Annotated in this window: 45 protein-coding genes and 1 pseudogene (2 of these 46 running past the window's edge); 24 read left to right on the top strand and 22 right to left on the bottom strand. The window is 74.9% G+C overall.

Annotated elements, in window-relative coordinates; translation table 11 throughout:
* Both ACFYUY_RS08955 and ACFYUY_RS08960 read left to right on the top strand, forming a co-directional pair.
* Window positions 1-1123, top strand: the end of a protein-coding gene (locus ACFYUY_RS08955) for an RNA repair domain-containing protein (RefSeq protein ID WP_387899442.1). It extends 1820 nt beyond the left edge of the window; 1123 of the gene's 2943 nt are visible here — the last part of the coding sequence; the start codon falls outside the window, past its left edge; it ends in the stop codon at window positions 1121-1123.
* A 149-nt stretch (window positions 1124-1272) separates the two neighbouring features.
* Window positions 1273-1704 (top strand): PPOX class F420-dependent oxidoreductase, encoded by a 432-nt coding sequence (locus ACFYUY_RS08960; RefSeq protein ID WP_387899444.1) that lies wholly within the window; start codon window positions 1273-1275, stop codon window positions 1702-1704.
* A 71-nt stretch (window positions 1705-1775) separates the two neighbouring features.
* Here ACFYUY_RS08960 and ACFYUY_RS08965 read toward each other — a convergent pair whose 3' ends face one another.
* From ACFYUY_RS08965 to ACFYUY_RS08985, 5 genes are all read right to left on the bottom strand, one after another.
* On the bottom strand, window positions 1776-2579 hold the full coding sequence (locus ACFYUY_RS08965) for a putative protein N(5)-glutamine methyltransferase (RefSeq protein WP_387899447.1): 804 nt from the start codon (window positions 2577-2579) through the stop codon (window positions 1776-1778).
* 369 nt (window positions 2580-2948) lie between these two features.
* Window positions 2949-3848: a DUF1963 domain-containing protein gene (locus ACFYUY_RS08970; RefSeq protein WP_387899449.1), complete on the bottom strand. Its 900-nt coding sequence runs from the start codon at window positions 3846-3848 to the stop codon at window positions 2949-2951.
* Window positions 3849-3903: 55 nt separating this feature from the next.
* Window positions 3904-5979 (bottom strand): NAD-dependent DNA ligase LigA, encoded by a 2076-nt coding sequence (gene ligA / locus ACFYUY_RS08975; protein ID WP_387899452.1) that lies wholly within the window; start codon window positions 5977-5979, stop codon window positions 3904-3906.
* 262 nt (window positions 5980-6241) lie between these two features.
* Window positions 6242-6856 (bottom strand): hypothetical protein, encoded by a 615-nt coding sequence (locus tag ACFYUY_RS08980; protein WP_360221726.1) that lies wholly within the window; start codon window positions 6854-6856, stop codon window positions 6242-6244.
* Between the two features lie 152 nt (window positions 6857-7008).
* Window positions 7009-7608: an ABATE domain-containing protein gene (locus tag ACFYUY_RS08985; protein WP_360221723.1), complete on the bottom strand. Its 600-nt coding sequence runs from the start codon at window positions 7606-7608 to the stop codon at window positions 7009-7011.
* Between the two features lie 90 nt (window positions 7609-7698).
* Between ACFYUY_RS08985 and ACFYUY_RS08990 the strand changes: the two genes are divergently transcribed.
* Complete coding sequence (locus tag ACFYUY_RS08990; protein ID WP_360221720.1) at window positions 7699-8481, top strand: MBL fold metallo-hydrolase; 783 nt, start codon at window positions 7699-7701, stop codon at window positions 8479-8481.
* Between the two features lie 97 nt (window positions 8482-8578).
* Here the strand turns inward: ACFYUY_RS08990 and ACFYUY_RS08995 are convergent, their stop codons facing one another.
* From ACFYUY_RS08995 to ACFYUY_RS09005, 3 genes are all read right to left on the bottom strand, one after another.
* A complete protein-coding gene (locus tag ACFYUY_RS08995; RefSeq protein WP_387899457.1) occupies window positions 8579-9304 on the bottom strand; it encodes a TetR family transcriptional regulator in 726 nt (241 codons plus the stop codon).
* Between the two features lie 97 nt (window positions 9305-9401).
* Window positions 9402-10268 carry an AfsR/SARP family transcriptional regulator gene (locus ACFYUY_RS09000; RefSeq protein ID WP_363365654.1) on the bottom strand — a complete coding sequence of 289 codons (867 nt, stop codon included), beginning with the start codon at window positions 10266-10268 and terminating at the stop codon, window positions 9402-9404.
* Window positions 10269-10690: 422 nt separating this feature from the next.
* Window positions 10691-11422: a ScbR family autoregulator-binding transcription factor gene (locus ACFYUY_RS09005; protein WP_360223297.1), complete on the bottom strand. Its 732-nt coding sequence runs from the start codon at window positions 11420-11422 to the stop codon at window positions 10691-10693.
* A gap of 343 nt (window positions 11423-11765) precedes the next feature.
* Here ACFYUY_RS09005 and ACFYUY_RS09010 point away from each other — a divergent pair, with 343 nt between their 5' ends.
* Window positions 11766-12227 (top strand): ArsR/SmtB family transcription factor, encoded by a 462-nt coding sequence (locus ACFYUY_RS09010; protein WP_387899461.1) that lies wholly within the window; start codon window positions 11766-11768, stop codon window positions 12225-12227.
* A complete protein-coding gene (locus tag ACFYUY_RS09015) occupies window positions 12224-12712 on the top strand; it encodes an SRPBCC family protein (protein ID WP_387899463.1) in 489 nt (162 codons plus the stop codon). The genes ACFYUY_RS09010 and ACFYUY_RS09015 overlap by 4 nt, the downstream gene beginning before the upstream one ends.
* Before the next feature lie 198 nt (window positions 12713-12910).
* Here ACFYUY_RS09015 and ACFYUY_RS09020 read toward each other — a convergent pair whose 3' ends face one another.
* Window positions 12911-13933, bottom strand: coding sequence for a LysR substrate-binding domain-containing protein (locus tag ACFYUY_RS09020; RefSeq protein ID WP_387899466.1), 1023 nt, complete (start codon window positions 13931-13933; stop codon window positions 12911-12913).
* A gap of 205 nt (window positions 13934-14138) precedes the next feature.
* Here ACFYUY_RS09020 and ACFYUY_RS09025 point away from each other — a divergent pair, with 205 nt between their 5' ends.
* Window positions 14139-14648, top strand: a complete 510-nt coding sequence (locus tag ACFYUY_RS09025; protein WP_360223285.1) for a nuclear transport factor 2 family protein — start codon at window positions 14139-14141, stop codon at window positions 14646-14648.
* A gap of 15 nt (window positions 14649-14663) precedes the next feature.
* On the opposite strand, the gene ACFYUY_RS09030 is transcribed toward ACFYUY_RS09025, so the two are convergent.
* Window positions 14664-15068 carry a RidA family protein gene (locus tag ACFYUY_RS09030; RefSeq protein ID WP_387899469.1) on the bottom strand — a complete coding sequence of 135 codons (405 nt, stop codon included), beginning with the start codon at window positions 15066-15068 and terminating at the stop codon, window positions 14664-14666.
* A gap of 223 nt (window positions 15069-15291) precedes the next feature.
* On the opposite strand from ACFYUY_RS09030, the gene ACFYUY_RS09035 reads away from it, so the two are divergent.
* Window positions 15292-15957 carry a C40 family peptidase gene (locus ACFYUY_RS09035; protein WP_387899472.1) on the top strand — a complete coding sequence of 222 codons (666 nt, stop codon included), beginning with the start codon at window positions 15292-15294 and terminating at the stop codon, window positions 15955-15957.
* Between the two features lie 86 nt (window positions 15958-16043).
* Here the strand turns inward: ACFYUY_RS09035 and ACFYUY_RS09040 are convergent, their stop codons facing one another.
* Window positions 16044-16553, bottom strand: coding sequence for a MarR family winged helix-turn-helix transcriptional regulator (locus ACFYUY_RS09040; RefSeq protein ID WP_387899475.1), 510 nt, complete (start codon window positions 16551-16553; stop codon window positions 16044-16046).
* Window positions 16554-16672: 119 nt separating this feature from the next.
* Between ACFYUY_RS09040 and ACFYUY_RS09045 the strand changes: the two genes are divergently transcribed.
* Entirely contained in the window at window positions 16673-17083 is a 411-nt protein-coding gene (locus ACFYUY_RS09045; RefSeq protein ID WP_360219019.1) for a VOC family protein, read from the top strand.
* A gap of 53 nt (window positions 17084-17136) precedes the next feature.
* Here ACFYUY_RS09045 and ACFYUY_RS09050 read toward each other — a convergent pair whose 3' ends face one another.
* From ACFYUY_RS09050 to ACFYUY_RS09070, 5 genes are all read right to left on the bottom strand, one after another.
* On the bottom strand, window positions 17137-17391 hold the full coding sequence (locus ACFYUY_RS09050) for a hypothetical protein (RefSeq protein WP_360219022.1): 255 nt from the start codon (window positions 17389-17391) through the stop codon (window positions 17137-17139).
* Between the two features lie 220 nt (window positions 17392-17611).
* A complete protein-coding gene (gene thrS / locus ACFYUY_RS09055; RefSeq protein WP_387899479.1) occupies window positions 17612-18841 on the bottom strand; it encodes a threonine--tRNA ligase in 1230 nt (409 codons plus the stop codon).
* 221 nt (window positions 18842-19062) lie between these two features.
* Window positions 19063-19785 carry a leucine-rich repeat domain-containing protein gene (locus ACFYUY_RS09060; protein ID WP_387899482.1) on the bottom strand — a complete coding sequence of 241 codons (723 nt, stop codon included), beginning with the start codon at window positions 19783-19785 and terminating at the stop codon, window positions 19063-19065.
* A gap of 99 nt (window positions 19786-19884) precedes the next feature.
* Window positions 19885-21120 (bottom strand): hypothetical protein, encoded by a 1236-nt coding sequence (locus ACFYUY_RS09065; protein WP_387899485.1) that lies wholly within the window; start codon window positions 21118-21120, stop codon window positions 19885-19887.
* A gap of 91 nt (window positions 21121-21211) precedes the next feature.
* Window positions 21212-22111, bottom strand: coding sequence for a LysR family transcriptional regulator (locus ACFYUY_RS09070; RefSeq protein ID WP_387899487.1), 900 nt, complete (start codon window positions 22109-22111; stop codon window positions 21212-21214).
* Window positions 22112-22356: 245 nt separating this feature from the next.
* Here ACFYUY_RS09070 and ACFYUY_RS09075 point away from each other — a divergent pair, with 245 nt between their 5' ends.
* The 4 genes from ACFYUY_RS09075 (at window position 22357) to ACFYUY_RS09090 (ending at window position 28554) form a co-directional block, all read left to right on the top strand.
* The gene (locus ACFYUY_RS09075) at window positions 22357-22746 is read left to right on the top strand and encodes a carboxymuconolactone decarboxylase family protein (RefSeq protein ID WP_360219037.1); all 390 of its coding nucleotides are present in this window, start codon (window positions 22357-22359) and stop codon (window positions 22744-22746) included.
* 153 nt (window positions 22747-22899) lie between these two features.
* Window positions 22900-26211: an AMP-binding protein gene (locus tag ACFYUY_RS09080; RefSeq protein WP_387899490.1), complete on the top strand. Its 3312-nt coding sequence runs from the start codon at window positions 22900-22902 to the stop codon at window positions 26209-26211.
* 203 nt (window positions 26212-26414) lie between these two features.
* Window positions 26415-27605 (top strand): NAD(P)/FAD-dependent oxidoreductase, encoded by a 1191-nt coding sequence (locus ACFYUY_RS09085; RefSeq protein WP_387899493.1) that lies wholly within the window; start codon window positions 26415-26417, stop codon window positions 27603-27605.
* Between the two features lie 10 nt (window positions 27606-27615).
* On the top strand, window positions 27616-28554 hold the full coding sequence (locus tag ACFYUY_RS09090; RefSeq protein ID WP_387899495.1) for a sigma-70 family RNA polymerase sigma factor: 939 nt from the start codon (window positions 27616-27618) through the stop codon (window positions 28552-28554).
* 277 nt (window positions 28555-28831) lie between these two features.
* Here the strand turns inward: ACFYUY_RS09090 and ACFYUY_RS09095 are convergent, their stop codons facing one another.
* From ACFYUY_RS09095 to ACFYUY_RS09110, 4 genes are all read right to left on the bottom strand, one after another.
* Window positions 28832-32065 carry an amino acid adenylation domain-containing protein gene (locus ACFYUY_RS09095; RefSeq protein ID WP_387899498.1) on the bottom strand — a complete coding sequence of 1078 codons (3234 nt, stop codon included), beginning with the start codon at window positions 32063-32065 and terminating at the stop codon, window positions 28832-28834.
* Complete coding sequence (locus tag ACFYUY_RS09100) at window positions 32062-37686, bottom strand: amino acid adenylation domain-containing protein (protein WP_387899501.1); 5625 nt, start codon at window positions 37684-37686, stop codon at window positions 32062-32064. The genes ACFYUY_RS09095 and ACFYUY_RS09100 overlap by 4 nt, the downstream gene beginning before the upstream one ends.
* A gap of 196 nt (window positions 37687-37882) precedes the next feature.
* Entirely contained in the window at window positions 37883-41170 is a 3288-nt protein-coding gene (locus tag ACFYUY_RS09105) for an amino acid adenylation domain-containing protein (protein WP_387899504.1), read from the bottom strand.
* 425 nt (window positions 41171-41595) lie between these two features.
* Window positions 41596-42084, bottom strand: coding sequence for a carboxymuconolactone decarboxylase family protein (locus ACFYUY_RS09110; protein WP_360219057.1), 489 nt, complete (start codon window positions 42082-42084; stop codon window positions 41596-41598).
* Window positions 42085-42187: 103 nt separating this feature from the next.
* Here ACFYUY_RS09110 and ACFYUY_RS09115 point away from each other — a divergent pair, with 103 nt between their 5' ends.
* The 3 genes from ACFYUY_RS09115 (at window position 42188) to ACFYUY_RS09125 (ending at window position 46300) form a co-directional block, all read left to right on the top strand.
* Window positions 42188-43135 carry a pirin family protein gene (locus ACFYUY_RS09115; RefSeq protein ID WP_387899508.1) on the top strand — a complete coding sequence of 316 codons (948 nt, stop codon included), beginning with the start codon at window positions 42188-42190 and terminating at the stop codon, window positions 43133-43135.
* A 158-nt stretch (window positions 43136-43293) separates the two neighbouring features.
* On the top strand, window positions 43294-45714 hold the full coding sequence (locus tag ACFYUY_RS09120; protein WP_387899511.1) for a DUF4118 domain-containing protein: 2421 nt from the start codon (window positions 43294-43296) through the stop codon (window positions 45712-45714).
* A 154-nt stretch (window positions 45715-45868) separates the two neighbouring features.
* Entirely contained in the window at window positions 45869-46300 is a 432-nt protein-coding gene (locus ACFYUY_RS09125; protein ID WP_360219066.1) for a hypothetical protein, read from the top strand.
* Window positions 46301-46348: 48 nt separating this feature from the next.
* Here the strand turns inward: ACFYUY_RS09125 and kdpB (ACFYUY_RS09130) are convergent, their stop codons facing one another.
* Together kdpB (ACFYUY_RS09130) and ACFYUY_RS09135 are read right to left on the bottom strand one after the other, a co-directional pair.
* Entirely contained in the window at window positions 46349-48532 is a 2184-nt protein-coding gene (gene kdpB, locus ACFYUY_RS09130) for a potassium-transporting ATPase subunit KdpB (RefSeq protein ID WP_387899514.1), read from the bottom strand.
* 174 nt (window positions 48533-48706) lie between these two features.
* Window positions 48707-49480: a GNAT family N-acetyltransferase gene (locus ACFYUY_RS09135; RefSeq protein ID WP_360219072.1), complete on the bottom strand. Its 774-nt coding sequence runs from the start codon at window positions 49478-49480 to the stop codon at window positions 48707-48709.
* Between the two features lie 528 nt (window positions 49481-50008).
* Here ACFYUY_RS09135 and ACFYUY_RS09140 point away from each other — a divergent pair.
* From ACFYUY_RS09140 to kdpB (ACFYUY_RS09180), 9 genes and pseudogenes are all read left to right on the top strand, one after another.
* A complete protein-coding gene (locus ACFYUY_RS09140) occupies window positions 50009-50830 on the top strand; it encodes an SDR family NAD(P)-dependent oxidoreductase (RefSeq protein WP_360219075.1) in 822 nt (273 codons plus the stop codon).
* Window positions 50831-51542: 712 nt separating this feature from the next.
* Entirely contained in the window at window positions 51543-51965 is a 423-nt protein-coding gene (locus ACFYUY_RS09145) for a DUF6299 family protein (RefSeq protein WP_387899518.1), read from the top strand.
* A gap of 230 nt (window positions 51966-52195) precedes the next feature.
* On the top strand, window positions 52196-52372 hold the full coding sequence (locus tag ACFYUY_RS09150; RefSeq protein WP_387899521.1) for a hypothetical protein: 177 nt from the start codon (window positions 52196-52198) through the stop codon (window positions 52370-52372).
* Between the two features lie 284 nt (window positions 52373-52656).
* Complete coding sequence (locus tag ACFYUY_RS09155; protein WP_387899524.1) at window positions 52657-53082, top strand: hypothetical protein; 426 nt, start codon at window positions 52657-52659, stop codon at window positions 53080-53082.
* Window positions 53083-53108: 26 nt separating this feature from the next.
* A pseudogene (locus ACFYUY_RS09160) lies at window positions 53109-53292 on the top strand (IS5/IS1182 family transposase); the annotation flags it as partial.
* 39 nt (window positions 53293-53331) lie between these two features.
* Entirely contained in the window at window positions 53332-53556 is a 225-nt protein-coding gene (locus ACFYUY_RS09165) for a hypothetical protein (RefSeq protein ID WP_387899526.1), read from the top strand.
* 319 nt (window positions 53557-53875) lie between these two features.
* Window positions 53876-53965 carry a K(+)-transporting ATPase subunit F gene (gene kdpF, locus ACFYUY_RS09170; RefSeq protein ID WP_360219081.1) on the top strand — a complete coding sequence of 30 codons (90 nt, stop codon included), beginning with the start codon at window positions 53876-53878 and terminating at the stop codon, window positions 53963-53965.
* A gap of 1 nt (window position 53966) precedes the next feature.
* Entirely contained in the window at window positions 53967-55631 is a 1665-nt protein-coding gene (gene kdpA / locus ACFYUY_RS09175) for a potassium-transporting ATPase subunit KdpA (protein WP_387899530.1), read from the top strand.
* Window positions 55631-57671, top strand: partial view of a potassium-transporting ATPase subunit KdpB gene (kdpB, locus tag ACFYUY_RS09180; protein ID WP_387899533.1) — the 5' portion only. It continues 92 nt past the right edge of the window; only the first 2041 of its 2133 coding nucleotides appear in the window; its start codon is at window positions 55631-55633; the stop codon falls past the right edge of the window. Before kdpA ends, kdpB (ACFYUY_RS09180) begins: the two co-directional genes overlap by 1 nt.

Genomic DNA, 57671 nt, shown 5'->3' on the forward strand with positions numbered 1-57671 from the left:
GGCCCGGCGCCGCGCGGAGGAGGCGGCGGCCCGGGCCGTCGCGGAGCGGATCGCGGCGGCCCTGCCCGAAGGGGTCGTCCACACCGTCGGGTCCCGGCGGATGGGCTGCCAGCTGGACGGCGCCGATCTGGACCTGGTCGCGGTGCTGCCGGGGGCCGCCGATCCGGCCGGGCTGCGTGCCCGGGTAGCGGCGGCGCTGCCCGGCGCCCAGCGGGTCCGCGCGGTGCGCGGGGCCAGGGTGCCGGGGCTGCGGTTCACCGCCGAGGGGCTGGACGTGGACCTCGTCGTGGTCCACTGCGGGTCGCTCGCCCCGGGCGACGCGGTCGGGCGCCGTGCCGAGCTGGGTGCGGAGGCCGCGGTCGCGCTGAGCGCGGTCGGGGACGCCGAGACCGTGCTGGCGGCGGTCGGCGACCGGCACGGGCGGTTCGTCAGGCTGGCCCGGGAGGTCAAGGCCTGGGCCCGGGCGCGCGGTCTGGACTCCGCACCGTTCGGCCAACTGCCCTCACTGGCCTGGACGGTGCTGGCCGCCCGGACGGTCCTGAGTGCCGACGACGTCGCCGAGGAGGACCTGTTCCGGCGATTCGCCGAGACCTGGGCGGCCTGGGACTGGCGGGAGCCGGTGAGCCTGCACGGCACCGTGACGGCCCACCAGGGCGAGCCGGTGGCGGTGTTCACGCCCTCCGCGCCGGTCCGCAGCTGCACCACCCAGGTCGGCCCGGACGCCCGGGAGCTGCTCACCGAGGAGCTCTACCGCGCCTGGGAGCTCGCGACGGAGGCCGACGACCCGTGGCCCGCACTGCTCGCCGTGCCGCCGTTGCACCGGCGGCACGCGGCCTGGGCGGTCGTCACCGTCGAGGCCACGGCGACGGAGGACACCGTCGGCGCGGTGCGCGGGCGGCTCCGGGCCCTGCTGACGGGCCTGGAACGGACCGGGGCCACCGGCCTGCACGCCTGGCCGCGACCGTTCGAGGGCGCCCACGGGGCGACCCGCCTGGCGATCGGCCTCGGCGCCGAGCCGCCGGGCCCCGAGGCCGTCGACCGGATCGCCGCCGCCTGGTGCCGCGGGTTGCCCGGCGTCCGCGTCGAGCGGGTGGACGGCGGCGCGCTGCCGACGCCGGCGTAGCGGGCGCGGCGCGGCACAGGGCGGCGCGGCTCAGGGCGGCACAGCACGGCGGAACCTGTCCATCCGTCAACCTGCCCGCCGGCCCGCCGGCCGCAACACGCCTGCCCTGCCTTGACCTTCACACCGGTGTGAAGGCCGATGATGCTGCCATGACCGCGACCACACCGTTCGACCCGTACGCCCTGCTCGCCCGGAGCCGGCTCGGCATCCTCGCCACCATCAAGGCCGACGGCCGGCCCCAGCTGTCGCCCGTCCTGCCGTACTACGACCCGGAGACCAACGCCATCCTGGTCTCCACCCGGGACGGCCTGGCCAAGACCGCGAACCTGCGCCGGGACCCCAGGGTCAGCCTCGAGGTGACCGGCCCGGACGGCCGCACCTGGGCCACCGCCGAGGGCGTCGCCACCCTCACCGGGCCCGGCACCGACCCCGACAGCCCGGAGGTCGAGGCGCTGGTGGACTACTACCGTCGGGCCGCCGGCGAGCACCCCGACTGGGCGGAGTACCGCGCGGTGATGGTCGCCGACCGCCGCGTCCTGCTGACCATCCCGGTCGACCACGTCTACGGCTCCCGGGTCTGACCCCTCGGTCCCGTACCGGCCGGCCGGGACGCCGCGGCCGGGGACGGGCAACCGCGCCCGTGACGGCCGCGTCAGCGCCGGGTCGCGGTGACCACCGTCGCGTCGAGGTCCTCGTGCCGGATGTCGGCCGCCGCCAGGCCGGCCGCGCGGACGACCGCGAGGGCCGTCGGCGTCTGCCGCTCACTGGTCTCGAACAGCAGCGTCCCGCCCGCCGCGAGCCAGACCGGGGCTTCCGCCACGACCCGGCGCAGCACGTCCAGGCCGTCGGCGCCGCCGTCCAGCGCCGGCCGCGCCTCGTGCAGCCGTGCCTCCGGCGGCAGCAGCGCGATGTCCGCGGTCGGGACGTACGGGACGTTGGCGAGCAGCACGTCCACCCGGCCGCGCAGGGCGTCCGGCAGGGCGGCGAACAGGTCGCCCTCGAAGACCCGCGCCCCGGCGGGCCCGGCCCCGCCGGCGAGGTTGGAACGGGCGCAGCGGACGGCCGCCGGGTCGACGTCGGCCGCGTACAGCTCCACCGGGTGCGGCGCCGCGGCCGCCACCGCGGCCCCGAGGGCTCCGCTGCCGCAGCACAGGTCGACGACCACGGCGCCCGGGCGGGTGAGCCCGGTGGCCGTGGCGGCCAGGAACTCGCTGCGCCGGCGCGGGACGAAGACGCCCGGGTGGACGGCGATCCGCAGGCCGGCGAACTCGGCCCAGCCGACGACGTGTTCCAGCGGACGGCCGGCGGCCCGGGAGCTGACCATCGCGGCCAGTTCGGCCGGGGTCGTGGAGGCGGAGAGGAGGATCCGCGCCTCGTCCTCGGCGAACACGCAGCCCGCGGCGCGCAGCCGGGAGATCACCGAGGAACGGAGGGTGGCGGAGGCGAAGACGGACAAGAGGACCCCTTGGGGGAGATCGGGAGGAGAACGACTCCGTCAGGGCTCCCGCCAGGGTCTGTGCCGCGCCGACGCGTCCGCGCTACGCGCGCGGGGCGCCCGCACGGCCGCGCTCCGGGAGCACCCGCTCGGACATACCGGTAATGGGGCTCACCTCCTTGAGTCGCGGTCGTACTCGGCACCGGCCACCCTACCGCACCACTACCACGGGTGACCGGCCGTTCCCCGGGCCCGCACTGCTCCGTTCCCGGCCCCGGCCGCCCGTTCACGGGACCGGGTCCGCACGCGTTCCACACGCCGATCGCGATGCGCCGCCGCGCGGGGCCGCGCACCCGTGGCGGCCGCCGGCTGCCACGGGTGCGCGCCAGGTCACGAGCAGTCCCAGTGGTGGGCCACCGGACGGTCCGGGCAGGCCCGGCACTCGAAGACGTAGACGCCGCCCGCGTCGCCGATCATCAGTCGGGCCGCCCGGTGGGCTCCACGGCCTCCGGTGGCGTCCTCGCGTTCCTCGCCGGTCTCGCTGTCGCGGTCCTCCAGAGGAAGCCAGGTACGGTACGACTCGCCGTCGTACTCCCCACTACTCACCGTCAGAAGGTGATCCATCGCCTGCCCGCAGCTCGGGCAGTCGGGCCAACAGGGGTCCTGGGTCCAGCTCGGGTACCCGCCGAGCTTGATCCCCGGGGCCTCGGCCAGGTGATAGCCCCACCACAGGCCGGTGCGGGCCTCCAGTTCCTCCATCCGTACCTGCAGTGCCGGGCTCAGCTCCTCCGGAATGTCCCAGCTCGGGTAGTCGACCACCGGCTCGGGGTGCACGACGCACGGTGCCGGGATGCTGTCCCGGGGCGCGGTGCCCACCGTCGACGGCGCGGCGGCCACGACCGGGCCCACCGCTGCGGAACTGCGCCAGATCACCCGGGGCGTGGCCGTCGGGCAGCCGTCGACGATGAACGGGCACCAGAGCACCTGCAGCAGGTCGGCCCCGGCGGGAGAGGCGAGCTGGGGAACGTCCTTCCGGTGGATCTGGATGACGGGGACCATCGGCACCGGCCCCTGTGTCGCGGGTTGCCCCCACTGCTCCGGGTGGCTGGTGCTCGGGCACAGCGGCCACGGCTCGCCGGCCGGCCACAGCAGCGGCCCACCGACCGAACTCTCGGACGGGGACGGCTCGCCGGCCCGCGGGTGGAGACGTACCGCCTCACGGCGCAGCGCCACCAGTTCGGGGAAGAGCTCCTCCACATCCACGGGGCGTGGCGGGGTGGTGCGGGTCATGGTCGTCTCCGTGCGGCAGGGAAGGGGACGGCGTGCTGTATCGGGCGCCGATGGCTCAGGGGAGGTAGGGGGCGACCTGGTCGGCGAACTCCTCGGGGGTGAGGATGCGGATGCCGAGCTCCTCCGCCTTGGCCCGCTTGGAACCGGCCTTCTCGCCTGCCACCAGCAGGGTGGTGCGCTTGGAGACGGACGAGGAGGCCTTGCCGCCGGCGCGTTCGACGAGTTCGTTCATCTCGTTGCGGGACAGCGTGGCGAGCGGGCCGGTCATGCTGCCGGTGACGACCACGGCCTCGCCCGCGAGCGGGCCCGTGCCTGCACCGTCCTCGGCGGCCGGTTCCTCGGCGCCGACGGGGGAGGGCGCCTGCGGAGCGGTGACCTCGGTGCCCACCCCGCGGTCCGCGAGCTTGTCCAACAGATCTGCCAGATCGGCGAGTTCGGCGACGACGACCCGGGCCTTCTCGACCCCGATGCCGTCCACGCCGGCCAGCGCCTCGGCGTCCGCGGCGCGGATCGCGGCCATGCTGCCGAAGTGGGCGGCGATCCGGCGGGACATGGTGCGGCCGGTGCCGCGGATGCCGAGCGCGCAGAACACCCGGTTCAGCGGGCGGCTGCGGGCCGTCTCGATGGCGGCGAGGAGCTTGTCGGCGCTGGTGTCGCCCATCCGCTCCAGGGTCAGCAGCTCGTCCCTGGTGAGGGTGAAGAGATCGGCGAGGTCGGCGACCAGGCCGGCCTCGACCAGCTGGACGGCGCGGGTGCCGCCGAGGCCCTCGATGTCGAGCTGGTCGCGCCCGGCGGCGTAGATCACCGAGGCGACCACCTGGCAGGCCCGGCCGCGCACGCAGCGCCAGCGCTGCTCGGAGGTGTCGATCGCGTCACCGCAGCGCGGGCAGACCTCGGGGAAGACGATCGGCTGCTCGGCGCCGGTGCGCTGGTCGACCAGCGGCGCCTCCACCCGCGGGATGACGTCCCCGGCCCGGTAGACGAACACCTCGTCCCCGATCATCAGACCGCGGCGTTCGATGTCGGCCGGGTTGTGCAGGGTGGCGTAGGTGACGGTGACGCCGTCGATCACCACCGGCTCGAGCACGGCGCGCGGCGCGATGATGCCGGTGCGGCCGACGTTCCACTCCACTCCGAGCAGTCTGGTCACCTTGTGCTGGGCCTGCAGCTTGCGGGCCACCGCCCAGCGCGGGGCCCGGGAGCCGGAGCCGGCCTCCTCCTGGTCGGCCACCGCGTCCGCCTTCACCACCACGCCGTCGATGCCGAAGGGCAGCGCGGCGCGCAGCGCGGCGATCCCGTCGATCCGCTGCTGCGCCTCGGCCAGGGTCGCGCAGCGCAGCGGCGCCGCGTCGGTGGCGGCGGCCGTGTTGGCGCCGAGGACGGCCAGCCGGGCCAACAGCTCGGCGTGGTCGAGGCGTTCGTCGGCCCCGGACAGGCCGAGGGCGTCGTAGGCGAAGAAGGTGAGCTCGACCCGGTAGGGGCGGTCCTTGGCGCGCAGGGTGCCGGCCGCGCCGCTGCGCGGGTGGGCGAAGGGGGTCGCGCCGTGCGCGGTGCGGACGGCGTTGGCCTGCTCGAACTGCTCGTGGGTGAGCAGCACCTCGCCGCGCAGCTCGACGTCCAGCGGCTCGGTGAGCCGCGCCGGCAGGCCGAGCACGGCGTCGGCGGCGGCGGTGATGTCCTCGCCGGCCAGGCCGTCACCGCGGGTGAGCACCTGGGTGAGCCGGCCGGCGCGGTAGCGGGCGGCGACGGCGAGGCCGTCCAGCTTCGGCTCGACGCACCAGGCTGCGACCGGACGGCCGAGCCGGCGCTCCAGCCCTGCCGCCCAGGCCTCCAGCTCCTCGGCCGAGAACACGTTGTCGAGGGAGAGCATCGGGGCGCTGTGCGGGACGTCGCCGACGACCGCGCCGCCGGCGACCTTGCCGGTCGGCGACTCGGCCAGCGCCTCGGCGGGGTGCGCGTCCTCGTAGGCCTCGATCGCCCGCACCAGGGCGTCGTACTCGTCGTCGCCGAGCGGCGTGGAGCCGTCGTCGTAGTACGCGGCGGCGGCGCGCACGGCGGTGGCGACGGCGTCGGCGTAGGCCTGCGGGGAGGCGAGGGCGGCGGGGGAAGCCGTGGTGGCTGCGTCCTTCATACCGACATCATGGCGACCCGCACTGACATTCGGCCTGCGCCCGCCCCGCGGCGGACGGCCGCGTGCCGCGCCCGCGGGTGCCGGCTGCGTCCCAGGTGAACGGGCGTGTCGGCGCGGTTCCGGCGGCGACCGGTGCGCCGGCGGGCGTTCCGGCGCGGCCGGGCACGGTCGTGGTCGCGGTCCTGGTCGTGGTCGAGCGGACGGGGGCGATCGGGGACGGTCCAGGACCGGGGAGCACCGGCCGGAGGCGACGGCGGGGCGCTCAGCGCGACTGCGGGAGGTCCAGCAGGACGGTCTCGAACTCCTGCAGCGAACGCAGGGTCAGCCCGCCGGACGCCATCCCCCGGGCCCGGGTCGCGGCGGCGGCCCCGCGCGAGGCGACCAGGGCGGCCCGGTCGGCGAACAACCCGCCCACCGCGCCGCGTTCGTCCTCGACGCTGATCAGCATCGAGCCGCCGAGGTAGCCGTCGATGCGCTGCAGCGCGGGTAGGCCGTCCTCACGGAAGCGGGCGGCGACCCGCTCGGCGTCGGCCCGGTCGAGGTCGAACCCCACGACGCGGAACCACGACCCCGGCGCGGCCGCGGCCGGCCGGGAGGCCACCACGGCCTCCCACACCTCGGTGGTCGCCGTTGCGGCGAACGGGGCGAGCAGGTCGTCGCGCCGGCCGCGCAGCCGGCGGTCGCTGTCCTGCTCGGCCTGCCGGCTCTCCCACCAGGAGCCCATGGTGACGATGCCGAGCTCCCGGTCGGCGAACAGTCCGTAGCCCCGGTAGCCGGGCTGCGCGGACAGCAGCCCGACCGCCTCGGCGCGCAGCCCGTCGAGGGCCCCGTCGAGGAGGGCGGGATCCCCGGTGAAGTAGCCGGTGCGAACGAACACGGGCGGGCTCCTGACCTCGTTCCGGGCGCCCGGCGGCCGCCGGCGCCGTCCCCGGCACCTCCATCGCACGGCCCGGTGGGGGCCCGGGCAAGGCCACGGGGTCCGTTCGGAGGAGCGGGCCCGCCCCGGCCGGCCCCCGCCGGGCCCGGGGTTCAGTCCTGTTCGGGGCGGGTGCGCCGGGCGTAGGCGCGGGCCGCGCGGGCCCGGTCGCCGCAGCGGGTGGAGCACCAGTGGCGGCGTCCGTGCCGGAGCAGGTAGCGGGTGCAGGGGGTGGAGCCGCAGGCGGTGAGGCGCTCGGCGTCGGGGCCGGTCAGCAGGTCGGCGGCGTCGGCGGCGAGGGCCGCGAGGGCGTGTTCGACGATCGCGGCGGTGGGGTGCGGGGCCGCCCGGTAGGGGCCGGTCTCCTCGTCCCAGCAGAGCAGCCGGGCCGTGGGCAGCCGGGTCAGGGCGTCGTTGACGGCGGACAGGGCGGCGGGGAGCGCGGGCAGTCCGGCGACCCTGGCCGCGAACAGTGCCCTGACCTGCTCGCGCATCGCGCGCACCAGGCCCGCGCACATGTCCTGCAGGCCGGCGTCGGCCGGGGCGAGGGCGTGTTCGAGGAGCCACCGGTTGGTCCCCGCCGGGGTGGCGAGGCGGTCCAGGACGTAGCCGCCGGGCACCGTGACGGAGCTGTTGACCAGGGCGAGGGAGGGGTGCTGCTCCTCCCCCGGCGCGGGTGGCACGGCGGCTTCGTCGGTCTGGGTCTCCCTCATGGATCTCATGGTATCGGTTGCGCCCATCCGTGAGAGCCCGCTACGGTTTCTCACGGATAAACCACTCCCATCCGTGAGGTGTGCTTCGCCATGGCTTCTTCCGACCCGACCGTCGAGCAGTTCCCCGTCCGCCTCTTCGGCGGCCCGACCGCCCTCTTCGAGTACGGCGGCCTGCGCTTCCTCACCGACCCGACCTTCGACGCCCCGGGCGACTACCAGCGCCCGGGCGGCCCGGTCCTGACCAAGACCGCCCCGGCCGCCGGCGGCCCCGCCGACGTCGGCCGCGTCGACGTGGTCCTGCTCTCCCACGACGAGCACGCCGACAACCTCGACCACTCCGGCCGGGCACTGCTCGCCGACGTGCCGCTCACCCTCACCACCCCCGGCGGCGGCCGGCGCCTCGGGGGCACCGCGAGGGGCCTGGCCGACTGGGAGTCGGTCACCCTGGACCGCCCCGGCGGCGGCACCGTCACGGTGACCGCCGCACCCGCCCTGCACGGACCGGGGGCCCGCGAGGACGTCGAGGCCGTCACCGGGCAGGTCGTCGGCTTCGTCCTGACCGGCGAGGGGCTGCCCACCGTCTACGTCAGCGGCGACAACGCCTCGCTCGACGCCGTCCGGGAGATCGCCGAACGGTTCGCCCCCGTGGACACCGCGGTCCTCTTCGCCGGGGCGCCCCGCTTCCCCGTCCTCTTCGACGGCGAGCCCCTCGTCCTGGACAGCAAGCAGGCGGCCGAGGCCGCCCGGATCCTGGGCGCCCGCCGGGTGGTCCCGGTCCACCACGACAGCTGGGCCCACTTCACCGAGGGCCGGGACGACCTGGTGGCCGCGTTCACCGCCGCCGGCCTGGCGGACCGCCTGCACACGGCGTGACCGGCCCCGGCCGGGGGGGCGGGACGGGTTGACGGGCCGGGGGCGGGTGACGGGCCCGTCGGCCCGCCGGGTGCCGCGGCCCGCACCCCGGCCGGGCTCAGGCGGGCAGCGGCGCCCGCGGCCTGGTCCGGTAGGCGCCCGACCCGCCCGGGGGGACGAGGCAGGGCAGCAGCCACTCCCACAGGGCGCCGACCCGGCGGGCGCGCTCCTCGTCGGCGCCGCCGTCGCCGAAGACCACCTCCAGGCCGCAGGCGGCCGCCACCACGAGGGTCTCCGGCCCCAGGACGCCCGGCCGGTCGCGCAGTTCACCGGCGCGGCGCGCCCCGACGAGCAGTTCGCGGACGACGCCGGCCCAGATGCCGTGGAAGCCCGGCACCCCCTCGACCGGGGCGGTGGTGCCGGTGGCGGCGACACCGGAGGCGGTCCCACCGGGGCCGGCCGCACCGACGGCGGCCGCACCCGGGGCCGCCGGGCCGGACTGCCAGCCACCGCCCTCGCGGCCGAGACGGAACGCGGCGCGCACCACCGCGTCCGAGCCCAGGGCGTCGACCAGCCAGTAGCCCGAGTCGATCAGCGTCTGGAGCGGGGAGGCGGTCGCGCGCAGCGCGCGGCAGGCACTGCGCAGGGAGCGCTCGGCCTGCTGGAACACCGCTCTGGCCAACTCGTCCTTGGACGCGAAGTGGAAGTAGAGCGCCCCCTTGGTCACCCCCGCGGCTCCGGCGATCTCGCCGAGCGTCGCACCGGCGTAGCCGTGACGGTCGAACAGTTCCGCCCCCGCCTCCACCAGCCGTCCGCGCGTCCGTTCCGACCTCTCCTGCACCACCCGACCCACAACCCCTCACAGCGACCAGCAGGTTCCGACCTCGCCCGGGCGGGACGCCCGGTGCCGCAACGCCTTCGGCGACGAACTCCGCGGAGCCTCAGCCGACCCGACTGAGCCGGGCGGCGGCCGGCTCCGACCCGGCCGCCGCCTCCGCCCTGGCGGGCGCGGCCGCCTCGCGCTCCGGACGCTCCGGCCCGGTCATCAGGATCGAGCGCTGCAGCCGCCGCAGGCCGATCGACGGCTCCATGCCCAACTCCCGGACCAGGGTGTTGCGCAGGCGCTGGTAGGCCTCCAGCGCCTCGCCGCGCCGGCCGGATCGGTGCAGGGCGATCATGTACTGGCCGTGCAGGCTCTCGTGGGTGCGGTAGCGGTCCACCAGCACAGTCAGTTCGGCGAGCAGCACCCGGTGCCGGCCCAGCCGCAGGTCCGCCTCGATCCGCTGGTCCAGCGCACAGAGCCGGGTCTCCTCCAACCGCTTCGCCTCCACCCCCAGCTGACCGCCGGCCGGGACGTCGGCGAAGGCCGCCCCGCGCCACAGGCCGAGCGCCTCGGCGAGCATCCGGGCGGCCAGCGGGTGGTCCTCGCCGTCCATGGCGCGGTAGCCCATGCCGGCCAGGCGCTCGAACTCCCGGACGTCCGTCATCCCGCCACCGCTGTTGAGCATGTAGCCGCCGGGCGAGGTCACCAGCACGTCCTTGGCGCAGGAGACCCCGGCCGCCGCGCCCACCTGCCCGAGCGCGCGGTCGATCATGTCGCGCAGCTGGAGCACGTACGTCTGGACGGTGGTGCGCGCGCTGCGCGGCGGTCGCCCGGACCACAGCTCGTCGGCCAACGCCCTTGCCGGCACCACCTGGTCGGCCCGCAGGGCCAGCAACCCCAGCACCTGACGCGGCTTCGGTGCCGACGGCACCACCGAGACCCCGCACACCCGGACGTCCAGCGCCCCGAGCACCCGAATTTCCACGATGACCACCCCAATCACACGGAACGCCGCAGGCCTGTCCGCCGCGGCCGGCACCCGGGTCGACACCCCTAGGGCGACTGTCACCAGTCAAAAACAGGACGCGCGGTTTGTCAATACAAAACCGAACGCGCTGTTTGTTTCTGTGGAATGGGTGGCCCGGGGCTGGACGGCCAGTCGGATCGACCGAGCGTCACGGCTGCGGCACCCGGAGCGACCGGCCACGGACGTGCCGAAGGCGGCGCCGGACCCCTCGGGCCCCGCACCGCCACGTCTTCATCCGGTCCGACCGGGCCGGCCCGCGCGGCAGCCCCCGCTCGGCCGCCCCCGCGCGCGCCCGCCGCCCGCTCCCGACCCGGCGCGCCGCCGCGGGCGGGGAGGACGCCCACCGAGGTCAACCAGGCTGCGCCACCATGGACTTCAGCTCACCGGACGCCGACCTCGTCGACGACCGCCCCGACCCCGGAGCGCTCCTCGGCCGGGTCCGCGCCCGGGTCTGCGCCGGCTTCCTCGGCCGCCCGGGCGGCGGCCACCTCCGCGACCACCCGGGCGCCGCGGTCCGGCCCCATCTGCAGCGAGCCGAGCACGCCCGGCACCGCGATGCTCGGCATCAGGTGCTGGAACAGCCCGGCCACCCGCTGCTCCAGGTCCGCCCGCCCGGACAGCTTCTGCGACTGGATCTGCACGCCCGTCCAGGCGGCCGTGACCAGCCAGGCCGTGTCGGCCGGCACGATGTGCGGCAGCAGCTCGCCGCGCTCCCCGGCGGCGGTCAGCAGCGCCTCCAGGCGTCCGATCCACCCGGGGATCGCCCCGCCGCCGAGATCGTCGAAGACGTCCTGGCCGAGCGAGAGCCGGGCCCCCGCGCTGAGCAGCGGGTCACGCGGCATCAGATAGGCCACCACCATCCCGGTGTCCACGAACTCCTGCAGTTTGCAGACCCGTTCGGGCACACCGTCCTGGACGAACTGCTCCTCCACGACACCCTGGGCGAGATCCCGCTTGGAAGCGAAATGGAAGTACACCGCGCCGCGCGTCACCCCGGCCCGCGAGACCACCTCGCCGATGGTGGCGCCCTCGTAGCCGAACTCGTCGAAGACCGACGCCGCCGCCTCGAGGATCAGCCGACGCGTCCGGAGCGCCCGCTCCTGCCGTACCACCCGCAACCACCCCGCCCAGAGCTCCGGAAAACAAAACCAAACACCCCGTATCTTAGCTACCGGTGGCCCGAGAGCGACAAGACGAAGTCCGGGAATCACCCCAAAGGCTCCTTCTCCCCCACCTGCCTCCCCGGTCCTTCCACAGGAGACGCGAAGCCTCCACCGGGCACCCGGAAACGGCAGCCGCACCAGCATCCTTCGCCACCGACAAAACCGAACGATCGGTATTCCAATCTCCCGTTCGGCGACGACAGCCTCGTCCACAACCGAAAGGTTGAATAGCCCGGAGCCCGGGAGTACCGTTGTCCTCAACCAATCGGTTGCGGAAGAACAGAGGTGCGTGGTGGCCGTCGACCAGCTGTCCCGGGCGTTCGTCGCCCTGGCCGATCCGACCAGGCGCGACATCGTCGCCCGGCTCTCGGTCCGGGACGCCACCGTCGGCGAGCTGGCCGAGTCCTACGCGATGTCCATGCAGGCCGTCTCCAAGCACCTCAAGGTGCTCGAGGAGGCCGGACTGGTGAGCCGCAGCCGGGACGCGCAGCGACGGCCGTGCCACCTGGAGCCGCAGGTGTTCGACCTGATGACGAGCTGGATCGAGCGGTACCGCCGCCAGGCGGAGGAGCGCTTCGGCCGCCTGGACGCCGTCCTCGCGGCCATGGCCGACGACGAGACCCCCGGGCCCCGCCCCGACCGGAAGCGACACGCAGAACAGACAGAACGGACAGAACACTCCGAGCACACCGGAGGGAGCGACCGGCCCGCACGGGACGGCCGACCCGCGCAACACGAAGGAGACCCGTCATGACCTCCGCCACCGGCCACGAGACCCGGATCGACGCGGACCCGGCACTGCCGACCATCCGGATCGTCCGCGAGTTCGACGCCCCGCAGGAGAGGGTGTTCCGCGCCTGGATCGAGCCCGAGCTGGTCGCCCGGTGGCTCGGCCCCCAGGACCTCGACATGAAGATCGACACCTGGGAGGGGCGCACCGGCGGCCACTACCGCTACTCCATGCACCGCGAGGGGCAGCAGGTCGCCGCCTTCTACGGCTCCTTCCACGAAGTCCGACCGGCGAGCCGGCTCGTCCAGACCTTCACCTTCGAGGGCGTGCCGGACGGCGTCTCGCTGGACACCGCCGTCTTCGAACCCGTGGGCGAGGGCCGTACCCGCGTCACCGTGCTCTCCGTGGTCGACAGCCTCACCGCCCGCGACGCCATCCTGGCCAGCGGCATGGAGCACGGCGTGGTCGAGGGCTACCGGAAGCTGGACGCCCTGCTCGCCTCCTCCTGACGCCTCACCCCGACGCCTCCTCCTGACACCTCCTCCTGACACCTCACCCCTGACGCCTCCGCAAAGGCCCGATCCGTCCGGGCGGCGGCCCGCATCGCGCACGGCCGCCGCCCACTGCTGACCACGCCGCCCTCCACAGCCAGCCGGCGTCGCCCGCTGTCACGGGCCGGCGACACCGCCCGGCGTCACGGCCCGGCGTCACGGCTGGTCCGGCTCCCCCGCGCCCAGCAGCTCCTGGGCCGCGCGGACGAAAGCCCGGCCGGCGGCGGTGGAGCGGTCACGGTGCCAGAGCAGGCCCCACTCCACCGGCGCCGCACCGGCCAGCGGCCGGTACACCACGTCCGGGCGGGCGTGGTAGCGCCGGGTCTGCGCTCCGACCGGGAACACCCCGAGCCCGGCCCCGACCAGCATCAGCACCTCGTTCAGCGTGCCGCCCACCGGCCCGAGCGCGGACGCCTCCCCGACGGACGGTCGAGGAGCCGGAGCACCGCGCGGGGCAACCGAGCCCGACGGCCCGCCACCCGGCGCAGCGCCCGACGGCCCGCCACCCGATGACGGGCCGCCCGGTGCGCCGCCGCCCAGCACGGACCGGGGCCCCCGGTCCTCCCGGAAGGACTCCGGCAGGTCCGCGGGCAGCCGGACGAACGGCACCCCGAGCAGGTCCTCGGGCGCCACCGAGGCCGCCTCGGCCAATCGGTGCCCCGCCGGAACGGCGAGCATCCGGGGTTCGCTGACCAGCACCGGCCCCATCACCAACTCCGGTGAGAGCAGCGGGAACTCCGCGAACACGAGATCCACCTCACCCGCCCGCAACAGGTCGAGCCGCTGCAGCAGCGGCGCCTCACGCAGCACCACCTCCCACCCCGCCAGCCGCCCTCGGAAGAGCTCGGCGACCCCGAACAGCAGCTGGCCGGCGGCCGGCTCTGCATAGGCCACCCGCAGCTCCCCGGCCTGCCCGTGCGCCGCGTCGGTGGCGCGCTGGACGGCCGCGCCGACCGCCCGCCACGCCGGCCCCAGCTCCTCCGCCAGCTGCCGGCCGATCGCCGTCGGCTCGACCCGGCGGCTCGTCCGGGCGAACAGCGGTGCACCCACCCGGCGTTCGAGCTTCCGCACGGTCTGGCTGACCCGCGCGGTCGAGACGTGCAGCCGCTCGGCCGTCCGCCCGAAGTGCAGCTCCTCCGACAGCACCAGGAAGGTCTCGATCTCGTGCCGCTCCGGCATCCCCGCCCCCGTTCGCCGCGGCACGCACCGCCCGTCGCCCAGCCGCCGGCGTCAGCAGCCGCGCTTCATCGTGAAGCACCGCTCATCGTTCAGTCTCCCTTCACGATCGTTGCACGGACCGCCGTTGATCACCCCACCGCCCCCGGGGGAGAGTGGAGCCGTCCACCGAGGCCCGCCAAGGCCGCTCACCCCCACGGGAGTTCCCATGTTCGTCACCACCGGCCGCGCGCTCACCGCCCCCGCCGCCGACCTCGCCGCCGTCACCGCCGAACTCCGCGACCGCACCGAGATCCTGGACGCGCTGCTCCGCTTCGCCCTCGGTCAGGACCTCAAGGACCGCGACCTCTTCGCCTCCTCCTTCACCACCGACGCCGAACTCGACTTCCGCCCCGCGGCCGCCGCCTGGGGCGCCGAGCCGCCCCTGATGGTCGGCCGGGAGCCGATCGTCGACACGATCCTGAGCATGTTCACCGGACGGGTGAACACCACCCACCAGGTCACCAACCCGCGGATCACCGTGGACGGCGACCGGGCCCGGCTCACCGCCCTCGTCGAAGCACAGCACCTGCTGACCGCCGACCCGGCCACCCACGCACTGCTGAAGAACCGCTACGACGTCGAGCTGCTCCGCGACGGCGACCGCTGGCTGATGCACCGCGTCCGGATCGAGAACGTCTGGCTGACCGGCGAGCCGAAGGCGATCTTCGGCGGCTGAGGCCCGCTGCACCGGTCAGGGCAGCACCGCCACGGCCTCCACCTCCACCAGCTGGTCGTCGTAGCCGAGCACGGTGACGCCCAGCAGCGTGCTGGGGGCGTCGTGCTCGCCCAGGTAGGAGCGGTAGACGTCCCAGACCTTCACCAAGTCGGCCTGGTCGGCCGAAGCGACGTACACCGTCGTCCGGGCGACGTCCGTGAGCCCGGCGCCGGCCTCCTCCAGGACGGCTATCAGGTTGCGCATCACCTGGTGGGCCTGCCCCTCGTAGTCCCCCACCGCCACCGTCCGCCCCTCCTCGTCCAGGGGGCAGGCGCCGGCGAGCCAGAGCGTACGGACCGGGGCGTCGACGACCGCCGCGTAGGCGTAGTCGACGGCGGGGGTGAGGCGCGGGTGACGCATCAGTGTGACGGGGCTGCTCATCTGGACTCCCGAGGTCGCGACCGAACGTTCGCGCCCATCGTTGGCGCCTCCCGAATGACCGTCAATCGATTTACCAGCGGATTTCCCGCCACTGCGGGGCCCGTGCGTCCACGGTTCACCGCTGCGGGTGATGGCGGGTCAACTCGGCGAAGCGGAATCCTGGTCTGGTCCTGGGCGTCGCGCATCCGCCGCCCGATCGGCCGACGAGAGCAGGGAGTCAGCGATGGAACCCCGAGCACCCGAGGAGCCCGGTTCGACCGCGGGGGCACCACGGCCCGACCGCGACCGCGAGGAGCCCGCCGGCGTCGGACGGCGCCGTGTGCTGGGCCTGGCCCTGGGCGCCGGCCTCGTCCCGGCACTGGCGACGGAGGCGGCGGCCCACCCCGGCCGGGCGCCCCGCGTGGAAGCGCCCCGCGACGCCGCCGCGCTGGGCCGCAGGGTCGCCGAGGTGGCCGCCGCCCAGATCGGCGTGCCCTACGCCTGGGGCGGCGGCGACCGCCTGGGCGCGAGCCCCGGCTTCTGCGACGACGAGAACGGCTACCTCGACGGCAAGTGCCTCGGGGAGAGCACGGTCGGCTTCGACTGCAGCGGCCTGTCGCTGTACTGCTGGTTCCGGGCCAGCGACGGCACGGTCGAGCTGGGGCACTACACCGTCGCCCAGTTCCACCGCAGCGCCCCGGTGGAGCGCGCCGACCTCGCCCCGGGGGACCTGCTGTTCTTCTCCCGCCCCGACGCACCGCTGCACCACGTCGGGATCCACGCGGGCGGCGGCGCGATGATCCACGCGGAACGCACCGGGACCCTGATCGCCCGGGTCGAGAACGTCCTCGACGTCCCGCGCTGGGCGGGCGAGTTCGCCGGCGCCCGCCGACCCGGCCCCACCGCCTGACCCGCCCGCCGACCCGGCCCCACCGCCTGACCCGCCCGGCGGCCGGGGTCCGGGCCCCGGCCGCCGGGCGGCGCGGGCAGCCGGCCCTACAGCCCGCTGCCCGCGCCGCCCAGCCCCTCGTGGACGCGGAGCAGCAGGCCGTGCAGCGCCTGCCGCTCCGCCTCGTCCAGCGGCGCCAGCACCTCGCCCTGCACCGCGCGCGCCTCGGCGTCCAGTTCCGCGAGCAGCTCCCGCCCCGCCCCGGTGACGGAGACCGTCACCCGCCGCCGGTCCGTCTGGTCCCGGGCCCGCTCGACGTACCCGGCGGCGGCCAGCTGGTCGGCGACCTTGGCCAGGTCGCTCGGGTCGACGCCCAGCCGCCGGACCAGGTCGCGCTGGGCCTGCGGGCCGAAGTCGGCGAGGGCGGCGAGCACGGCCATGTCCCAGAGCCGCAGCCCGCGTCCGGCGAGCCGCTCGGCCAGGCGGGCCCGCGCGGTGCGCCCGATCCGGGAGAGCAGGTAGCTGTCGAGGTCCAGCAGCATGGGCGGCAGGTCGGGAGCGGGGGGCGGTCCGGGGGCGGCGAGCGGTGCCGGAGCGGGGAGCGGTTCGGGGGTCATGGCGCAAGTCTAGGGTGAGTCCCTATAGTGGGTGACGACCCACTAATCATCCCCTCGGCCCATCGATTCCTGACCCGCCGATCCCCGACCCACCACCACCGAGCCCGGGAGCTTCGACCGTGGACGCCCTGTACCCCCGCCTGCTCGTGACCGGCTTCGCCGAGTGCTTCCGCTTCTACCGCGCCGTCCTGCCACCGCTCACCGGCGCCACCCTGGTCAAGGGCACGCCCGACGGCCCGTACGCCAACTGGGACGTCGACGACCAGGCCGTCCTGGTGCTCTTCGACCGCGCCGCGATGGCCGCCACCCTCGGCACCACCGGCCTGCCCGCCCGGCCCGCCGCCCCCGCCCAGGACGCCGCGATGCTCGCCCTCCGGGTGCCCGACGTGGACGAGGCCTTCACCCTCTGCCTGCGCCACGGCGGCACCCCGGTCGTCGGCCCGACCGACCGCCCCGAGTGGGGTCCGAACCTGCGCAGCGCCCACCTGCGGGACCCGGACGGGCACCTGATCGAGCTGCAGTCGTACTGACGCCGGCGGCGCCCCGGGCGGGTCGGCGCGGCCCGCCCGGGGCACCGGACGGGTCAGCGGTCCCGCGCCACGGTCCGGACGGCGGCGCCGAGCGCGTCGGAACGGGAGTCCGGCGCACAGGCCCGGCCGAGCAGCGGCGCGCGCCCGTCGGCGCCGGGAACGTGCCCGAGGACGGCGGCGCAGTACTGGACGTCCGGTACGGGCAGCGGGCGGTGCACGGTCGAGGCCGCCTGGGCGGCCGGGGCGCCGACGGCGCCGGCGAGGGCGAGACAGCCGGCGAGCGCCGGGGCGGCGAGACTACGCGGCATGCGCATGGGAACCTCCGGGAACGGCCCGGAGCGGTCCGGACCGGGGGACGGCGGGGACGACGGCGGCCGTGGACCCGGCCGCCCGCGCCCATTCGACGGGCGGCCACCGCCCCCGGCCGGTCCGACACACCGCGCACCGCACTAGTCGTACGTATGGCCACCAGTCATGCCCGCCACGGCAGTCATGCCCACCGCTGCCGGGCCACCGCCCGCCGGCGGCTCAGCGGCCCGCACCGGCCGGCCACAGCTCCGCACTGCACGCCGCCACCAGCGCGCCGATCCGGGCCCAAGCCTCCTCCGCCGGCAGCGGGTCGAGCCGCCGCCCGCCCCGCAGCCGCAGGGCGACCCGCCCGTCCGCGGCCTCCCTGGCCCCGACCACCGCCTGGTACGGGGCCAGCCGTGCCGACCGGATCCGCGCACCGAGGGTGCCGTGCTCGGGGCCGGCGACCTCGGCGCGCAGCCCCAGGTCGAGGCAGCGCTGCCGGAGCCGCGCGGCCTGCGGCAGTTCGGCCTCCGAGACCGGCAGCAGCACCACCTGGGTCGGGGCCAGCCAGGCCGGGAAGGCGCCGCCGTACAGCTCGATCAGGTGGGCGACCAGCCGCTCGATGCTGCCGATCACGCTGCGGTGGACCATCACCGGGCGGTGCCTGGCACCGTCCGGGCCGGTGTAGTGCAGGCCGAACCGCTCGGGCTGGTGGAAGTCGACCTGCACGGTGGAGAGGGTCGACTCGCGCCCGGCGCCGTCGGCGATCTGCACGTCGATCTTGGGCCCGTAGAACGCGGCCTCGCCCTCCACCGCCTCGAACGGTACGCCGGAACGCTCCAGGACGCCGGTCAGCAGCGCGGTCGCCCGTTCCCAGAGTGCCCGGTCCGCCACGTACTTGCCGCCCCCGCCGGGCAGGGAGAGCCGGTAGCGGACCGGCCGGACGCCGAGCGCCCGGTGCGCCTCGCGGATCAGCTCCAGCGCCGCTGCGGCCTCGTCGGCGGCCTGCTCCGGGGTGCAGAAGACGTGCGCGTCGTTCAGCCGGATCGCCCGCACCCTGCTCAGCCCGCCCAGCACCCCGGACAGCTCGGCCCGGTACATGTCTCCCAACTCTGCTATCCTCAGCGGGAGTTCACGGTAGCTGTGCGGGCGGGAACGGAAGATCAGCGCGTGGTGCGGGCAGAGGCTCGGCCGCAGCACCACCTGCTCCGACCCCAGCTCCATCGGCGGGAACATGTCCTCCCGGTAGTGCGCCCAGTGGCCGGAGATCTCGTACAACTCGCGTTTCCCGAGCGCCGGCGAGTAGACGTGCCGGTAGCCGGCCCGCCGCTCGCGCCCGCGGATGAACTCCTCCAGGGTGTGCCGGATCGCGGCGCCGTCGGGCAGCCAGTACGGCAGGCCGGACCCCATCAACGGGTCGGTGTCGAACAGGTCGAGCTCGCGGCCGAGCTTGCGGTGGTCGTTCACGGGTGGTCTCCCTCCACTCGGTCGGGGCGGGCGAGTGGGCCGGGAACGGCGAAGCCCCGGGGCACTCGGCCCCGGGGCTTCGGACTAGGTCAGCAGTCAGCGCGCCGGGACTCTCTCCGGCGTCGTCGTGGCGAGTGCAGCGCGCTTCATGCGATCCACGGTAACAGGCCCCGGCCGCAGCGGTGATCCGTTTTCCCCGCAGGCCGCCCGGTCGTCCCGGCTCAGTGCAGCAGCACGCAGCCGCGCGCGCCGAGCGCCTCGCGCAGCTCCGGCGACGGCCGCACGTCGTTCCACCGCAGGTCCAGCTTCTCCAGGGCGGGCAGTTCGGCCAGCCAGTCGGGCAGTCCGGTGATCCGGTTGCCGCGCAGGTCGAGCCGGCGCAGCAGCGGCAGCCCGGCCAGCACCGGCGGGACCTCGGTGAAGGCGTTCTCCCGCAGCTCGAGCTCGCGCAGCTCACCGAGCCCGGCGAAGGTGTCCGGAAGCTCGCTCAACGCGTTGCCGCGCAACCAGAGTTCGCGCAGCGCGGGCAGGCCGCCGAGGCGTGCGGGCAGGGTGGTCAGCCGGTTCTGCTGGGCGCGCAGCTCGACCAGGGAGACCATGTCACCGATGGTGGAGGGGAGTTCGGCCAGCCGGTTCTCCCCCACGTTGAGGTAGCGCAACGCGGTGAGCCGGCCGAGGGCCTCGGGGAGCGCGGTCAGCTCGTTGTCGTGCAGGTAGAGGAAGTCGCGCAGACCGGTGAGCCCGCCCAGTTCGGCGGGCACCGCGGCGAGCCGGTTGTGCCCGAGGTCGAGTGTCCGCAGCCGCTGCAACCTCCCGATCCCGGGCGGAAGTTCGGCCAGGCCGGTGTCGGCGAGGATGAGCACCGTCAGGTCGGTCCGGTCCCACACCCCGGCGGGTACCTCGTCGAGCGGCTGCCGCCAGAGGTTGAGCGTCGTGTCCGTCACGTCGGCCATTCTCCCTCCCGCGATGTGCTCCGCCGACCGGGGCGGGGCGGCACCGGCCCGGAGCCGGCCGCTCGGCGACACCGCCCGGTCAGCGGACGGTCAGCGGACGGCACCCGCCCGGCCCGGTTCGGGGGCGGCCACCGGCACGGCCCGGCGACGGCGGGCCGCGCGGCCTCGGAGCACCACCGCGTGGCCGACGGCGAGACCGAGCAGCAGCGTCACGACGGCCGGCCAGTAGGACCAGGGCTCCAGCGGCAGCGCGGCGGTGTCCGCCCGGGTGCCGATCACCGCCACCGGCAGCAGGCTCACCGCGCCCAGCGGCGCCCACCACGGGTACCGGCCGCGCGGGGCGCGCCGGACGGCGACGCACCAGAGCCCGAACAGCGCGGTCCCGGCGGCCGCGAAGACCAGCCCCGCCTCGTCCTGGGCGACCGCCCGGTGCGGGGAGTCGACGGTCGGGACGCTGGTGGCGCCGGAGGCGAGCTCGGTGACGGTGGACCCGTCGAGCGCGGTGGTCACCCGCACCTCGTCGCCGGTGTGCAGGCCCCGCAGGCCCTCCGGCAGCTCCCCGAGGCGGAGCACCTCGCCCGCGCCGTCCCAGTCCCGGCCCACCGTCACGGCCGTGGTGGCGGAGCCGTCCGCGGCCGGATCGATCGCGCGCACCACCCGTACCTCCACCGCCAGGCAGCGCCCAGCCGCATCGGCGGGGCGCGCCACCGTGCAGCGCGGCGCGGCGTCGTAGCGGTGGGCATCGTCCAGCCCGTGGAGCAGCCGGACGACGCCGAACGGCAGCATCACCAGGGCGCAGACCAGCAGCGCGACGCCCGGCAGCACGCCGCGCAACCGGCGGCGCAGCGGCTCGCGCGGCGGCGGGCCGAGCCGGAACGACGGGTCGACGTGCCGCTCCCAACTCGCCCTGAGCCGGGCGAGGTCGGCGTCGAAGCCGGGCCGCGGGTAGAGGGTGCTCTCCTGGAGGCCCGGCAGGGTCCGGCGGCGGCCGTCCACCAGGGTGATCCGCACCGAGGTCATCCCGCCCCCGCCACCGCTCTGGTGGCGCACCGCTATCCAGCGGACCTCACCCCAGGGGTAGCCGTGCACCCGGCCCAGCCCCCGGTAGATCCTGATGCCGTCCTCCCCGGCCTCCGTCCAGCACCGTTTCAGCAGCAGGACCGACGCCGGGATCACCACCGCGAGCGCGGCGGCCGTCCACCCCAGCCCCTCCGCGCCGTTGCGCATCGTCGCGATCACGGTCTGCACGCCGATCAGACCCGCCGGCAGCCACAACCGGCGCCACGCGAACGTGAGGTCCCCACCCCGGAAGCGAAGTTCATCCACCGCGGCAGCGTACGCCCGCGCCCGTTCCGGCACGAGGGGGTGCCCGGTCCGGCACGAGGGGGTACCCGGACCCGCCCGGCTGGGCGGGCGGTCAGTGCGTGGCGGCCGCCACCACCGCCGCCACGAAGGCGGGCACGGCGGGGTCGGCCGCGCCCTCCCGCCAGGCGAGCACCACGCGGCTCGGCGGGTAGTCGGCCAGCGGCACGTAGGCCACGCCCTCGGTGACGTGGCGGTGGGTCGCTCCGGCCGGCAGGATGCCGACCGCGCCCTGCCAGACGACGGCGTGCAGGCACTCCGCCACCGAGCGCACCACCGGACCGGACGGTTCCCGGTCCGCCGCCGAGCCGGGCCCCGGCAGCGGGCCCGCCGCCGCTCCGAGCCAGTAGCCGCGCCAGTCCGGGTCGGCGGTCTCGGGCAGCCGGATCCAGGGCCGCGCCCGCAGCGAGCCCACCCGCAACTCGGCGTGCTCCGCCAGGGGATCGCCCGCGGGCACGGCGGCGACCAGGGGCTCCTCCCCCAACGGCTGGAGCGAGAGGTCCGCGGTGTCGAACGGGAGCCTGGTCAGGGCGATGTCGACGCGGCCGGCCCGCAGTCCGGCGGTCGGGTCGCTGAGCTCCGACTCGCAGAGCCGCACCTCCGCCTCGGGGTGCGTGCGGCGGAAGTGCTCGGCCGCCCGCGGGCCGAGTTCCAGTCCGGCGCCGGCGACCGTGCCCACCCTGAGCGTGCGCCGCCGGCCGGTCCGGCTCACCCGCTCCCGGGTGCGGTCGGCCGCCGCCAGCAGCTCGCGGGCCTCGGCCAGCAGCACGGCACCGGCCTCGGTGAGGAGCACGCCCTGCGCGGAACGCTCCAGCAGCCGGCAGTCCAGCTCCCGCTCCAGTTCGCGGATGCGCTGGCTGAGCGGCGGCTGGGACATGTGCAGCCGGGCGGCCGCCCGGCCGAAGTGCCGTTCCTCGGCCACGGCGACGAAGTAGCGCAGGCGGCGGAGGTCCATGCCGTACACCGTATCGGAGCCGTCCGACTCGTCACGGAGCGGTCCGGCCCGCATCGGGTCGGCCCGGCCCGCATCGGGTCGGCCCGGCCCGCATCGGGTCGGCCCGGCCGGTATCGGATTGGTCCGGGCGGTATCGGATCGGTCCGGGCGGTATCGAAACGGTCTTGGACGGGGCGCCGGGCCCGCTGCTGAGCTGGTCCCGTACGGCGGGAGCAGGTCCCGCCCGGTTCTCAGAGGTGACCCGCATGGAACCCGTCAGCCACTCGCACGACCACGGCTACCAGGACCCGTCGGACCTCCAGCGGGCCCGCCAGGTCGGCCGGTTGGCCCCTGCGGAGTTCGCCGCCTGGCAGTCCTTCCAGGCCGCCGTCGACCGCACGGACGGTGCCGTGCCGCGCCGGTACCGCGAGCTCGTCGCGATCGCCGTGGCGTTGACCACCCAGTGCTCGTACTGCCTCGACGTCCACACCGGCCAGGCCCTGAGGCACGGCGTCACCGCCGAGGAGCTGGCCGAGGTCGTCTTCGTCGCCGGGGCCGTCCGCGCCGGCGGATCGCTGGCCCACGGACTGCAGGCGATGAAGCTCTACGACCGGCACGCGACCGCCGCCGGGCAGTCGACCGGGTCGGTGCACTGACACCTCCTGCCGCACGCGGCGGCACCGGCGCACGGGGCCGCCGCGGCGGTGCTGCTGGAGGTGTCGCCGCGGTGGTGGTGGTAAGGGTGCCGCCGCGGTGGTGGTGGCAGAGGTGCCCCGGTTGAACCGCAACCACCGCCCCGGCCAACGGCGGTGACGAGTTGTGAATGGATCTGGCGCTTCCTTTCACTGTTCCGATACGTTCTGGATCACTCAGCGGTCAGCAGCCCTCCGGGAGTCGTCATCAGCGCCCAGTCCGCCCCCGCACCCCTCACCCTCCCCGCACTGCTGGACCACCGGGCCGCGCTGCACCCCGACCGGACGGCACTGCTGGTACCGGGCGGTGGCAGTCTGACCTACCGGACGTGGCGCGAGCGGGCGGTGCGGGCCGCCCAGGGGCTGGCCCGGGCCGGGGTCCGCCCCGGCGACCGGGTGGCGCTGCTGTTCACCAACCGGGAGTGGGACGCGTACGCCGTGGCGTTCCTGGCCGCGCACTACGCCGGCGCGGCCGGGCTGGTGATCCGGGAGGACCTGCCGCCCGAGGACGTCGACCGGCTCGTCGAGGCCGCCGGGGCCCGGCTGGCGATCGCCGGAGGCGGGCCGCACACCTCCCTGCCCACCCTCCGCCTGGACGAACTGGACGAACTGGACGGACTGGACGGACTGAATGAACTGGCCGAACTGGGCGAAAGGGCCGGACCGAACGACCCCGGCGCCCTGGACGGCCCCGGCCACCCGGGCGGCCCCGAGGGCCGGGCCGGCGACGCGCCCGCGGCCGAACCCCCGCACCGGGCCGCCCCCGGCGACCTCGCCCAGATCATCGGGACCTCCGGCACCACCGGCGCCCCCAAGGGCGTCCGCGCCGCCCACGCCAGCCTCACCGCCGGGCTGGTCCTCGCCCCCCGCCCCCGCCCGTACGCGCACTCCCGGTACGCCGTGCACGCCTTCCCGATCGGGACCAACGCCGCCCAGGTCGTGCTGGTGAACGCGCTGACCGCGCAGCCCGCCACGATCTGCCTGCCGCGCTTCGACGCGGAGGAGTTCGGGCGGGTGGTGGAGGAGTTCGGCGCGGGCACCGTCTTCCTGGTGCCGTCCATGGCGGTCGAACTGCTCAACTCCGGGGTAGCCGACCGGCGGGACCTCTCCGGCGTCCTGCTGGTCAGCTCCTCGGCCGCCGCGCTCCCGCCCGCCGTCGCCGCCGGGCTCTGCGCCGCCCTCCCGAAGGCGACCGTCGTCAACACCTACACCTCCGCCGAGGCCTCCCCCGCCCAGGTCTCCGCGATCGTCGACCCGGCCCGCCCCGGGTCGGTCGGCCGCCCGACCGACCCGGCCGCCCTGCGGATCCTCGACGAGACCGGACGGCCCGTCGCCCCCGGCGGCACCGGCGAGATCTGGCTGCGCCAGCCGGGCCCGCCGCGCGGGTACGTCGGAGCCGGATCGGCCGACGTGTTCCGGGACGGCTGGGTGCGGATGGGCGACCTCGGCCGGCTCGACGGGGACGGCCACCTCCACCTGGTCGACCGCGAGAGCGACATCGTCAAGTCCGGCGCCCTGAAGGTCTCGACGCTGCGCATCGAGGCCGTGCTGCACGAGCACCCGCGGGTCGCCGACGCCGCCGCGCTCGGACTGCCGCACCCGGTGATGGGTCAGGTGCCGGTCGCCGCGGTGGTCCCCTCACCCGGCGGAATCGACCTCGACGAGCTACGGCTCTTCCTCGGCACCCGGCTGGCCCGGCCCGAACTGCCGGTGCGCGTCCTGCTGACGGACGCCCTGCCCCGCAACCCCAGCGGCAAGGTCGTCAAGCACCGCCTGCGGGCGCGCTTCGAGGAGCCCGCGACCGCCTCGGGCGGCACCGCGCCGGCCACGGCACGGGAGCTCGCGCTGGCGGGCCTGTGGCGCAGCGTGCTGGGGCGGCCGGTCCGGGCCGTGGAGGAGGAGTTCTTCGCCCTCGGCGGGGACTCCTTCCGGGCCGTCCAGCTGGCCGCCGCGATCACCGCCGAGTTCGGGGTCGCGGCGGGGACGGCCCTGGTCTTCGAACGGCCCTCGCTGCGGGCCCAGGCCGCCTGGCTGGAGCAGGCGGCGACGGCCCCCACCCCGCCCGTCACCGCGGCCCCCGCCCCCGCCGCACCCGCCGGCGGTGCTCCGGCCGCGGCCGGCGTGCCGGCCTTCCTGCGGGCGCTGCGCGCCCAGCCGCACGCGCTGCCCCTCACCTCGCAGCAGGAGAACTTCCTGCGCTGGATGGCCGAGGCCCCCGGCCGCCAGGTCGGTTCGGTGGCGGTGATGTTCCGGGTGATGGCGGAGCTGCGGACCGACGCGCTGGCCGAGGCCCTGCACGAGGTGGTCCGCCGCCACCCCGCGCTGCGCACCCGCTTCGTCCCGGTGCCCGGGAGCGGCCCGGACACCCCGCCCGGCCTCCACCGGACGGTGCTGGACGGCGAACCGGCCGCCGACGTGGTGCTGGTGGACGCCCCCGGCCTCGACGACGCCGAGGTGTCGGCCCGGCTGGTCGCCGAACGGGACCGCCCGACGGACCACACGGCCGGGCCGACGACCCGGCTGGCCGTGGTGAGCCGCGGGCCGGAGGACCACGTCGTCCTGCTGGCCGTCCACCACCTCGTCGCCGACGGCTGGTCGCTCGGCGTCCTGCTGCGCGACCTGGGGGTGTGCTACTCGGCACTGCGCAACGGCCGCCCGGCCCCGGCGGCGCGCCCCGGGCCGGCCTACCGCGAGCTGGTGGAGTGGTCGAACGCGCACTGGCCGGCCAACCGGGCGCACTTCGCGGCCACGCTCGCGGGCGCGCCCGCCGCGGTCGACCCCTTCCCGGGGCGGCGGCACACCGAGGTGGTGCTGAGTGCCGCCCGGGCGTTCACCGTGCCGCCCGCCCGGGCGGCGGCCCTGCGGGCCCGGGCGGCGGAGCTGGGGGCCACGCTGTTCCTCGCGGTGGCCGCGGTGTGGAGCGGGCTGCTGGCCGAACGCAGCGGGCAGCGGGACCTCGTCCTGATGACGCCGGTACCGGGCCGGACCAGGCCGGAGGCGGAACGGGCGGTCGGCTGCTTCGTGCAGTCGCTGCTGCTGCGGGTGGACGCCTCCGGCGCGCCCGGGTTCGCCGAGCTGCTCGACCGGGTGCGGGCCGCCGCCACCGCCGCGCTGGACCACCAGCTCTACCCGTTCGCGGAGTTCAGCCCGCTGGTCCCGTTCGCGGCCTGGCTGCGGTACGAGAGCTGGAGCGCCCCGGCGCAGCTGCCCGGGGTGGCCTGCGCCGCGTGGGAGCTGCCGCGCAACGCCACCGTGCCCTACCCGCTCCCCGGTGGCGACCGGCACGTCCCGGAGCTCGCCGTCACCGAGCAGCCGGACGGCGGGCTGCGCTGCTGGCTGCGCTACAACGAGCACGCCTTCCCCGCCGGCGCGGTGGACGCGCTGGCCGCGGACCTCGCCGCCGCACTGGCCGCGGCGGCGGGGGCCTGACCGCCGGGACCGCCCTGCGGCCGAGCGCTGCAGCCGACCGGTGAGCCGCTGAACCGGCCACCTGAGCAGCGGGGGTCCCGCGGTGTGACGGACCGGCCCGCGCACCTGCGGCCCGACCAGTGGCCCACGTCACATCCGCCTCCTGTCAGCAATCGGGGCGCCGTCTCGTCCAAGGGGCACGCGAACGAGACAGGAGCAACGCCATGAAGCACCGCATCGTCGTACTCGGCGCCGGATACGCCGGGGCCTTCGCCGCCGGGAACCTGGCCCGCCGGCTCTCCCCCGCCGACACCGAGGTGACCGTCGTCAACGCCGTGCCCGACTTCGTCGAGCGGATGCGACTCCACCAGCTCGCGGCCGGCCGGGACCTCGCGTTCCGCACGCTCGCCGACGTCTTCGCGGGCACCGGGGTGCGCCTGCGCCTGGCGCTCGTCACCGGCGTCGACCCCGAGCGCAGGACCGTCGCCCTGACCGGCGAGGACGGCGACGGCGAGCTGGAGTACGACACCCTTCTCTACGCGCTCGGCAGCTCCGCGGCCGACCACGGTGTCCCCGGCGTGACCGAGTACGCCTGTGACGTGACCGGCCGGGCCTCGGCGCTGCGTCTGCGCGAGCGCCTGGCCGCCCTCGGTGAGGGCGGCACCGTGCTGGTGGTCGGTGAGGGGCTGACCGGCATCGAGACCGCCACGGAGCTCGCCGAGTCCCGGCCCGACCTCTCCGTCGCGCTCGCCGCCCGCGGCGAGCCGGGCGCCTGGCTCGCCCCGAGGGCCCGCCGTCACCTGCGCCGGGCCTTCGACCGGCTCGGCGTCACCGTCCACGAGCACACCGGCGTCGTGGCCGTCGAGCCGACACGGGTGATCGCCTCCGACGGCAGGTCCGTTCCCGCCGACGTGACCGTGTGGTCGGCCGGGTTCGCCGTTCACCCCGTCGCGGCCGCCGGCGGCCTGGAGGTCGCCGGGACCGGCCAGATCGTCGTCGACCGCACCATGCGCTCGGTCTCGCACCCGGACGTCTACGCCGTCGGTGACTGTGCCTACGCGATCGGCGCGAACGGGCGGCCTCTGCCGATGTCCTGCGCCTCGGCCGGCTTCACCACCATGCAGGCGAGCGCCGCGATCATCGCGCGCCTGACGGGCCGCCGGGTCCCGACCACCGGGCTGAAGTACTACGGGAACCACATCAGCCTCGGGCAGCGGGACGCGATCTTCCAGATGGTGGACGGGGACGTCCGGTCGAGGTCCTGGTACCTGGGCGGCCGGGCCGCCGCCCGGCTCAAGTCGGGCGTGCTCACGGGGGCCGGGTGGGGCATCGTCCACCCGACCTTCGGCATGCCGAAGCGCAAGCTCCGCCTGGCCGCCGAGCCTGGCCGGACCGCTGCGGGGACCGCCGCATAGGCTGCCCCGCATGGACAGCGCAGCCATCGATCGGTTCGAGGCCGGCCGGGGCCGGCTGGCCTCGCTCGCGTACCGCCTGCTCGGCTCGGCCGCCGACGCCGAGGACGCCGTGCAGGACGCGTTCCTCCGCTGGCAGGCCGCGGACCGGGACCGCATCGACGTGCCGGAGGCGTGGTTGACCAAGGTCGTCACCAACCTCTGCCTCGACCGGCTCCGCTCGGCGCAGGCGCGCCACGAGCGAGCGGCCGGAGACTGGCTGCCCGAACCACTCCTCGAGGGCGATCCGATGCTCGGCCCCGCCGATACCTTCGAGCAGCGGGAATCGGTGTCCTTGGCCGTCCTGACCCTCATGGAGCGCCTCTCCCCGGTCGAGCGGGCCGCCTACGTCCTGCGCGGGGCCTTCTCCTACTCCCACGCCGAGATCGCCGGGATCCTCGACATCACCGAGTCCGCGAGCCAGCAGCACGTCCACCGGGCCCGCCGCAGGGTCTCCGCCGAGCGCCGCGGCGGTGGCGAGGTGGACCCCGCGTCCGCGCGCCGGGTCGTCGAGGAGTTCCTCGCCGCCGCGGTGTCGGGGCGCACCGAACGGCTCGTGGCGCTGCTCACCGCCGACGCCACCGCGGTCTCGGACGGCGCCGGACTGGCCAGGCGGCTCCTGCGGTACACGACGCGCGAGCGCATCGCCTCCTTCGTTCGGGCCGGCTTCAAGGCCACGCCGGCGAAGCGGCGGCTGGCCGGCGGCTCGCCCGCGATGCACATCGCGCTGGTCAACGGATCCCCGGCGGTCCTCGCCGTGGTCGACGACCGGGTCGTGGGCGCCGTGGCGTTCGACGTCAGCGGCGGCAAGGTCGCGTCGCTGCGCGGCATCGCCGCCGCGGCTCGGATCGCGCGCCTCGACGAGGCTTGGCGACAGCACGAACACGACGTGCCGGTCATCAGCGCATGGTGACCGGAGCCACCGCAGTCCGGTGAGGTGAGCCGGAGCGGGGGCGGCACTCCTCCGGCCCTGCACGCGGACGGTTCGGCCTCGGCGGCGACGAACCGCCCTGACCGAGCGGGGCCCGTGACGGCGCTCTCGACAGCGCCGCCTCCCCCCGCCCCGGCCCCCGCCCCGGCCAGGTGGAGCGCCCGGTCACACGCCCCGGGGGTCCGGCCTGCGAGGGCCGTCCGGGCCGCCGGGCGCCAGCACCCCCGGAAGCCCCCCGACCGGCGGGGCGGCCGGGGGCTCACCCGCCGAGCCGGTCGGCGGCCTCGTCCTCGCTCAGGGCGTCGATCTCGGCGATCAGCCGCGCCTCGATCCGCGCCGCCAGCGTCGCCGCCGTGCCGCTCTCGAACACCTCGCGGATGGGCACGTCCAGGCCCAGGCCCGCCCGGATCCGCGCGGCGACCCGGGTGACCAGCAGGGAGTCCCCGCCGAGCGCGAAGAAGTCGTCGAGCACCCCCACCCGGGGCAGGCCGAGCACCTCCTGCCAGAGCCCGGTGACGAACTGTTCGGCGTCGGTGCGCGGCGCGAGGTAGCGCGGGCCGCCGTCGGGTTCGGGGTCGGGCAGCGCGGCGAGGTCGGGCTTGCCGTTCGGGGTCAGCGGCAGCCTCCCCATCACCACCACGGTGTCCGGTACGAGGTAGGCCGGCAGCCGCGCCGCCAGGTGCGCGCGCAGTCCGGCGGCGTCGGCCTCGGCGCCCGGGCGGGGGACGGCGTAGGCCAGCAGCCGCCGGCCGCCGCGCAGCGCCACCGCGGCCTGGGCGACGGCCGGGTGGGCGGCCAGGGCGGACTCGATCTCGGCGGGTTCGATCCGGTAGCCGCGCAGCTTGAGCTGGCCGTCGACGCGGCCCAGGTACTCCAGCCGCCCGTCGGTGCGCCAGCGGGCGCGGTCGCCGGTGCGGTACATCCGGCCCCCGGCGAACGGGTCCGGCACGAAGGCGGCGGCGGTCAGGTCGGGCCGGCCGAGGTAGCCCCGGGCCAGGCCGGCACCGCCGACGTATAGCTCGCCCTCGGCGCCGCGCGGCAGCAGCCCGCCCTGCTCGTCCAGCACGTAGAGCCGGACGCCCGGCAGCGGGCGGCCCAGCGGGGGGCGGTGGAGGGCGTCGTCGGCCGTGAGGTCGGTCGCGGTGACGATCACGGTGGCCTCGGTGGGGCCGTAGGTGTTGACCAGCCGCACGGTGTCGCCGTGGCGCGCGTGCCACCGGGCGACGGCGTCGGCGCCGACCTGGGAGCCGCCGAGGATCTGCAGGCGCAGCGCGGCCGGCCAGCGGGTCTGCTCGCCGAGCCCGACGAGCTCCTCCCAGTACGCCGTCGGCAGGTCCAGCACCGTGACGGTGTCGCCGTGCGGGCCGCCCAGCAGGTCGGGCAGGCTGCGGCCGCCGCCGGGGAGCAGGACGACGCACGCGCCGGAGGCGAGCGCCGGCCACAGCTCCTCCACGTGGGTGTCGAAGCCGAGGGAGGCGAACTGGACGATCCGGTCGGCGGGCCCGAGCGCGTACCCGTCGGGGCCGGCCATCCAGGCGACCCGGGCGGAGAGCGCGGGGTGGTCGACGGCGACGGCCTTGGGGGCGCCGGTGGATCCGGAGGTGTAGAGCACGTAGGCCAGGCCGCCGGGGTCGGGGGCGGCCTCGGGCCCGTCCGGTCGGTCGCTCCCGGCCTCCGGATCGGTCCCGTTCTCCGGGCCGGTCCCGCTCTCCGGGCCGGTCCCGCTCTCCGGATCGGTCCCGTTCTCCGCCCCGTCGAGGACCAGCACCGCGTCGGCCTCGCGCAGCATCAGCCGGCGGCGCTCCTCGGGGTGCGCCGGGTCGAGCGGCAGGTACGCGGCGCCGGCCTTCCAGACCGCCGTCAGGGCGACGACCAGGTCGAAGGAGGGCGGGATCGAGACCGCGACCACCCGGCCGGCCACCGGCCCCAGCCGCCGGGCCAGGTCGGTGGAGCGCCGGTCGAGTTCGCGATAGCTCAGGGCCTGGCCGTCGCACTCCAGCGCGGGCGCGTCCGGGCGGGCCGCGGCCTGCTCGGCGAACCGCTCCAGCACCGTCCGCACACCGGCACCCGCCGGCCCCGCCGGCCCCGCCGGATCTTCGGAGCCCGCCGCGTCCGCCGGCCCCTGCCCGAGGGCCAGCAGCTCCGCGCGCTCCTGCGGCCCGACCGCCCAGTCCCCGTCCAGGGCGAGCCCCGGGTCGTCGACCACCCGGGCGAGGAGGTCGCGGCAGCGCCGGCCGAGGGCCTCCACGGTGGCCCGGTCGAGCACCTCGCGGTCGAAGCAGAAGGAGAGCGTCAGCCCGCCGTCGGGGGTGCGCCAACTGTCCAGCAGCAGATCGGTCTTGGCCTGCTCGAAGCCGGAGTCCATGCTCGCCGTGCGGACGCCGGCGGGCAGCGCGGGGGCTCCGGGGCCGGCGGCCAGGTCGTACTGGCTCTGGTGGACGAACACCGCCCGGTAGAGCGGTCCTGCGCCGGCCTCGGCGGGCAGGTCGAGGTGGGCCGCCAGGCGCTCGACGGGCAGGTCCGGGTGGCTCAGGGCGGCGAGCGTGGCCGAGCGGGTGCGGCGCAGTGCGGTGCGGAAGTCGGGCCGCCCGCCGAGCTCGGCCCGGATCACGGCCGTCCGGCTGAAGTAGCCGAGCAGTGCCTCGTGCGCGGCCTCGGTGCGGCCGGCCAGCGGCGTGCCGACCAGGAAGTCGCGGCATCCGGTCCAGCGGGCGAGCACGAACTGGTAGCCGGTGAGCAGCACCATGAACGGGGTGCAGCGCTCCTGCCGGGCCAGCCGGTCCAGCGCGGTCGTCTCCTCGGCGCCGAGGTGGACGGTGGCGAACCCGGCGGGCCGGGTCGGCCGGGCGGGCCTCGGGCGGTCGAGCGGCAGCCGCAGCGCCCCGGTGCCGGCCAGCTTGCCGGCCCAGTGACGGAACGCCTCCTCGCCGGCCCCGGCGGCCGTCCTGGCCTGTTCGGCCCTGGCGAAGTCGCCGTACTGGAAGGGGAGTTCGGGGAGCTCCGCGGGTGCCTCGCCGATCGCCTCGCGGTAGAGGGCGAGCAGTTCGCGCCACATCGTCCGGAACGACCAGCCGTCCGAGACGATGTGGTGGAGGACGACGCAGAGCGCGTGCTCCCGCTCGCCCGCACTGACCAGCGCGGCCCGCAGCGGGGGCCGCACGGCGAGGTCGAAGGGCGCGTTGACGTAGCGGCGGCAGGCGTCGGTGAACGCCGACTCGTCGGCGCCGTCCGGCAGTCGGACCCGGGCCAGCTCGATCCCGGCCGGGGGCTCGACCAGCTGGACGGGCTCGTCGCCGTCCAGTGCGAAGCGGGTGCGCAGCACCTCGTGCCGGACGGTCAGCCGGTGCAGCGCGGTGCGCAGGGCCTCCGGGTCGATCGGGCCGGTCCAGCGCCGGTTGAGGTACATGTTGAACCCGGCGTCCTCCGGGTGGAGTTGCTGGAGGAACCAGAGCCGGCGCTGTTCGGCGGTCAGCGGGTGGGTGGCGGTGGTCACCGGAGGGTCACCTCGGTCTCGGAGCGGTGCGGGCTGGTGGGTGCGGGGGCGGCCCGGCCCTGCAGGGCCTGCAGGCCGACCAGGTCGTCGGGTTCCGCGTCGGGCACGTCGCGGTCGAAGTGGCGCAGCGCGGGGACGGCCAGGCAGGCGAGCACGAGGGCGGCCATGGCGAGACCGAACAGCAGGTAGAGCAGTCCGATCCCGCGGCCCTCGCCGGTGCCGATGAGCCGCCCGACGGTCGGGGCGAGGGCGCCGTCGTGGTCCATCAGCGGTTGGAGCAGCCGGGGGCCGAACGGTGCGACCAGCGCGAACCCGACCGGCAGGGTCGACCAGGCGACCATGGTGTTCACCGCGATCACCCGGCCGTGGAAGCGCAGCGGCACCTTGGTCTGCACGATCGTCGCGTAGACGCCGTTGACCAGGGCCAGCGTGTAGGCCATGCCGAAGGCCCCGAGCGCGACCACCGGCACGGCCGCGCGCAGCCCGGTGACCAGGCAGGCCGCGGCGAGGGCCAGGGTGGCGAGCAGCACCCCGCGCAGCCGCCGGTGGCGCGGCCCGCCCCAGGTGAGCAGGGTGAGCCCGCCGAGGACGGCGCCGAGGCCGGCCGCGGTGGAGACCCAGCCGGCGGCGGCCAGCGGGGCGATGGAGAGCACCAGTGGGGTGGTGAGCAGGAACAGCGGGGAGAGGAAGACGTTCAGCGCCGCGAAGAACAGCAGCATGGCCCGGAAGTGCCGGCTGCCGAGGGCGCGTCGGAAGCCCTCGCGGATCTCGGCGGAGACGCTCTCGCGGCGGCTGGCGCCCATCAGGTCGGGGAAGCGGACGGCCAGGGTGACGCCGAGCGCGGCGGCGTAGCTCGCCACGTCCAGGGTGAGGATGCCGCCCAGCCCGATGGCGGCGAGCAGGCCGACGGCGAACAGCGGGACGAGGAACTGGGCGAGTCCGAAGGCCATCTGGACGAGGCCGTTGGCCCGGCCGAGGTAGCGTTTGGGGACGAGTTGGGGCACCGCCGCGTTCCAGGCGAGCCGTTGGAAGGTGAGCGCGGCGGAGAGCACGCCGACGAGCAGGTAGGCGTGCCAGACCTGCAGCGCCCCGGTGAGGTGGAGGATCAGCAGGACGGCCTGGGTGGCGCCGGCGGCGAGGTCCCCGTACAGCATGACGCGGCGCCGGTCGCCACGGTCGACGACGGCCCCCGCGAGCGGCGCGGCGAGGATGCCGGGGACGAGTCCGCAGGCGGCCAGCAGGCCGAACTGGGCGAGGGAGCCGGTGCGGAGGTAGATCCAGACCGGGAGCGCGAACTCGGTGAGCGCCGATCCGATCATCGACACCTGCTGCCCGGAGGCGACGGTGAGGAAGCGGCGCATGGTCGGGCGCAGCGGGGCCGCCTGCCGCCCGTCGTCCCGTCCGGTGTCCCGGGACGTGCCGGCGAGCCACCAGGTCGCCCCGGCGGTGCGCCGGTGGCGCTCCTCCCGGCCCGCGGCGATCGAGCGGTGCACGCGGGTGAGGATCTCCGCGAGTTCGGCGGCCCGGTACTTGAGGTAGAAGTGGCCGGCCTCGTCGAGGACGACGACGGCGACGGTGTCGGCGAGCCGGTGCCACTCGCGGTAGCGCTCCTGGTAGAACTCGGTCGCCGGGTCGCGCTCGCCGCAGACCGCGATGATCGGGGCCCGCAGCCGGCCGGCGGCTGCGCCGTCCGCGGCGGTACCGGCGCTTTCCCCGTCCGCGGCGCCCGTTGTGCCGCCGTCCGCGGCCGGCCCCGTTCCGCCGCCGCCCTCGAAGAGCCGGGTGAAGTAGCGCTCGGCCTCCTTGGTGCCGGTGCGGCGGTTGCGCACGATCAGCCGCAGCTGCTCGGCGTCGACCTCGTCGGTGTCCAGGCCGGCCGCCGCCAGGGCGTTGATCATGCCCTGGTCGCTGCGCAGCCGGTCGACGAGGTCCGCCCACCGCTCGCCGACGGCGGCACCGCGCCCCCGCGGGCGGGCGAACGGGAAGATGCCGCCCAGGTGGACGGCCTCGATCTCCCGGCCCGCCGCCTCGACCAGCCGGGCGATCTCCACCGCGAGGCGCACGCCCACCCCGCAGTGCCCGTAGAGCACGATCGGGCCGGGGACGTTGTCGACGATCTCGCGGGCGCAGGTCGCGGCGACCTCGTCGATGTCCATCGGGTCCTCGCCGAGTTCGTGCCCCGGGACGGCGACGGAGTAGAGCGCCCAGTCCGGCGGCAGCGCGTCGGCGAGCGGCTTGTAGATCAGGGCGCTGCCGCCCCCGTACGGGGTGCAGACCAGGCTGGCGGTGGTGCGCACGCGCGGCGGGGTGAGCCGGTGGAGCAGGCCGCCGGGGCCGCGTTCGGCGGCCGGGTCGGTGACCAGGGCGGCGAGCCGGCGGACGGTGGAGTGCGTGAACAGGTCCATCACCCCGACCGGCACCGGCAGGCCGGGGAAGGCCCGGCGCAGCCGGGCGACGACCTGGGTGGCGAGCAGGGAGTGGCCGCCGAGGTCGAAGAAGTCGTCCAGCGCGCCGACTCGTTCGACGCCCAGCACCTCGGCCCAGATCCCGGCGATCAGCGTCTCGGCGCCGTCCTCCGGCTCGACGTGGCCGCTGGGCGCCGGGTCGCCGGGCTCGGGCAGCGACCGGCGGTCGACCTTGCCGTGCGCCAGCAGGGGAAGCCGGTCGAGCACCACGTAGCGGGCCGGGACCATGTGGTCGGGCAGGACGGCGCCGAGCGCCGCGCGCAGCTCGGCGGCGGTCGGCGCGGGCCCGGGGCCGGGGTGCTCCAGGTAGCCGACCAGGTTCTGCCGCACGCCCTCGCCGTGGAGGGTGACCAGCGCCTGGGTGACGCCGGGCAGGGCGGTCAGCGCGGCCTCGACCTCCCCGGGCTCGACCCGGTGGCCGCGGACCTTGATCTGGTCGTCCGCGCGCCCCAGGTACTCCAGCGCGCCGTCCGGCCGCCAGCGGGCGAGGTCTCCGGTGCGGTACATCCGGCCGCCGGTGAGCGGATCCTCGACGAAGCGCTCGGCGGTCAGGTCGGGGCGGCCCAGGTAGCCACGGGCCAGTCGGTCCCCGCCGACGTACAGCTCGCCGGTCACTCCGGGTGGTACCGGCCGGCGGGCCGCGTCCAGCACGTAGCAGCGTGCCCCGGCCAGCGGTGTGCCGATCGGGGTGTTGCCGGGGCCGGCCTCGCCCGGCAGCACCTCGTGGACGGTGACCCCGACGGTGGCCTCGGTGGGCCCGTAGTGGTTGAACACCGCGCACCGGCCGCGGCCGGCCAGGTCCGCCGCCCAGGTCCGGGACGAGGCCTCCCCGCCGAGCACCAGGGCCCGGCGCGGGAGCAGCCGCTCGGGGGCCGTGTCGGCCATCAGCGCGGCCAGGTGGGAGGGCGTCATCTTGAGGTAGTCGATGCCCTCGCGCTCGATGTGCTCGGCGAGTTCGGCCCCGGCCACGCGGCGCGGCAGCAGGTGCACCCGGCCTCCGGTGGTCAGCGCCAGGTAGAGCATGGTGAGGCTGAAGTCGAACGCCAGGGACTGCGGCAGGCCGTAGCTCGCACCGGGCTCGATCCGCAGCCGTTCCCGGACGCCGGCGAGGTAGTTGAGGATCTGGCGGTGCTGCACCGCGACGCCCTTGGGCTGCCCGGTGGAGCCGGAGGTGTAGATCAGGTAGGCGAGGTCGTCCGGTTCGGAGGTCTCCTCCAACGGGCCCTCTCCGTCGGCGGGTTCGGCCCCGTCGGGTTCGGCCCCGACGGGTCCGGCCGCGGCGGGCTCCTCCGCGAGCTCGTCGAGGAGCAGGTCCGCGCCCTGGTGGTCGGCCAGCAGCGGCCGCAGCCGCGAGTCCGTCACCAGGACCCGGACGCCGGCGTCCGCGACCAGCTGGGCGAGCCTCGCGGGCGGCTGCTCCGGGTCCAGCGGGAGGTAGCAGCCGCCGGCCTTCAGCACGCCGACCAGGGCGACGGCGAGCTCCGGGGACTGTTCCAGGCAGATCGCGACGCGGTCGTCCGGGCCGACGCCCAGCGCACGCAGCCTGCGGGCCAGCACGGCGGCCCTGGCGTCGAGTTCGCGGTGGCTCACGGTCCGGCCGGCGCACACCAGGGCCGGCCGGTCACCCGCCTCGCGGGCGGCCGCGGCGAGTAGCGCCGTCAGCGTCCCGGGGCCGCCGGACGGCAGCTCGGGGCCCGCCGCCCAGCGTTCGAGCACGTCGTGGCGTTCCGTCGCGGTGAGCACCGGCAGTTCGTCGACGGGCTGCGCCGGGTCGGCGGTGGCGGCCGCCATCAGCACCTCGAAGCGCTCGGCGAGCCGCCGGACGGTGTCGGCCTCGAAGAGGTCGGTGCGGTAGGTGATCAGCCCGTAGAGCCCGCCGTCGCGCTTCTCCCGCAGGTAGAAGGCGAGGTCGGCGTGGGTGGTGGTGGCCCGGTAGCCGAAGCCCTCGGTGGCGGGCGCGGCGGTGCGCTCCCCGTAGTTCTGGAAGGCGAAGGTGGTCTGGAAGACGGCCGCGCGGCTGACGTCCCGCTCGACGTCCAGGTCCGCGACCATCTGCTCGAACGGCACCTCCTGGTGGGTGTACGCGTCGAGCGTGGTCTCCCGCACCCGGGCGAGCAGCTCGGCGAAGGACCGCCCGGGCTCCAGTCTGGCCCGGATCGGCAGCATGTTCACGAACGCGCCGACCACGCCCTCCAGTTCGCGGTGCAGCCGGCCGGCCACCGCGGAGCCGACGGCGAAGTCCCGCTGCCCGGCGTGCCTCCCCAGCAGCACCTGGAGCCCGGCCATCAGCACCATGTACGTCGAGGCGCCGTGCGCGCGGGCGCACTCGGCGACGGCCCGCACCAGCTCCGGGCCCCAGTGCAGCTCCAGGGCGGCGCCCTCGAAGGTGAGCAGCGCGGGCCGCGGCCGGTCGGTGGGCAGCTCCAGTGCCGGGACGCCGGCGAGTTCGGCCCGCCAGTGCTCCCGGGAGGCGGCGAGGGCGCCGCCCGCCAGGCGCTCGCGCTGCCAGCAGGCGTAGTCGCCGAACTGGACGGGCAGGTCCGCCAGCCCGGCCGGGGTGCCGTCGGCGTGCTGGGCGTAGAGCGCGTCCAGTTCGCGGTTCAGGATGTCGATGGACCAGCCGTCGCAGACGATGTGGTGCATGGCCAGCGCGAGGACGTGGTCCTCGGCGCCGAGCCGGATCAGCCGGGCCCGGAGGAGGGGTCCGGCCGCCAGGTCGAAGGGCCGGGCGACCAGCGCGCCGACCTCCTCGGCGGCTCTTCGCTCCGGGTCCGGGTCGGCGGAGACGTCCACCGGCTCGGCGGGGAACGGGCCCGGCGGGGCGATCACGACCTCGGCGGTGCCGTGGTCGGTGGTGGGGAAGGACATCCGCAGCCCCTCGTGGCGGTTCACCAGGTCGGTGAGCGCCCGGTCCAGGGCCTGCCGGTCGAGCGGGCCGCGTAACCGGCGGGCCGGGGCCAGTGCGTAGGCCGTGCCGCCCGGGCTGAACTGGTCCATGAACCAGAGCCGCTCCTGCCCGCTGGACAGCGGCGGCGGGCTGCCCGCCGGGCGGGGTCCGACCGTCCGGCTCGGCGCCGCGGCGCCCCGCAGGCGCTGGGCGAGCAGGGCGCGCTTGGTGGCGGACCAGTCGGCGGGCAGGTCCTGGGTGTCGGTCATCGGCGGTCCATTCGGGCGAGGCGGGGCGGGGTGCTGGTGACGAGCGGGTGCTGGTGACGGGTGCCGAGCCGACGGGGACGCCGCTCGGGGGTGCGGGGCCGGTGACGGGAGCGGGGGCGATCGGACGGGCCGGCGGCCGGGAGGTCGGACGCACCCGGAGTGCGTCCGGGGCCCGGCCGCGCTCGCCGGGCCCGTCTCAGCGGCGCTCGCGGACGGCCGCCGCGATGCCGGCCGGTGTGGAGACGTCGAAGAACAGGTCGAAGTCGAGCTCCACCCCGAGCGCGGCGCGGATCCGCGCGGTGATCTGGATGATCGTCAGGGAGTGCCCGCCGAGCTCGAAGATGTCGTCGTCCGGGCCCAGTTCGGGCAGGGCGAGCACCTCCCGCCAGATCGCCAGGACGGTGGCGGCGACCTCGTCGGGCTGCTCGGCCGCGGCACCGGGGCGTGCCGGGGCCGCTGTGGCAGGCGTGGCAGGCGCTGCAGGCGGGGAGGCCGTGGCGGAGGCCACCGCGTCCGGCCGCGGCGGGGCGGGCAGCGCCCGGCGGTCCAGCTTGCCGTTCGGGGTGAGCGGCAGGCGGTCGAGGCGCAGGTACCGCCGCGGCACCATCACCGCGGGGAGGGTGCGCCGCAGGTGCTCCCGCAGCTCCGCGTCGGTGACCGGCTCGGCGTCGGTGACCGACTCCGCGTCGGGCACCGGCTCCGCACCGCCGGCCGGCCCCGCGCCGGGAGACGGGACGACGTACCCGACGAGTTCGGGCTCGCCCGGGGTCTCCTCGTGCACGGCGACGGCCGCCTCGGCGACGGCCGGGTGCGCCAGCAGGACGGCCTCGACCTCGCCGGGTTCGATCCGGTGGCCCCTGATCTTCACCTGGGCGTCGATCCGCCCGTGGAAGGTCAGTTCACCGTCCTCCGTCCAGGCGGCGAGGTCACCGGTGCGGTACATCCGGCCGCCGGCGAACGGGTCCTCGACGAAGCGTTCGGCGGTCAGCTCGGGGCGGCCACGGTAGCCCTGCGCGACGCCTTCGCCGCCGAGGTGGAGCTCGCCCGGCACCCCGACCGGCAGCGGGCGGCCGTCCGGGTCCAGCACGTAGGCAAGGGTGTTGGCGATCGGCCGGCCGATCGGCACGGTGTCCGGGGCGGTCGGGATCGGCCGCCAGGTCGACCAGACGGTCGTCTCCGTGGGCCCGTAGACGTTGGTCAACTCGTCGACTCTGGACCGTAGTTCACGGGCCAGCGGCAGAGGGAGCGGCTCGCCGCCGACCAGCGCCGTCAGCCCGGGCGGCAGCGGCCCGGCGGCGAGCAGCACCCGCCAGCCGGACGGGGTCGCCTGGACGTGGGTGACGCCCTCGCGCCGGACCAGGTCGAGCAGCCGCGGCCCGTCCGTCGCCGCGCCGTCCGGGGCCAGCACCAGCCGGCCGCCGGTGACCAGCGGCAGCAGGAGCTCCAGGCCGGAGATGTCGAAGGAGAGCGAGGTCAGCCCGAGCCACGCGTCGCGGTGCGAGGAGCCGAGCCGGTCGGCGAAGGAGGTCAGCAGGTTGACCAGCGCCCGGTGCCCGACCTCCACGCCCTTGGGCCGCCCGGTCGAGCCCGAGGTGTACAGCACGTAGGCGAGCGCGCTCGGCGAACCGGCCGCGGCGGGCGCCGGGGCGGCCGTGGGCGCGGCGCCGAGGCGCAGCACCGCCGGGGCGGCCGCCAGGACGGCGGGGGCGGGCTCCCGGTCCGCGAGCAGCAGGGTCGCGCCGGAGTCGGCCAGCAGGTGGGCCAGCCGCTCGGCGGGGTGGCCGGGGTCGAGCGGCAGGTAGGCCGCCCCGGCGGCGTGCACGGCGAGCAGCGCGGCCGGCAGGTCCGCGCTGCGCCCCAGGTGCAGGGCGACGAGGTCGCCCGGCCCGACGCCGGCGCCGCGCAGCGCGGCCGCCAGACCGTCGACACGGGCGAGCAGCTCCCGGTAGCTCAGCCGAACCGGTCCGGCGACCGCGACGGCACCCGCGTCCGCGGGCGGGGAGCCGACGGGGGCTAAGACGGCGGGCGCGACGACAGCGGGCGCGTCCGGCGTCCCGGCGGCACGCTCGCGCACCAGGTCCAGCACCGTGCGGTCGCGGGGGTAGTCGCGGGCGGTGTCGTTCCACTCGGCGGTGACCAGCCGGCGCTCGGCGCGACCCAGCAGGGCCAGGGAGCCCAACGGCGCGTCCGGCCGCTCGGTGGCGGCGGCCAGCATCGTGCGGTAGTGCCCGGCGACGCGTCCGGCGGCCGCCGGGGACAGCACCGCGGGAGGGTACTGGAGGGAGAGCTCCAGCCCCTCGGCGGTGTCCACGGCCTGCAGGTGCAGCGTGTTGCGGGCGGCGCCGTTGAACACCGCCCGGTCCACCCGGGCGGTGCTCCCTGGGAACACCGGGTCGGCGACCGCGCTCCGCCGGTAGCCGAAGGACACCGGGCAGAGCCCGACCCGCGGCGTCAGACCGCCCACCGCCACGCCGAACGGCACCGTCCGGAAGGCGTACCCGGCGCGCACCTCGGCCCGTACCGCCCGGGCGTACCCGGCGAAGTCCGACGCGGCCGTCGCCCCGGCCGGCGCGTGCACCGGCAGTTCGTTGACGAACATCCCCAGCTCGCCGGCCTGCCCGGGCCCGCGGACGGAGAGCGGCACCGACACCGGGACGGCCTCGCCCCCGTAGCGCAGCAGGAGCCCGTGCAGGGCGGCGAGCAGGAACTCGAAGACGGTGACGCCGCTGCGCGCGGCCGCGTCGGCCAGCCGCGCACGCTCGGGCGCGTCCAGCCGCCAGCCGACGGCCTCCCCCGGCCCCGCCGCCGTGACGGCGCGCGGCAGTCCGGGGAGCACCGGGTCGGTCGCGGCGGCCCAGCGCGGGCCGTACCAGTCGGCGGCGCGGCGCACCAGCTCCGGGGCGGGGGGCGGGCTCGGCACTGCGGGGGGCGGGGCCGCCAGGTGGGCAGGGCCCGCCGGGTGGGCGGCGAGGAGGTCCGGCCGACCCGGGTGGTCCGGAGCGGATGCGGGTCCGCCCAGGGCCCCGGCGTAGGCCGCGGCGAGGTCGGCGACCAGGACGTCCTTGGACTCCCCGTCGAAGACGGCGTGGTGGACGACGATCAGCAGCTCCGCGCCGCCGCCCCCGCCGAGGTGGAGGGTGAAGCGCGCCGGCGGGCCGGTCCGGAGGTCGATCGGCCGGGCCGCGTCCTCGGCGAGCCGCTTCGCCAGGCCCTCCGGCCCGTCCCCGGAGGCGTCGACCACCTCCAGCTGCGGGGCCGGTCCGGGCTCCTGCAGGATCCGCCCGTCGCGCTCCACGAACACCCGGGACAGGGCACCGTGACGCCTGGTCAGCTCGGCCACCGCCCGCCCGAGCGCGGCCGCGTCGACCCGGTCGAAGGAGATCCGGACCGGCATCAGGAACGCCCCGTGCACGGGCCCGAGCCGCTCGGTCAGCCAGACCCCCTGCTGGAAGGGCGACGCGGGCACGGCGGAGGACTCTGGCATCTGCGGCTCGATTCGACGGTCGGCGATCGGTGCGGGCACGCGACCGGGAGCCGAGGGTGTCGGCGCCGCGGGTTCGCTGGTGACGCGACCGTCTGGTGGTGTCCGGCCCGCCCCTGGCCGGCCGACCGGCCGCTCCGGCCGCGACCCTCCCGGCCCGCCCAGATCCCCCCTGCGCACAACCGAATCGGAGCCGATCTTCTCCCCCGCGGAAAGACCATGGTCCTGACCTGCCGAGAGGTTCGCAGAGAACCCACCCCCCGGTCAAGGGTTCGCGACCCCTCCCACCAGGCGTCATGTACGCGTCCAACCGCCGGGAACTCGACCACCGGCGCGCTAGTTTGAACGTCCGTCACCGCACCGGCGGACTCCCCCGGGCGAGGCATCCGCCCCGCCCGGGGGCGCACGGCCACCCCGCGCCCGCGCGACTACCGCACCGGCGCCGGCCGCACGGGATGCTTGCTCATGATGGACACCCGGTTGAAGGAGTTGATGGTGATCGCGACCCACACCGCGGCGGAGATCTCCTCGTCCGACAGCACCTCGCGCGCGGCACGGTAGGCCTCCTCCTGGACACCCGCGTCCGCGGGGGTGGTGGTGGCCTCGGCCAGGCCGAGCACCGCGCGCTCCCGCGGCGTGAACAGCTCGGTGTCCCGCCAGGCCGGGAGCACGCCCAGCCGCTGGGTGGTCTCGCCGGCGGCCAGCGCGGCCCTGGTGTGCACGTTGAGGCAGTAGGCGCAGCCGTTGATCTGGGACACCCGCAGGTTGACCAGTTCCACCACGACGCGGTCGAGTCCGGCGTCGGCGGCGACCGCCCGCGCCGCCTCGGCGGCCGCCAGCAGTGCGCGATAGGCCTGCGGGCTCTGCTTGTCGATGAACACCCGCCGGTCAGCCGAGACCGTCGTCACTTCACTCACCTGAACTCCTCCACCGGATCGCTGTCGGTTGCCACCTTGCCATGACACTATAGTTGAAGATAAAACAATCTTGCCGAACGCCGCACGGGAGGAACCCTCACCCATGAGCACCGCCGAGACCAACGCCGCCACCCGACAGCACACCACCGTGGACGTCCTGCCCGCCCGCGACGTCCCCCTCGGCGGGCCCCGCGCCATGACCGTACGCCGCACCCTGCCCCAGCGCTCCCGCACCCTCATCGGCGCCTGGTGCTTCGTCGACCACTACGGGCCGGACGACGTCGCCCGCACCGGCGGCATGGACGTCGCCCCGCACCCGCACACCGGGCTGCAGACCGTCAGCTGGCTCTTCAGCGGCGAGATCGAGCACCGAGACAGCCTCGGCGTCCACGCCCTCGTCCGCCCCGGCGAGGTCAACCTCATGACCTCCGGACACGGCATCAGCCACTCCGAGGTCTCCACCCCCGCGACGACCGTCCTGCACGGCGTCCAGCTCTGGGTGGCCCTCCCCGAGCAGCACCGGCACACCGCCCGCGACTTCCACCACCACGCCCCGCTCCCCGTCGCCCTCGACGGCGGCCGGGCCCGGGTCTTCCTCGGCACCCTCGCCGGCGACACCTCCCCCGTCCCCACCTTCACCCCGCTGCTCGGCGCCGAGCTCACCCTCGACCCGCACGCCACCGTCACCCTCTCCGTCGACCCGGCCTTCGAACACGGCCTGCTCGTCGACCAGGGCGACGTCCGCCTCGCCGACACCCCGCTCCACCCCGGAGACCTCGGCTACCTCGCCCCCGGCGCCACCTCCCTGACCCTCACCAACACCTCCGACACCCCCGCCCGCACCGTCCTCCTCGGCGGCACCCCCTTCGAGGAGGAGATCGTCATGTGGTGGAACTTCATCGGGCGCTCCCACGAGGACATCGTCCGGGCCCGCGAGGAGTGGCAGGCCGCCGGCGACCGCTACGGCGAGGTCCTGGGCTACCCCGGCGACCGCCTCCCCGCCCCCGAGCTCCCCGGCATCCCCCTCAAGCCCCGCGGCCGCACCCGCTGACCTGGTCTTTCGCGTGGCGGCTGGAAGGGTTGGCGGGGGGTCGAGCCTGTGCCGTTGCTCCCCCGGCAGGGTGGTCGTTCAGGCCTCGGCGGGCGCGAGGCGGAGCCGGACCGCTCCCGGCGCCCGCGCGTCCACGTCGGGTAGGGCGGAGCATGGACGTGGAAGCGGAGAGAGGCGGCGGGACGGCGGTGACCGGCAAGCTGCGGGTGTTCCTGGGAGCGGCGCCGGGGGTCGGGAAGACGTACGCCATGCTCCGGGAGGGGCGGCGGCTCCGCGGTGAGGGGCTGGACGTGGTGGTCGGCCTGGTCGAGACGTACGGACGGCACGGGACGGAGAAGCAGCTGAGGGACCTGCCGGTGCTGCCCCGGCGGACGGTGTCGTACCGGGGCGTGAAGCTGACCGAGCTCGACCTGGACGCACTGCTGGCGCGCCGCCCGGCCCTCGCCCTGGTGGACGAGCTCGCGCACACCAACGTGTCCGGCGGGCGGAACACGAAGCGCTGGCAGGACGTGCGGGAACTGCTGGACGCCGGCATCGACGTGGCGACGACGCTCAACATCCAGCACCTGGAGAGCCTGAACGACGTCGTCGAGCAGATCACCGGCGTCGCCCAGCGGGAGACCATCCCCGACGAGGTGGTCCGCGCCGCCGACCGGATCGAGCTGGTGGACCTGAGCCCGGACGCGCTGCGGGCGCGGATGGCGCAGGGGGAGGTCTACCCGCCGGACCGGATCGACGTGGCGCTCGACCACTACTTCCGGGCCGGCAACCTCGGCGCGCTGCGAGAGTTGGCGCTGTTGTGGCTCGCGGACCGGGTGGAGGAGGAGCTGGCCGACTACCGGGCCCGGCACGGCATCCGGGCGCCCTGGGAGACCAAGGAACGGATCATGGTCGCCCTCGACGGCGCCCCGCAGGGCGAGCACCTGATCCGCCGGGGCGCCCGCACGGCGACCCGGGTGCACGGGGACCTCATCGGCGTGCACGTCCGCCTGGACGACGGCACGGTCGAGCGCGAGCCGCCGGACCTGGCGCCGCAGCGGGAGCTGCTCCGGGAGCTGCGCGGCACCTACGTGGAGGTCAGCGGCGGTGACGTGGCCCGGACGCTGGTGGACTTCGCCCGGTCGGAGAGCGCCACGCAGCTCCTGCTCGGGCCCACCAGCCGGAGCAGGCTGCGCGAGCTGGTCTCCGGTTCGGTGATCAACCGGGTCATCCGGCTGGCCGGCCCGATCGACGTGCGCGTGCTGCCGCCGCCGGAGCCGGGACTGCTGTCGGTGCCGCCCGCACCCCGCAGGCGCCGGCCGGCGCTGGTCCCGGTCCGGCGGCGCCGGCTGGCGTGGCTGCTCGGGCCGGCCGGGGCGGTCGTGCTGACCTGGGCGCTGTCGCCGCTGCGCGACTCGCTCGGCCTGTCCGGCGTGCTGCTGTGCCTGCTGCTGGTGGTGGCGGGGACGGCCCGGCTGGGCGGGCTGCTGCCCGCGGCGGGCAGCACGGCAGCGGGCGCACTCGCGGCGGACTACTTCTTCACCACGCCCTGGTACAGCCTGACGGTGGAGCAGGGCGCTGACATCGCGGCGCTGCTGGTCTTCCTCGCGGTGGCGGGGGTGATCTCCCATCTGATCGACGGTCTGACGCGTCGCTCGCAGCAGGCGGACCGGGCGCGCGCGGAAGCGGCCGTCCTCACCAGGCTGGCGGGCGCGACGGTGGAATCGGGGGCACGGGCGTCGTCCGACCTGGTGGCGGAGCTGCGGCAGGTCTTCGGGCTGGACGCGGCCGCCGTACTCGTTCGTACGGGCGCGCTCTGGCAACCGGCGGCTTCGGCCGGGGCGGAGGTGCCGCTGCTGCCCGACGAGGCGTCGTTCTCCGTCGACCTGGGAGACGAGGCGGTCCTGGTCCTGCGGGGCACGCCGCTCACCGAGGAGGACACCCGGTTGCTCGGTCCGTACGTCACCCAGCTGAAGCTCGCCCGGGAACGGGAACGGCTGGTCGCGCAGGCGTCGGCGGCCGACGTGCTCGCGCGCGCCGACGCACTGCACACGGCGTTGCTGGAGGCCGTCGGACGCGACCTGCGCGCGCCGCTGGCGGCGGTGCGTCGGGAGGCCGAGCAGATGCCGGACCCGGGCGGGCGGCGAGTCGGCGCCGAGGCGGAACGGATGGAACGGTTGATCGTCGACCTGCTGGACCTGAGCCGGCTGCGGGCCGGGGTGGTGCCGGTGGTTTTGCGGCCGACGGCGGTAGCCGAGGTGGTGCGGGCCGCTGTCGAGGGGTTGCCCGGCACACGGGTCGACCTGGATCCGGAGCTGCCGCGGGTGCTCGCCGATCCGGGGCTCCTGGAGCGGGCGTTCGTGGCCCTCCTGGATCCGGGGGCGGCGGAAGCCGGGCCGGTGGTGGTCGACGCCGGCCTGGTGGCCGGGCGGGTGGACGTCCGGGTCACCGTCCACGGCGGCGAGGCCGTCGGTCGGGAGGGAGCGGGGCCTGCGGTGGCACGGGGCTTCGTGGAGGCGATGAACGGCGAGCTGGCCGTCGAGGAGGCACCGGGCGGCGGCACCGCCTACGTGATCAGCCTGGTCCCCGCGGTGGCCTGATCCGATGGCACGGACCGGTCGGCGATCCGGGGCGTCAAGACCGCGTTGTGAATCCGGGCGTCGGCGTAAGGATCTCGTCAACGCGGGGCGAAGGGCCGTGGGCCCATGGGTTTGCTGGCCTCGAACGAACTCGCGGCGAAGCTGGGACAGGACGATGCGCATGTACTCCGCCCGCCCCGGCGGCCGTCGCTACCACCCCGTGCTCGACCGCCTGCCGGCCGCGGTGTCGGGCTCGGTGGCCCTGGTCGCCGGGGGCGCACTTGCACTCGGCCTCGGCCGGCTGGGCGGGCTCCACGCCGGCTTGTTCCCGTACATCGCGTACATCGGACTGGCCGCACTGGCCGGAGCCCTCTCCCGGCCCCTGGCCGCGCCACTTGTCGGCCTGGCCGCCTGGCTGTGCTGCAACGCCTTCGTCGAGCACCGCCATGCCGAGCTCGGCTGGTCCGGCGTGGAGATCGAGAGCGAGCACTTCGTCCTCTTCACTGCCGCTGCCTTGCTGCTCTCCCTGCCCGCTGCGTTGCCGCGCCGGGCGATCCGCGTCGAGCGCCTTTCGGCGGGCGACGGGGCCGGGCGTCGCGTTGGTTGATGCCCGCCCGCCGCCTCGGTGTCGTTCCGGAGGCGGCGGGCGGGTCTGCTATCCGAGGCCGGGGACGAACTGGATGAGCAGGTCGATGGCCTTGATGCCGAGGAAGGGCAGGATGAGCCCGCCGAGGCCGTAGACGCGCAGGTTGCGGCGCAGGAGGTCGGTGGCGGAGGCGGGCTGGTAGCGGACACCGCGCAGGGCGAGCGGGATCAGGGCGACGATGATCAGGGCGTTGAAGATGATCGCGGAGGCGATGGCCGAGGTGGGGCTGTGCAGTTCCATGATGTTGAGGTGGTGCAGTCCGGGGTAGGCGTTCGCGAACATCGCGGGGATGATGGCGAAGAACTTGGCGACGTCGTTGGTGATCGAGAAGGTGGTCAACGCTCCGCGGGTGATGAGGAGCTGTTTGCCGACCCGGATGATGTCGATCAGTTTGGCGGGGTTGGAGTCGAGGTCGACCATGTTGCCGGCCTCCTTGGCGGCGGGGGTGCCGGAGTTCATGGCGACGCCGACGTCGGCCTGGGCGAGGGCGGGGGCGTCGTTGGTGCCGTCGCCGGTCATCGCGACCATGTTGCCGGCGGCCTGCTCGCGGCGCAGGTGGGCGAGCTTGTCCTCTGGGGTGGCTTCGGCGAGGTAGTCGTCGACGCCGGCTTCGGTGGCGATGGCCTTGGCGGTGAGCGGGTTGTCGCCGGTCACCATCACCGTGCGGATGCCCATGCGGCGCAGTTCGGCGAAGCGTTCGGCGATGCCCTCCTTGACCACGTCCTTGAGCTCGACGACGCCGAGTGCGCGGGCGCCGTGCCGGTCGTGGACGGCGACCAGCAGCGGGGTGCCGCCGGCTTCGGCGATGCGGTCGACCAGCGGCTTGGCCTCGATCGGGAGCCGTCCGCCGGAGTCCACCACCCAGCGGGCGACGGCGCTCGCGGCGCCCTTGCGGATCAGGCAGGTGCTGCCGTCGGGCCAGGCGAGGTCGACGCCGCTCATCCGGCTGTGCGCGGTGAACGGGACGGGCTGCTGCTCGCCGAGTTCACCTGGGGAGCGGGGCGGCACCCAGTACTGACGGTTGGTCAGCTCTACGAGTGAGCGCCCTTCCGGGGTCTCGTCCGCGACGGAGGCCAACTGGGCGGCCTCGGCGAGCTGTTCGGTGGTCGCGCCGGGCAGCGGGTGCAGGGCGACGGCCCGGCGGTTGCCGTGGGTGATGGTGCCGGTCTTGTCGAGCAGCAGCACGTCGACGTCCCCGGCGGCCTCCACCGCGCGGCCGGAGAGGGCGACCACGTTGCGCTGCACCAGGCGGTCCATCCCGGCGATGCCGATCGCGGAGAGCAGAGCGCCGATCGTGGTCGGGATCAGCGCGACCATCAACGCGACCAGCACGATGGTGGTCTGGGGCGCGTTCGCGTAGATGGCCATCGGCTGGAGCGAGACCACGGACAGCAGGAAGACGATGGTGAGCGAGGCGAGCAGGATGTTGAGCGCGATCTCGTTCGGGGTCTTCTGCCGGTTCGCACCCTCGACCAGGGCGATCATCCGGTCGACGAAGCTCTGCCCGGGCCGGGAGGTGACCCGGACGACGAGGTGGTCCGAGAGCACCTTCGTGCCGCCGGTGACGCCGGTGCGGTCGCCGCCGGACTCCCGGATGACGGGTGCGGACTCCCCGGTGATCGCCGACTCGTCGACGGTGGCGACCCCCTCGACCACCTCGCCGTCCTGCGGGATCACTTCACCGGCGGATACGAGGACGATGTCGTGCAGCAGCAACTGTTCGGCGGGGATGACCTCGTGGCGGTGGTCGCGGGTGCCGACCCGCCAGTGCAGCAGCCGCCGGGCCGTCGTCCCGGCCTGCGCTCGGCGCAGTGAGTCGGCCTGGGCCTTGCCGCGTGCCTCGGCGACGGCCTCGGCGAGGTTGGCGAACAGCACGGTCAGCCAGAGCCAGAAGCTGATGACCCAGGCGAACACGCTGGGGTGGATGACAGCGCTGATGGTGGTGAGGGCGGAGCCGGTCTCGACCACCAGCATCACCGGGTTGCGCATCATCATGCGCGGGTGGAGCTTGCGGGCGGCGGCGGGCAGGGCCTCGGACAGCTGCCGTCGGGTGATGAGCCGACGGCGCCCCTTCGGGCCGGTGGGCCGGTGGCTTGCGTGCTGCGGCGGCTCCTCGGGTACGGGGTCCGGGCGGCGGAACCAGTTCTGCTGGTCGGGGGTGGTGTCCGGTGGGGTGAGGGCCGAACGGCGCATCGTCTCGGGGACCTTCCGGGCCGCCCGGGAGAGGGGCGGCGGTTCGGGGAACGACGGGGGAACGCCGGACAGCGAAGCACCGGATCTTCACACGACATGCCCGCCTTGACGGCGACTTGGCGTGCGGCGCCGCTTCCTTGACAGCTCCCTGACGTCCCATCGGGCACGTGTTCGTCAATGAGTGGCGGCCGGGCCGGCCCAGTACACCACCTCCTGTCGCACGGGCCGGAAGCCCGCAGCTCCGGCGAGGGCCCGGCTGGCGTGGTTGCTCCGCGGCGCCGACCAGGTCGGAACGAGGCCCTGGGCGCGGGCGGCGGTCGTGGCGGCACGGACGCAGGCGAGTGCGAGGTCGAGCCGTTGGAACGCCGGGTCGGTCGCCACCGCGATGTCCAGGTGGTTCCGTCCGGCGAGGTAGCCGCAGGCAAGCGAGGCCAGGTACGGCCCGAGGAACGCGCCCCAGGCGAAGCCGCTCGCCGCGAGCGCGCGATGACCGCCCCAGGTCTCGGCGACCCAGTGCGGGAGGCCCGGGCGGTTTGCGGAGGAGGCGCGGCGGGCGAACCGGTCGAGGTGGGTTTCGTCGGCGGCGTGCAGCGGGCGTACCCAGGCCGCGGTGTGGCGGGAGACCGGCCGAGCCTGCTCCGAGTGGATGTGCAGCACGCGGATCCACGGGGTGATGTGACTGAAGGTGCGCCCCAGCAGGGGAAGGAAGCGGTCCGGGGCGTGGAACTGCCCGCGCCCGTAGCGGGCGAGGACGCCCGGGTCCAGATGTTCGGGATCTCCGTGCAGCAGCCGTTCCGGCCCGCAGTGCACCAGTAGTGCCCGGACGGTGTCGGGGTCGTCCGCCCACCAGCCGCCGTGGGCACTCCGTCCGACGTGGGCGGGCAGGACACTCGCGCCGGGCTGTTCGGGGGTGAACCAGTCGGTGATCGGCGGAACGGTGACGGACATCCGTCCAGTACGGCAGACCGCAGCCGACAGGTGTCGACTCGTTGACGAAAGCCTGGCAGCGACAGGGATCTTGCTGACGGAACCTTGGCGATTCCCGAAACCCGGCGGTAGTCGGGACATGGGCGTCAGCGATGCGTCGACCGCGCGTCAGGGCTTCGTCAGGGAGGGTGAACGGGCTTGCCCCCGGTATCGGGGCAGTCTTTGATGGGGGACATGCACCGCTCGACACGCCACCACGACCGCCCGCCGCATAGTCGGCCGCGGATCGTCGCTGTCGCGGTCGCCGTCCGGTAGGACCGGGCCGCTACCCCGCTCGCCGCCGGCCGCCGGCACGGGCCGGGTTCCGTTCGTCCGGCCCGTGCCGATCACCGCAGTCCGTCCCCTGCCCTGACCGGCTCCGGGGGCCAGGAGACGGACGAGCCTTCCCTCGCAACTCACCCTTCTCGCACCGACGGCCCCGGTTGGCGCACGGCTTCGCGCCGCGTTGCTCCCGCACCCCGCCGATGCCTTTCCACCCTTGGATGGGTCATGTCCGACGCTGTTCTGTCCGCCCGCACCGCCCTCGTCACCGGCGCCTCGTCGGGGATCGGCTGGGAGACCGCCCGGCTGCTCGCCGGGCACGGTGCGACCGTGCTCGTGCACGCCCGCACCGCCGCCGAGGCGGAGGATGCCGTGGAGCGCCTGGTCGCCGCAGGAGCCCGCCGGGATCAACTCGTCGAGCTGGCAGCCGACTTCACCAAGCTGTCCGAGGTCGCCGTGCTGGCCGGCACGGTCGTCAAGCACTACCCGGCGCTGGACCTGCTGGTGAACAACGCCGCCGCGGTGGCGCCAGAGCGCTGCACCCTCACCGACGACGGCAACGAGGTCTCGCTGCAGGTCAACTTCCTGGCCGCGCACCTGCTGGCGAAGCTGCTGCGTGCCCCGCTGTCGGCGGCAGGCGACGCCCGGATCGTCAACGTCTCCTCCTCCCTGCACCGCACCGCCTCGATGAACTGGTCGGATCCGCACCGGGTGAAGAAGTACTCGCGGGTCGCCGCGTACGCGCAGTCGCAGCTCGCACTGACCATGGCGACCGCAGACATGGCCCCGGCCGGCTCCGGCATCACCGCCGTCAGCGTCAACCCGGGTCTGTGCGACACCGCGCTGCTGCCGCTGTACGGACGGGTCGGCGCGCCCGCGGCGGAGGGCGCGACGGCAGTGGTGCGGCTCTGCCTGCCGGAGACGGTCGTCGCGAACGGCGCCTACTTCGACGGCGGCGTCATCGCACCGACCGCGGCCGTCGCCCAGGAGGAGCGCTCGCTGAAGCGGCTGGCCAAGCTCGCCGACCAGCTGGTCGGCCAGGCCGTCTGAACCTCCCCAACCCACGTACCGGGAGAAAGAGCACGATGTCCAAGCGCGCCCGCAAGAAGAAGGCCCGTCGCAAGAAGAAGGCGAACCACGGCCGCAAGCCCGGGCAGTAGCCCGACAGACCCACCCGGTGCCGCGTGCCACCGGCACCGGGTGCACCCCTCCGGCCCCTGAGGCCCGCCGTCCGGCTGTGCGGACCGGCGGCGCCTCGGGGGCCGAGCCGTTGCACGGGGTGTCAAGATCGCATCAAGGTCGACGCTGCCGACATCAAGGGTGTCTGCCGTCAGCTGCAACATCGGCGAGGACGCCTACAGCCACGACATCTGACAGTCAGGCGCGGCACGCGCGCCGACGCCAAGACGAGCAGGCCCAACACGCCCCACCCGAGGACCACGGTCTGCGATCGGCCGATGAGGAGATCAGCGGATGACACCGGTCAGGCGGGCGAGGACCACCACGCTGTCCAGGTAGTCCTGGCGGTGCCTGTTCGACATCGGACGACGCGGCGGGCCAACCCGCGCAGCAGCGGAGGAACGATGCTGACGGGCGGCATCACGCCAGAGCACATCAATGTGCCGGGCGCGGGCGCACGCCGTCCGGTCTGTCATCCCATCGGGTGGATCACCCGCGCTGGAACCGGGTTCGGGCCGCCCGGGCTGAAAGGATCATGAAGCCGCCGACTCCGGCGGCAACACCGCCCACAGAGAGGGTCATCGTGAACGTGTTCCGCCGCCCGACCGTCCTGCTCCTCGCCGCTCCGGTGATCGCCACCGTCCTGCCGCTCGCGACGGCGACCCCCGCTTCGGCCGAGACCTCGATGAGCATCACCAGTGTGTTCCGCGGCTCCAGCAACTCGGTCACGGTGAGCGGCACCTACGCCTGCGACGGGGAGGGCTACCCGAGCAGCGTGGGCGTCTCCGTCGAGAACACCGACAACGACAGCAGGGTGTTCGGCGCCACCCCCTACGCCCCGGTCTGCGACGGCAGCCCCCACTCCTTCCGGGTCACCGCCAACAAGCGCGTGAGCCCGACCCCGGTCTCCTTCCGCAGCGGTGACACCGCCTTCGTGACCGCCTACCTCGCCGACAGCCGCACCGGCTACAGCTTCGTCGAGGACTCCGGCTACTACGACCTCTGACCGACGGCGGCAAGCCGCCCGCCGGGGCCTCACCGGCCCCGGCACCCCCGGCTGCTCACGCCCCCAGCGCGCGGTCGGCCTCCGCTCACGGATGGCACCCTGCCCTTCTTCGCCCGACCCGCCACACGAGTTCACCTGGCGTCGCTCCTGCCATCCCGCACCCAGCGTTATGCGATGATCGCTCAGGGTTCCTATCGCCCCGGCCCCAACTCACAGACAGGTGACTGCGAATGACCGCACACGAGAATACGAACACCGGCGACGAGCACGTCACGGTGACGGTGGTCGCCCCCGGCGGCGACGACCTCTCCCTCCAGGTAGAGGGGCAAGCCGTCGAAGGCCCGCAGGAACTCGACCAACCCGCCGCCATGGCCCGCCGCGGCCTCATGGATCAAGGCCAGAGCTGACGCTCCCAACCTCCCGCGGCGAGAACGTGCCGCCCCGCTGCCGCAGGCAAGGGCCAGGACGCGATCGACACCGCCCTGGCCCGCACGGCCCCGAGCACGCGCAGCAGGAGCGCGGGAACCTACCGAACCGGCCGGACGAGACATCCGTCGCCCCACCTGAGCCAGGCGTCCGCCGACACGGCTGCAGAGCTCCTCACACCGGCTGGAGCCAAGCCAGCGGCTACCGAGCCGAGGCCGGGCCCATCCCCTGGGCCCGCGAACGGAACGCGGCCACCCGGGGAAGCGTGCGCGACGGGGCCGGAGAACTCGGCCGGAATCCGTCGCTGGGCACCCGTGGAGTGCCCAGCGACGATCTTCGGGAGCGGACGGGGTGTCGGTACCTCGGGCCGACCGTGCTAGTCGTCGCTGGCGATCACAACGACAGGCTCATTGGAGGACTGCGCCTGGTAGTCCGGCTGCGCCTGGTAGTTGGGATCGCCGGAGTGGTTGTTGTCGGTGATGGCCTCGACGAGGTTGGCGAACTGCTGCTTGCTCTCCTCCTGGGTGAGGCCGCCGTGCTTGGCGGGGTCCCAGGGGGCGCTGGAGTGGGAGAAGTTGCCGGTGCCGCCGCCGCTGAAGCCGGGGCGGCTGACGCCGGCGCCGGCGTGGCCGATGGTGCTGCCGCCGAGGGTGCCGTAGGCGTCGGCGGCGGCGCTGCCGGCGCTGATTGATGGGCACGGGCGTCCCGCCCGCTTTCGACCCCACCGCCTATCGAGACCGCAACGTGGTCGAACGATGCTTCCTCCGCCTGAAGCAGTTCCGCGCCATCGCCACTCGCTCCGACAAACTCGCCGACCGCCACCGCGCCGGGCTCGTCCTCGCCTCCCTCGTCCTCTGGCTCCGAGAGTCCACCAGCTGACCATTTGTCAGACAGGCTCTAGGCGCGATGCTGATCGGGCTGGCCGCCAACACGTCCGCTGGTGGAGATCCCGGACGACCACCGGCGCCTGGGAAGGCCCATCGCCGACTTCGTCGACGAGCTCGGGTCGGAGCACGCCTACGACCGGCTGACCGTGCTGATCCCGGAGGTGGAGCCCGCCCGCTGGTGGCAGCGGGCGCTGCAGAACCGGCGGAGCGCCGTGATCGACCGCGCACTGCGCCGGCACACCGGCGCGGTGGTCTGCCGGCTGCGGATGCGGATGTGAGCAGGTGAGAGCTGCGCCGGCAGGCCTCATCGAAACGTTCAGGACAATCCGCGGTCTCGGATGAATGACGCCGCTATAAGGGCCGCGTCAATGTTTCCGGATCACCCGTATGGACGGCATCAGGGACGCGCTGCGCGCCCCCGGGGGCTGGTTGGCTGCTCCCGCCGGTCTTCCGCCGGTGCCGTGAGGGCCCTCAGGCCTGTTCACGGGTACGTCCCCTCAGCCACCCAGGTGGAGCCATGTCCGATCTCATCTACGTCGGTGTCACGGTCGCCGTGTTCGCCGTCATCGCCCTGATCGCGCGGGGGGTGGAGAAGCTGTGAGCGCCGAGAACATCGCAGGTCTCATCGTCGCCGTCGCGCTCGTCGGCTATCTCATCCTCGCGCTGGTCTACCCGGAGAAGTTCTGACATGAGCTCCACTCTCGTGGGCTGGCTGCAGGCCGTCGCCCTCGTCGGCGCGCTGGCCCTGTGCTACCGGCCCCTGGGCGACTACATCGCCCGCATCCTCACCACCTCCAAGCACCTCAGAGTCGAGCGCGGCATCTACAAGGTGATCGGCGTCGACGGCGACGCCGATCAGCGCTGGCCGGTGTACCTGCGCTCGGTGCTGGCCTTCTCGGCCGTCTCCGTCCTCTTCCTGTACGGGCTGATCCGCCTGCAGGGCCACCTGCTGCTGAGCCTGGGCGTCCAGCAGATGGAGGGCCACCAGGCCTGGAACACCGCGATCTCGTTCGTCACCAACACCAACTGGCAGTCCTACAGCGGTGAGTCCGCGATGGGCCACCTGGTGCAGATGGCCGGCCTGGCGGTGCAGAACTTCGTGTCCGCGGCCGTCGGCATCGCCATCGTGGCCGCGCTGATCCGGGGCTTCACGCGCAACCGGACGGACCGGCTGGGCAACTTCTGGGTGGACCTGGTCCGGATCAACCTGCGCCTGCTGCTGCCGCTGTCGATCGTCTTCGCGCTCGTCCTGGTGGCGAACGGTGTGATCCAGAACTTCCACGGCTTCCACGAGGTGACCAACCTCGCGGGTGACGTGCAGAAGATCCCGGGCGGCCCGGTGGCCTCGCAGGAAGTCATCAAGGAGCTGGGCACCAACGGCGGCGGCTTCTTCAACGCCAACTCGGCGCACCCGTTCGAGAACCCGACCGGGTTCACGAACTGGCTGGAGATCTTCCTGATCCTGCTGATCCCGTTCGCGCTGCCGCGGACCTTCGGCAAGATGGTCGGCGACAACCGCCAGGGCTACGCGATCGCCGCGGTGATGGGGATCTTCTGGGTGGCTTCGGCGGCCCTGATCACCTTCGCGGAGTCGCAGCACTCCGGTACCGCCCTGCAGGCGGCCGGTGCCGCGATGGAGGGCAAGGAACAGCGGTTCGGCATCGCGGCCTCGGGCCTGTTCGCGGCGTCGACGACGCTGACCTCGACCGGCGCGGTGAACTCCTTCCACGACTCGTACACACCGTTCGGCGGCGGGATCACGATCTTCAACATGATGCTGGGCGAGATCGCGCCCGGCGGTGTGGGTTCCGGTCTGTACGGGATGCTGATCCTGGCGATCGTCGCGGTGTTCGTGGCCGGTCTGATGGTCGGGCGCACCCCGGAGTACCTGGGCAAGAAGCTCGGCGGCCGGGAGATGAAGTTCGCCTCGCTGTACATCCTCACCACGCCGACGATCGTGCTGGTCGGTACGGGTGTGGCGATGGCGCTGCCGGGTGAGCGGGGAGGGATGCTCAACTCGGGCGCCCACGGCTTCTCCGAGGTGCTGTACGCCTTCACCTCGGCCGCGAACAACAACGGCTCGGCGTTCGGCGGCATCACCGTCAACACCGACTGGTACGACACCGCGCTCGGCCTGTGCATGGTCTTCGGCCGGTTCCTGCCGATGGTGTTCGTGCTGGCGCTGGCGGGCTCGCTCGCCCGGCAGCAGCCGGTGCCGGCCACTCCGGGCACCCTGCCCACCCACAAGCCGCTGTTCGTGGGCCTGCTGTCGGGCGTCGTCCTGATCGTCGTCGGCCTCACCTACTTCCCGGCCCTGGCTCTCGGGCCGATCGCGGAAGGTCTCTCCTCCTGATGTCCACCCCCACGTTTACTCCCTCTCCCTCGTCTTCTCCCTCCCCGGGCGGCAAGACCGACGGTGCGGCGCCCCACAGAGTCTCCAGTGGGCTGCTGGACCCGAAACTCCTCCTCTCCTCGCTGCCGGACGCGGTGAAGAAGCTCGACCCCCGGGTGATGGTCAAGAACCCGGTGATGTTCGTGGTCGAGGTCGGCTCGGTGGTCACCACCGTCTCCGCGATCGCCAGCCCGTCCGTGTTCGCCTGGGCCATCACCGTGTGGCTCTGGCTGACCACGGTCTTCGCCAACCTGGCCGAGGCCGTCGCCGAGGGCCGCGGCAAGGCCCAGGCCGACACCCTGCGCAAGACCAAGACCGAAACCAAGGCTCGTCGCCTGCTGGACTGGCCCAAGAGCCAGGCCGAGGAGGAGGTGCCCGGGACCGCACTCAGGCTCGGCGACCACGTCGTCGTGGAGGCCGGGCAGATCATCCCCGGTGACGGCGACGTCGTCGAGGGCGTCGCCTCGGTGGACGAGTCGGCGATCACCGGCGAGTCCGCGCCGGTGATCCGCGAGTCCGGCGGCGACCGCAGCGCGGTCACCGGCGGCACCAAGGTGCTGTCGGACCGCATCGTGGTGAAGATCGCCTCAGAGCCCGGCAAGTCCTTCATCGACCGGATGATCGCCCTGGTCGAGGGCGCCGCCCGGCAGAAGACGCCCAACGAGATCGCGCTCAACATCCTGCTGGCCTCGCTGACCATCGTCTTCCTGGTCGCCGTGGTCACCCTGCAGCCGATGGCCACCTACGCCGGCGCCCCGCAGTCGATGATCGTCCTGGTCGCCCTGATCGTGGCGCTCATCCCGACCACCATCGGCGCGCTGCTCTCCGCGATCGGCATCGCCGGCATGGACCGCCTGGTGCAGCGCAACGTGCTGGCGATGTCCGGGCGCGCGGTCGAGGCCGCCGGCGACGTCAACACCCTGCTGCTCGACAAGACCGGCACCATCACCCTGGGCAACCGCCAGGCCGCCGAGTTCCAGCCGGCCGAGGGCGTGAGTGTCGAGGAGCTCGCGAACGCCGCGCAGCTGTCGTCCCTCGCGGACGAGACCCCCGAGGGCCGCTCGATCGTGGTCCTCGCGAAGACCGAATACGGTCTGCGGGCCCGTGCCCAGGGCGAGCTGACGCACGCCACCTGGGTGCCGTTCACCGCCCAGACCCGGATGTCGGGTGTCGACCTGGACGAGGCCGACGGCGTTCACTCCGTGCGCAAGGGCGCGGCCGGTTCGGTCACCAACTGGGTCACCGAGAACGGCGGCACGGTCGGCAAGGACATCGCCGAGCTCGTCGACGGCATCTCCGCCGCGGGTGGCACCCCGCTGCTCGTCGCGTCCCGGATCGGCAGTGCGGCCCCGAAGGCCCTCGGCGTGATCTACCTCAAGGACGTGGTCAAGGAGGGCATGCGGGAGCGCTTCGACGAGCTGCGCCGGATGGGCATCAAGACCGTCATGATCACCGGGGACAACCCGCTGACCGCCAAGGCGATCGCGGAGGAGGCGGGCGTGGACGACTTCCTCGCCGAGGCCACCCCCGAGGACAAGATGGCCCTGATCAAGAAGGAGCAGGAGGGCGGCAAGCTGGTCGCGATGACCGGCGACGGCACCAACGACGCCCCCGCGCTCGCCCAGGCCGACGTCGGCGTCGCGATGAACACCGGGACCATGGCGGCCAAGGAGGCCGGCAACATGGTCGACCTCGACTCCAACCCGACCAAGCTGATCGAGATCGTCGAGATCGGCAAGCAGCTGCTGATCACCCGCGGTGCGCTGACCACCTTCTCCATCGCCAACGACGTGGCCAAGTACTTCGCGATCATCCCCGCGATGTTCGCCGGGGTCTACCCGGGCCTGAGCCACCTCAACGTCATGGGCCTGCACAGCCCCCAGTCCGCGATCACCTCGGCGATCGTCTTCAACGCCCTGGTCATCATCGGCCTCATCCCGCTCGCCCTGCGCGGGGTGAAGTACCGCCCCTCCGACGCCAGTTCGCTGCTGCGCCGCAACA

Source organism: Kitasatospora sp. NPDC004745, assembly GCF_042873275.1.
Taxonomy (GTDB): Bacteria; Actinomycetota; Actinomycetes; order Streptomycetales; family Streptomycetaceae; genus Kitasatospora.

What these genes read in the sequence shown, in the direction of transcription:
- ACFYUY_RS08960 (WP_387899444.1), top strand. Translation starts at nt 1,273, where the DNA reads ATGACCGCGACCACACCGTTCGACCCGTACGCCCTGCTCGCCCGGAGC.
- ACFYUY_RS08970 (WP_387899449.1), bottom strand. Translation starts at nt 3,848, where the DNA reads ATGACCCGCACCACCCCGCCACGCCCCGTGGATGTGGAGGAGCTCTTC.
- ligA (WP_387899452.1), bottom strand. Translation starts at nt 5,979, where the DNA reads ATGAAGGACGCAGCCACCACGGCTTCCCCCGCCGCCCTCGCCTCCCCG.
- ACFYUY_RS08985 (WP_360221723.1), bottom strand. Translation starts at nt 7,608, where the DNA reads ATGAGGGAGACCCAGACCGACGAAGCCGCCGTGCCACCCGCGCCGGGG.
- ACFYUY_RS08990 (WP_360221720.1), top strand. Translation starts at nt 7,699, where the DNA reads ATGGCTTCTTCCGACCCGACCGTCGAGCAGTTCCCCGTCCGCCTCTTC.
- ACFYUY_RS09015 (WP_387899463.1), top strand. Translation starts at nt 12,224, where the DNA reads ATGACCTCCGCCACCGGCCACGAGACCCGGATCGACGCGGACCCGGCA.
- ACFYUY_RS09020 (WP_387899466.1), bottom strand. Translation starts at nt 13,933, where the DNA reads ATGCCGGAGCGGCACGAGATCGAGACCTTCCTGGTGCTGTCGGAGGAG.
- ACFYUY_RS09025 (WP_360223285.1), top strand. Translation starts at nt 14,139, where the DNA reads ATGTTCGTCACCACCGGCCGCGCGCTCACCGCCCCCGCCGCCGACCTC.
- ACFYUY_RS09030 (WP_387899469.1), bottom strand. Translation starts at nt 15,068, where the DNA reads ATGAGCAGCCCCGTCACACTGATGCGTCACCCGCGCCTCACCCCCGCC.
- ACFYUY_RS09035 (WP_387899472.1), top strand. Translation starts at nt 15,292, where the DNA reads ATGGAACCCCGAGCACCCGAGGAGCCCGGTTCGACCGCGGGGGCACCA.
- ACFYUY_RS09040 (WP_387899475.1), bottom strand. Translation starts at nt 16,553, where the DNA reads ATGACCCCCGAACCGCTCCCCGCTCCGGCACCGCTCGCCGCCCCCGGA.
- ACFYUY_RS09050 (WP_360219022.1), bottom strand. Translation starts at nt 17,391, where the DNA reads ATGCCGCGTAGTCTCGCCGCCCCGGCGCTCGCCGGCTGTCTCGCCCTC.
- ACFYUY_RS09070 (WP_387899487.1), bottom strand. Translation starts at nt 22,111, where the DNA reads ATGGACCTCCGCCGCCTGCGCTACTTCGTCGCCGTGGCCGAGGAACGG.
- ACFYUY_RS09075 (WP_360219037.1), top strand. Translation starts at nt 22,357, where the DNA reads ATGGAACCCGTCAGCCACTCGCACGACCACGGCTACCAGGACCCGTCG.
- ACFYUY_RS09085 (WP_387899493.1), top strand. Translation starts at nt 26,415, where the DNA reads ATGAAGCACCGCATCGTCGTACTCGGCGCCGGATACGCCGGGGCCTTC.
- ACFYUY_RS09090 (WP_387899495.1), top strand. Translation starts at nt 27,616, where the DNA reads ATGGACAGCGCAGCCATCGATCGGTTCGAGGCCGGCCGGGGCCGGCTG.
- ACFYUY_RS09100 (WP_387899501.1), bottom strand. Translation starts at nt 37,686, where the DNA reads ATGACCGACACCCAGGACCTGCCCGCCGACTGGTCCGCCACCAAGCGC.
- ACFYUY_RS09105 (WP_387899504.1), bottom strand. Translation starts at nt 41,170, where the DNA reads ATGCCAGAGTCCTCCGCCGTGCCCGCGTCGCCCTTCCAGCAGGGGGTC.
- ACFYUY_RS09115 (WP_387899508.1), top strand. Translation starts at nt 42,188, where the DNA reads ATGAGCACCGCCGAGACCAACGCCGCCACCCGACAGCACACCACCGTG.
- ACFYUY_RS09125 (WP_360219066.1), top strand. Translation starts at nt 45,869, where the DNA reads ATGCGCATGTACTCCGCCCGCCCCGGCGGCCGTCGCTACCACCCCGTG.
- kdpB (WP_387899514.1), bottom strand. Translation starts at nt 48,532, where the DNA reads ATGCGCCGTTCGGCCCTCACCCCACCGGACACCACCCCCGACCAGCAG.
- ACFYUY_RS09135 (WP_360219072.1), bottom strand. Translation starts at nt 49,480, where the DNA reads ATGTCCGTCACCGTTCCGCCGATCACCGACTGGTTCACCCCCGAACAG.
- ACFYUY_RS09140 (WP_360219075.1), top strand. Translation starts at nt 50,009, where the DNA reads ATGTCCGACGCTGTTCTGTCCGCCCGCACCGCCCTCGTCACCGGCGCC.
- ACFYUY_RS09150 (WP_387899521.1), top strand. Translation starts at nt 52,196, where the DNA reads ATGACCGCACACGAGAATACGAACACCGGCGACGAGCACGTCACGGTG.
- kdpA (WP_387899530.1), top strand. Translation starts at nt 53,967, where the DNA reads ATGAGCTCCACTCTCGTGGGCTGGCTGCAGGCCGTCGCCCTCGTCGGC.